The 56876-nt window shown below is 59.7% G+C and carries 54 protein-coding genes and 1 pseudogene (2 of these 55 running past the window's edge); 26 read left to right on the top strand and 29 right to left on the bottom strand.

Features of this window, described 5'->3' with window-relative positions:
* The 3 genes from AC1D10_RS08810 to AC1D10_RS08800 all read right to left on the bottom strand — a co-directional run.
* Positions 1-234 carry the 5' portion of a GNAT family N-acetyltransferase gene (locus tag AC1D10_RS08810; protein WP_477270656.1) on the bottom strand. It extends 204 nt beyond the left edge of the window, so the window shows 234 of its 438 coding nt (coding positions 1-234); it begins with the start codon at positions 232-234; its stop codon lies beyond the left edge, outside the window.
* Positions 235-298: 64 nt separating this feature from the next.
* Entirely contained in the window at positions 299-1318 is a 1020-nt protein-coding gene (locus AC1D10_RS08805; RefSeq protein ID WP_477270654.1) for an Ldh family oxidoreductase, read from the bottom strand.
* Positions 1315-3471 carry a N,N-dimethylformamidase beta subunit family domain-containing protein gene (locus AC1D10_RS08800; RefSeq protein WP_477270652.1) on the bottom strand — a complete coding sequence of 719 codons (2157 nt, stop codon included), beginning with the start codon at positions 3469-3471 and terminating at the stop codon, positions 1315-1317. The genes AC1D10_RS08805 and AC1D10_RS08800 overlap by 4 nt, the downstream gene beginning before the upstream one ends.
* Positions 3472-3734: 263 nt before the next feature.
* Here AC1D10_RS08800 and AC1D10_RS08795 point away from each other — a divergent pair, with 263 nt between their 5' ends.
* The 8 genes and pseudogenes from AC1D10_RS08795 (at position 3735) to AC1D10_RS08760 (ending at position 12177) form a co-directional block, all read left to right on the top strand.
* Positions 3735-4400 (top strand): GntR family transcriptional regulator, encoded by a 666-nt coding sequence (locus AC1D10_RS08795; RefSeq protein ID WP_477270650.1) that lies wholly within the window; start codon positions 3735-3737, stop codon positions 4398-4400.
* Between the two features lie 138 nt (positions 4401-4538).
* Complete coding sequence (lhpH, locus tag AC1D10_RS08790) at positions 4539-5609, top strand: trans-3-hydroxy-L-proline dehydratase (protein WP_477270648.1); 1071 nt, start codon at positions 4539-4541, stop codon at positions 5607-5609.
* A gap of 80 nt (positions 5610-5689) precedes the next feature.
* Positions 5690-6511: a transporter substrate-binding domain-containing protein gene (locus tag AC1D10_RS08785; RefSeq protein ID WP_477270646.1), complete on the top strand. Its 822-nt coding sequence runs from the start codon at positions 5690-5692 to the stop codon at positions 6509-6511.
* Between the two features lie 86 nt (positions 6512-6597).
* A complete protein-coding gene (locus AC1D10_RS08780) occupies positions 6598-7260 on the top strand; it encodes an amino acid ABC transporter permease (RefSeq protein WP_477270643.1) in 663 nt (220 codons plus the stop codon).
* Positions 7261-7271: 11 nt separating this feature from the next.
* A complete protein-coding gene (locus tag AC1D10_RS08775) occupies positions 7272-7925 on the top strand; it encodes an amino acid ABC transporter permease (RefSeq protein WP_477270641.1) in 654 nt (217 codons plus the stop codon).
* On the top strand, positions 7922-8644 hold the full coding sequence (locus AC1D10_RS08770) for an amino acid ABC transporter ATP-binding protein (RefSeq protein WP_477270639.1): 723 nt from the start codon (positions 7922-7924) through the stop codon (positions 8642-8644). The genes AC1D10_RS08775 and AC1D10_RS08770 overlap by 4 nt, the downstream gene beginning before the upstream one ends.
* 2 nt (positions 8645-8646) lie before the next feature.
* Positions 8647-9593, top strand: a pseudogene (lhpI, locus tag AC1D10_RS08765) (bifunctional Delta(1)-pyrroline-2-carboxylate/Delta(1)-piperideine-2-carboxylate reductase).
* A 631-nt stretch (positions 9594-10224) separates the two neighbouring features.
* Positions 10225-12177 carry a tetratricopeptide repeat protein gene (locus tag AC1D10_RS08760; RefSeq protein WP_477270637.1) on the top strand — a complete coding sequence of 651 codons (1953 nt, stop codon included), beginning with the start codon at positions 10225-10227 and terminating at the stop codon, positions 12175-12177.
* Positions 12178-12418: 241 nt separating this feature from the next.
* On the opposite strand, the gene AC1D10_RS08755 is transcribed toward AC1D10_RS08760, so the two are convergent.
* The 9 genes from AC1D10_RS08755 to AC1D10_RS08715 all read right to left on the bottom strand — a co-directional run bounded on the left by AC1D10_RS08755 (position 12419) and on the right by AC1D10_RS08715 (position 20386).
* Positions 12419-12745, bottom strand: a complete 327-nt coding sequence (locus tag AC1D10_RS08755; protein ID WP_477270635.1) for a MocE family 2Fe-2S type ferredoxin — start codon at positions 12743-12745, stop codon at positions 12419-12421.
* Between the two features lie 75 nt (positions 12746-12820).
* Entirely contained in the window at positions 12821-13786 is a 966-nt protein-coding gene (locus AC1D10_RS08750) for a sugar ABC transporter substrate-binding protein (RefSeq protein WP_477270633.1), read from the bottom strand.
* Between the two features lie 128 nt (positions 13787-13914).
* Entirely contained in the window at positions 13915-14919 is a 1005-nt protein-coding gene (locus AC1D10_RS08745) for a sterol desaturase family protein (RefSeq protein WP_477270631.1), read from the bottom strand.
* Between the two features lie 7 nt (positions 14920-14926).
* Positions 14927-15718, bottom strand: a complete 792-nt coding sequence (locus AC1D10_RS08740; RefSeq protein ID WP_477270629.1) for a 3-methyl-2-oxobutanoate hydroxymethyltransferase — start codon at positions 15716-15718, stop codon at positions 14927-14929.
* 238 nt (positions 15719-15956) lie between these two features.
* Positions 15957-16964, bottom strand: a complete 1008-nt coding sequence (locus tag AC1D10_RS08735) for a LacI family DNA-binding transcriptional regulator (RefSeq protein ID WP_477270959.1) — start codon at positions 16962-16964, stop codon at positions 15957-15959.
* A 526-nt stretch (positions 16965-17490) separates the two neighbouring features.
* Positions 17491-18750, bottom strand: coding sequence for an alpha/beta hydrolase (locus tag AC1D10_RS08730; RefSeq protein ID WP_477270627.1), 1260 nt, complete (start codon positions 18748-18750; stop codon positions 17491-17493).
* Between the two features lie 72 nt (positions 18751-18822).
* A complete protein-coding gene (locus tag AC1D10_RS08725) occupies positions 18823-19161 on the bottom strand; it encodes a hypothetical protein (RefSeq protein ID WP_477270625.1) in 339 nt (112 codons plus the stop codon).
* A gap of 59 nt (positions 19162-19220) precedes the next feature.
* Positions 19221-19997 (bottom strand): transporter, encoded by a 777-nt coding sequence (locus tag AC1D10_RS08720; protein WP_477270957.1) that lies wholly within the window; start codon positions 19995-19997, stop codon positions 19221-19223.
* 80 nt (positions 19998-20077) lie between these two features.
* Positions 20078-20386, bottom strand: coding sequence for a hypothetical protein (locus AC1D10_RS08715; protein WP_477270623.1), 309 nt, complete (start codon positions 20384-20386; stop codon positions 20078-20080).
* 303 nt (positions 20387-20689) lie between these two features.
* Between AC1D10_RS08715 and AC1D10_RS08710 the strand changes: the two genes are divergently transcribed.
* A complete protein-coding gene (locus AC1D10_RS08710; protein WP_477270621.1) occupies positions 20690-22408 on the top strand; it encodes a hypothetical protein in 1719 nt (572 codons plus the stop codon).
* A 51-nt stretch (positions 22409-22459) separates the two neighbouring features.
* Here AC1D10_RS08710 and AC1D10_RS08705 read toward each other — a convergent pair whose 3' ends face one another.
* The 3 genes from AC1D10_RS08705 to AC1D10_RS08695 form a co-directional block, all read right to left on the bottom strand.
* A complete protein-coding gene (locus AC1D10_RS08705; RefSeq protein ID WP_477270619.1) occupies positions 22460-23434 on the bottom strand; it encodes a SphA family protein in 975 nt (324 codons plus the stop codon).
* 49 nt (positions 23435-23483) lie between these two features.
* Complete coding sequence (locus tag AC1D10_RS08700; RefSeq protein WP_477270955.1) at positions 23484-24467, bottom strand: formylglycine-generating enzyme family protein; 984 nt, start codon at positions 24465-24467, stop codon at positions 23484-23486.
* Between the two features lie 219 nt (positions 24468-24686).
* On the bottom strand, positions 24687-27188 hold the full coding sequence (locus AC1D10_RS08695; protein ID WP_477270617.1) for an arylsulfatase: 2502 nt from the start codon (positions 27186-27188) through the stop codon (positions 24687-24689).
* Positions 27189-27840: 652 nt separating this feature from the next.
* Here AC1D10_RS08695 and AC1D10_RS08690 point away from each other — a divergent pair.
* The 4 genes from AC1D10_RS08690 to AC1D10_RS08675 all read left to right on the top strand — a co-directional run bounded on the left by AC1D10_RS08690 (position 27841) and on the right by AC1D10_RS08675 (position 33901).
* Entirely contained in the window at positions 27841-28368 is a 528-nt protein-coding gene (locus AC1D10_RS08690; protein ID WP_477270615.1) for a hypothetical protein, read from the top strand.
* A gap of 201 nt (positions 28369-28569) precedes the next feature.
* Positions 28570-30411, top strand: a complete 1842-nt coding sequence (locus AC1D10_RS08685) for a mechanosensitive ion channel family protein (protein WP_477270613.1) — start codon at positions 28570-28572, stop codon at positions 30409-30411.
* Between the two features lie 839 nt (positions 30412-31250).
* Entirely contained in the window at positions 31251-32279 is a 1029-nt protein-coding gene (locus AC1D10_RS08680; RefSeq protein ID WP_477270611.1) for a hypothetical protein, read from the top strand.
* A 716-nt stretch (positions 32280-32995) separates the two neighbouring features.
* The gene (locus tag AC1D10_RS08675) at positions 32996-33901 is read left to right on the top strand and encodes a LysR family transcriptional regulator (protein ID WP_477270609.1); all 906 of its coding nucleotides are present in this window, start codon (positions 32996-32998) and stop codon (positions 33899-33901) included.
* Here the strand turns inward: AC1D10_RS08675 and AC1D10_RS08670 are convergent.
* The 4 genes from AC1D10_RS08670 to AC1D10_RS08655 form a co-directional block, all read right to left on the bottom strand.
* Complete coding sequence (locus AC1D10_RS08670; RefSeq protein WP_477270607.1) at positions 33885-34589, bottom strand: peroxiredoxin-like family protein; 705 nt, start codon at positions 34587-34589, stop codon at positions 33885-33887. The genes AC1D10_RS08675 and AC1D10_RS08670 overlap by 17 nt on opposite strands.
* Positions 34590-34890: 301 nt before the next feature.
* Positions 34891-36285 carry an NAD(P)/FAD-dependent oxidoreductase gene (locus AC1D10_RS08665; protein WP_477270605.1) on the bottom strand — a complete coding sequence of 465 codons (1395 nt, stop codon included), beginning with the start codon at positions 36283-36285 and terminating at the stop codon, positions 34891-34893.
* Between the two features lie 39 nt (positions 36286-36324).
* Complete coding sequence (locus tag AC1D10_RS08660) at positions 36325-37425, bottom strand: patatin-like phospholipase family protein (RefSeq protein ID WP_477270603.1); 1101 nt, start codon at positions 37423-37425, stop codon at positions 36325-36327.
* A gap of 80 nt (positions 37426-37505) precedes the next feature.
* Positions 37506-38288, bottom strand: coding sequence for a 3-hydroxybutyrate dehydrogenase (locus AC1D10_RS08655; protein ID WP_477270601.1), 783 nt, complete (start codon positions 38286-38288; stop codon positions 37506-37508).
* A gap of 278 nt (positions 38289-38566) precedes the next feature.
* Between AC1D10_RS08655 and AC1D10_RS08650 the strand changes: the two genes are divergently transcribed.
* Positions 38567-39478 carry a LysR family transcriptional regulator gene (locus AC1D10_RS08650; protein ID WP_477270599.1) on the top strand — a complete coding sequence of 304 codons (912 nt, stop codon included), beginning with the start codon at positions 38567-38569 and terminating at the stop codon, positions 39476-39478.
* 61 nt (positions 39479-39539) lie between these two features.
* Here AC1D10_RS08650 and AC1D10_RS08645 read toward each other — a convergent pair whose 3' ends face one another.
* The 5 genes from AC1D10_RS08645 to AC1D10_RS08625 all read right to left on the bottom strand — a co-directional run bounded on the left by AC1D10_RS08645 (position 39540) and on the right by AC1D10_RS08625 (position 43555).
* Positions 39540-40004 (bottom strand): DUF302 domain-containing protein, encoded by a 465-nt coding sequence (locus tag AC1D10_RS08645; protein WP_477270597.1) that lies wholly within the window; start codon positions 40002-40004, stop codon positions 39540-39542.
* A 36-nt stretch (positions 40005-40040) separates the two neighbouring features.
* Positions 40041-41243, bottom strand: coding sequence for an MFS transporter (locus tag AC1D10_RS08640; RefSeq protein ID WP_477270595.1), 1203 nt, complete (start codon positions 41241-41243; stop codon positions 40041-40043).
* A gap of 90 nt (positions 41244-41333) precedes the next feature.
* Positions 41334-41816 carry a cupin domain-containing protein gene (locus tag AC1D10_RS08635; RefSeq protein WP_477270593.1) on the bottom strand — a complete coding sequence of 161 codons (483 nt, stop codon included), beginning with the start codon at positions 41814-41816 and terminating at the stop codon, positions 41334-41336.
* A 194-nt stretch (positions 41817-42010) separates the two neighbouring features.
* On the bottom strand, positions 42011-42925 hold the full coding sequence (locus AC1D10_RS08630) for a LysR family transcriptional regulator (protein WP_477270591.1): 915 nt from the start codon (positions 42923-42925) through the stop codon (positions 42011-42013).
* Positions 42926-43159: 234 nt separating this feature from the next.
* Entirely contained in the window at positions 43160-43555 is a 396-nt protein-coding gene (locus AC1D10_RS08625; RefSeq protein WP_477270589.1) for a hypothetical protein, read from the bottom strand.
* A gap of 112 nt (positions 43556-43667) precedes the next feature.
* Between AC1D10_RS08625 and AC1D10_RS08620 the strand changes: the two genes are divergently transcribed.
* The 5 genes from AC1D10_RS08620 (at position 43668) to AC1D10_RS08600 (ending at position 47344) form a co-directional block, all read left to right on the top strand.
* Complete coding sequence (locus tag AC1D10_RS08620; protein ID WP_477270587.1) at positions 43668-44513, top strand: patatin-like phospholipase family protein; 846 nt, start codon at positions 43668-43670, stop codon at positions 44511-44513.
* A gap of 231 nt (positions 44514-44744) precedes the next feature.
* Entirely contained in the window at positions 44745-45014 is a 270-nt protein-coding gene (locus tag AC1D10_RS08615) for a BufA1 family periplasmic bufferin-type metallophore (protein ID WP_477270585.1), read from the top strand.
* A 44-nt stretch (positions 45015-45058) separates the two neighbouring features.
* Positions 45059-46087: an MNIO family bufferin maturase gene (gene bufB, locus AC1D10_RS08610; RefSeq protein ID WP_477270583.1), complete on the top strand. Its 1029-nt coding sequence runs from the start codon at positions 45059-45061 to the stop codon at positions 46085-46087.
* Entirely contained in the window at positions 46074-46859 is a 786-nt protein-coding gene (locus AC1D10_RS08605; protein ID WP_477270581.1) for an HvfC/BufC family peptide modification chaperone, read from the top strand. Before bufB ends, AC1D10_RS08605 begins: the two co-directional genes overlap by 14 nt.
* Before the next feature lie 74 nt (positions 46860-46933).
* The gene (locus AC1D10_RS08600) at positions 46934-47344 is read left to right on the top strand and encodes a DoxX family protein (RefSeq protein ID WP_477270579.1); all 411 of its coding nucleotides are present in this window, start codon (positions 46934-46936) and stop codon (positions 47342-47344) included.
* A gap of 706 nt (positions 47345-48050) precedes the next feature.
* Here AC1D10_RS08600 and AC1D10_RS08595 read toward each other — a convergent pair.
* The gene (locus tag AC1D10_RS08595) at positions 48051-48440 is read right to left on the bottom strand and encodes an MAPEG family protein (protein ID WP_477270577.1); all 390 of its coding nucleotides are present in this window, start codon (positions 48438-48440) and stop codon (positions 48051-48053) included.
* A 142-nt stretch (positions 48441-48582) separates the two neighbouring features.
* Entirely contained in the window at positions 48583-49497 is a 915-nt protein-coding gene (locus AC1D10_RS08590) for a LysR family transcriptional regulator (RefSeq protein WP_477270575.1), read from the bottom strand.
* 120 nt (positions 49498-49617) lie between these two features.
* Here AC1D10_RS08590 and AC1D10_RS08585 point away from each other — a divergent pair, with 120 nt between their 5' ends.
* From AC1D10_RS08585 to AC1D10_RS08570, 4 genes are all read left to right on the top strand, one after another.
* Positions 49618-50163: a carboxymuconolactone decarboxylase family protein gene (locus AC1D10_RS08585; protein WP_477270573.1), complete on the top strand. Its 546-nt coding sequence runs from the start codon at positions 49618-49620 to the stop codon at positions 50161-50163.
* 224 nt (positions 50164-50387) lie between these two features.
* Positions 50388-50885: a DoxX family protein gene (locus tag AC1D10_RS08580; RefSeq protein WP_477270571.1), complete on the top strand. Its 498-nt coding sequence runs from the start codon at positions 50388-50390 to the stop codon at positions 50883-50885.
* Positions 50882-51322, top strand: a complete 441-nt coding sequence (locus AC1D10_RS08575) for a GNAT family N-acetyltransferase (protein WP_477270569.1) — start codon at positions 50882-50884, stop codon at positions 51320-51322. The genes AC1D10_RS08580 and AC1D10_RS08575 overlap by 4 nt, the downstream gene beginning before the upstream one ends.
* Positions 51319-51840, top strand: coding sequence for a GNAT family N-acetyltransferase (locus AC1D10_RS08570; RefSeq protein ID WP_477270567.1), 522 nt, complete (start codon positions 51319-51321; stop codon positions 51838-51840). The genes AC1D10_RS08575 and AC1D10_RS08570 overlap by 4 nt, the downstream gene beginning before the upstream one ends.
* 25 nt (positions 51841-51865) lie before the next feature.
* On the opposite strand, the gene AC1D10_RS08565 is transcribed toward AC1D10_RS08570, so the two are convergent.
* The 3 genes from AC1D10_RS08565 to AC1D10_RS08555 form a co-directional block, all read right to left on the bottom strand.
* On the bottom strand, positions 51866-53224 hold the full coding sequence (locus AC1D10_RS08565; RefSeq protein WP_477270565.1) for a chloride channel protein: 1359 nt from the start codon (positions 53222-53224) through the stop codon (positions 51866-51868).
* A 190-nt stretch (positions 53225-53414) separates the two neighbouring features.
* Positions 53415-53714, bottom strand: a complete 300-nt coding sequence (locus tag AC1D10_RS08560) for a hypothetical protein (RefSeq protein ID WP_477270563.1) — start codon at positions 53712-53714, stop codon at positions 53415-53417.
* A 134-nt stretch (positions 53715-53848) separates the two neighbouring features.
* Positions 53849-54754, bottom strand: a complete 906-nt coding sequence (locus AC1D10_RS08555; protein WP_477270561.1) for a LysR family transcriptional regulator — start codon at positions 54752-54754, stop codon at positions 53849-53851.
* 177 nt (positions 54755-54931) lie between these two features.
* Here AC1D10_RS08555 and AC1D10_RS08550 point away from each other — a divergent pair, with 177 nt between their 5' ends.
* The 3 genes from AC1D10_RS08550 to AC1D10_RS08540 all read left to right on the top strand — a co-directional run.
* Complete coding sequence (locus tag AC1D10_RS08550; protein ID WP_477270559.1) at positions 54932-56008, top strand: class I SAM-dependent methyltransferase; 1077 nt, start codon at positions 54932-54934, stop codon at positions 56006-56008.
* A 42-nt stretch (positions 56009-56050) separates the two neighbouring features.
* On the top strand, positions 56051-56350 hold the full coding sequence (locus tag AC1D10_RS08545; protein ID WP_477270557.1) for a putative quinol monooxygenase: 300 nt from the start codon (positions 56051-56053) through the stop codon (positions 56348-56350).
* A 143-nt stretch (positions 56351-56493) separates the two neighbouring features.
* Positions 56494-56876, top strand: partial view of a DUF1326 domain-containing protein gene (locus AC1D10_RS08540; RefSeq protein ID WP_477270555.1) — the 5' portion only. Its footprint extends 256 nt past the window's final position; the window shows 383 of its 639 coding nt (coding positions 1-383); its start codon is at positions 56494-56496; its stop codon lies beyond the right edge, outside the window.

The following is a 56876-nucleotide window of genomic DNA, read 5'->3' as shown; positions in this document are numbered from 1 at the left end:
CGCCTTGTAGACGCCGTCGGTGGTGGTGCGGGCGAATGCAACGAGATCGTCGCCCTCGGGATCCACGAACGCGAACATCGGCCCACCCATTTGCAGGGCTCTTTCGGTGTCTGCCCGGGTTCGGCCCTTTGTCCACCATTCGGTCTGGAACAGGGCAACCAGCTGGTCGATCTGCAAGGATGTAAGCGACCGCTTGAGGACGAGGCGGCTTCTGTCTTGAGTGAGATTGGTCATGACGTTCCCAGTGACATTGGTGGTGGATTCCGATTTCGCGTTTCGTCCGCGAAAAAACGTTTCGTCAGGCAGCCAAGCTTTTCAGTCGAACAAGATCGCCTTCCGAGATTGGAATGCCGAAGCGCCCCGCCTTGAGGCGGTTTGCGTAGCGTCGTTGACCCGGCAATCTGTCCTGGCCGGCATGGATCAATCGTGAGCAAAGATGCGAGACCCGCTCGGCATATCCAGCATTGCCGCCACGCGCTGGGTCGATGACCAAAATCAATTGTCCGGCCTTCGGCGTCTGAGCGCCAGTGTGATCGCCAAAGTCGTTTTCGAAGGACAGTTGACCGCCCGTCAGCGCGCCGGCCATGAGCTCGACCATCAGCGCGATGGATGAGCCCTTGTAGCCGCCGAACGTCTTGAGCGCTCCGCCAGCCAGGATCGCGTGAGGATCGGTGGAAGGTCTTCCCGCACTGTCGACCCCGGTCCCAAGCGGAAGCGGGGTGTTGGCAAGAGCGTGCAGTCTGACCTCGCCATTGGCCATCACGCTTGTCGCCTGATCGACGACGAGCGGCTCGCCGCCCGCGACAGGCGTTGCAAAGGCAATCGGGTTCGTTCCGTAGACCCGCGCATGGCCGCCATGAGGAACAACATTGGCCAAGCCGTTGACGAAGCTGAGCGCGAAGAGGCCTTCACGGGCAAAAGGTTCGACATCGGGCCAGAGCGCGCTGAAGTGGTGAGAATTTCGAATGGCAACGATAGCGATGCCAGTGTCTTCCACCGCAGTCTTGATCGCCTCCGCGCCGGCAGCCAGCGCCGGTTGAGCAAAGCCGTTGCGCGCGTCGATGCGAATGAAGGAAGAGCTGACCGGATTGACGTTTGGCGTGGCCTTTCCGTCGACCCATCCGGTTGCGATCGATGCCATATACCCAGGAATTCGAAATATGCCGTGGCTGATCGCACCGTCCCGCTCACAGCCGGCGCAATTCGCGGCGAGACTATCGGCAACAATGCCCGAAGTTCCGTTGTTGAGAAAAATGTCGCGAAGGAGCAATCGGAGCTCATCGAAACTGATGTGGAAGTCAGCCTGTCGCGTTGTCATTGAGGCGCCTCAAGAAATTTCCGCAGGCAGTTTTCGAGCAAGCGCGAAACGTTGTTTTCGTAGCCATTGTGCGAAAGGGCGCCGCAGAAGGTGATCGAGCCCACGGAGAACAAGCCTCCGCCGTTGTCGGCCATCCCAAAAACTATGTTCGAACGGATGCCGCCGTAGGGTCGTGGACCGCCGTCGAAAACGCCGGGTAGTAGCAGCTCTTCAAACGTCGTTTCGAATGTCGGCCCGTGGCCTTCGGACACGGCGACGACGCGCACGAAATCCGGCGTACCAAGATCCGCGGCGGCCTGGTCGATTTCAAATCCCGCAGCGCCACCGCCGGAGAGGCCGAAGTCACCTATTTTCTGATCGCTTGGGATCCCGTCGAACAGGAATGCAAGATCGGCTTCAAACGACTCCTTGGTGCGAACATAGTAGGTGCCTTCAAAGGCGCCTTCGGCGGTGAAGCCGACACCGGCGATCTTCTGCGGCGCTATGCCGTTGCGCCGCCACAACCCGCCATACTCGCCGTCAAGCTGGTTGTAGTATTCGCCGGCCTCGCTGGCCCAGACGCGCATGCCGCCTTCTGCCCGGCGTATCTCGATCATATGAGGTTCGCCCGGATTGCGACCGATCTTCCAGTAGAAGCCGTTGCCGCCGAGATACATCAGCTTACCGCCACCCTCGCGGTAAGAGATGAGCGCTTCAAGCGTCCGACGGGTGTGATATTCCGGATGAGTCCCAGTGAGGACCACATCGTATCCGGACAGCGCAGCCGTGCCGTCGCGATCCAGATCTTCGTCGGTCAAGACATCGAACGAGAAGCCCTTGACCCTCAGCCAGTCCGTCAGATGGGAGTCCGCGGAGAAATGGCGCATCCCGGAACCATTGGCGTCGAAATAGGTGAGATATCGCGGGCGCATTGTCATGATCGGCCGCAACCGCGATGACAGGGTTATGCCCGATCCGTCCGGATGGCGATTGTAGGTGGAGTGACCAAAGGCGCCGATATTATCGGGATTGTGGGGATAGGCGTTCCACTCTTCCACTCGCGCCTGCAGCGCGCCGGAGAAATTACCCCGGGCATGGTTGGCGTAGGCCATGTAGGTGAACGTTGGCGCCAGGAACAGGATTTTTTGCCTGGGCAAGCCCGGATCGCGCAGGACATAAAATGGGATGGTGTCGGTGCCGATTCCGTTGTCGACCAGGAGAGCGTAAACGCCCGAGGGCAGACCCGCCGGCACCTCGACCGCGATCGTTGTCGCCCACTTGCAGTCGCTCAGATCGTCGGCATGGAAGGTGATTGCCGCATAATCCTGCGGCGCAACCTTCCAATCCATGCTGCGACCGGTCCAGCTTGACGACCGCACCGCGCGCGTCGGCATGTTGATCAGCGTCAGACGGCGCGATCGGTCGATATCGTCCTCGATCCACTCGCGACCGGTATTGGCAAAGGTCCAGCTGGCGAGGACATTTCCATTCGCGTCGCTTACCCGCGGCGCTTCAATCGATCCGTTGAAGCAATCTTCGGCATGCCCAATCCAGATGGCGGCAAAGCAGATGTGATCGACACTGCGAAGCGCATCCACGACGTCGGTTGCCACCGCTGCGGTTTCTGAATTTTGGCCATTGTGGGTAGCCGACCTGCGGACCGAAACACCGTTGTCGTCGAATGCAACCTCGAGGTCGGTCCATTCGTTCAGGCGCAGAGCGAGCTTCAGGTCGACAGTGGTCTCGGGCTGCCGCAAACGCTTCAGAAAGAGAGCTCCGTCGACCAAAACCAGGGCCAGGCCCTTTGAGCCATCGGAATTCTGCAGCGAAAAAACTGTCTGAGTAACAGCGCCTGAGAGCTTTGGCTGGACAATCAGCCGAACGACCAGACCCGAGGTTTCGGACGGCCGCGAGATCGGTCCGACGGCACAGGAGCCTAAGTAAGCCGTCTGCTCGATTGCCGGATACCGCTGTTCCAATCCAAATTCGACGCTTTCGCTTTTCGTTCCTGGGCCGGCCGGATTGGGATCGCAGCAGTCGAGTCTGACAACACTTGCCCCCACATCCCGCTTGCCCCCGGACGAGATCTTGAACTCAAGAACGTCGCCCGCCTTTGCGCTCAGCGGCGCAACGTAGCCGATGATTGCGGGCAGAGGATGCTGGGGGTTGAGCATGTCGTACCAGGGTTAGAGCAACGAGCCGCCATTCGACCAACGCGCGCCCAAGCTTGCAAAGGCTCGGGGTTCGCGCTATCTTTAGATCGAATATCGTATACGATACTCGTTTGTCAACAGGCCCTGTTTGCCGGTCGCCCAACGCGCAATCCCAAGCCAATTTTGTCGGGAATATTGTATACGGACTGAATAGTATGTCAGACGAAGTTGGTCATCCCGTGATTCCACTCACGCGCAGCAAGTTGTGAACCTGGAGGTTCCCATTGCCATTAAATCCAGCAGGTCTGCCCTCTCTCGGCTCAGCCCCGACGGCTTCCGACCTCATCGCCAAGCACATACGCGAAGCCATTGTCACAGGCGAATTTGACGAAGGCGAGCCCATCCGGCAGGACGATGTCGCAAAGCTTTTCGACGTCAGCAAGATACCCGTTCGCGAGGCTCTGAAGCGTTTGGAAGCCGAAGGCCTAGTCGAGTTCCAGCGCAACCGTGGCGCCGTCGTCAAAAGTGTCTCGGAGCCCGAAATCGCGCAGATCTTCGAGGTAAGAGCGATGCTGGAGTCGAACGCGCTTAAATTGTCCGTGCCACACATGACGGCAAAGACGTTCCGGCGGGCCGAGCAATATTGCGACGCGTTCGCACGCGAGACCAATGTGGCCAGGTGGGCCGAGCTCAACTGGCAATTTCATTCCTGCCTGTATGAGGATGCCGACCGGCCCTTCCTCATGAACCTCATTCGGTCTGTCAACGACCGGATCGAGCGCTATCTGCGCATTCAGCTCACACTGTCGGGCGGGACCGGCGTCGACGACAGGGAGCATCGCGAGATTCTCGCTGCGTGTCGCGATGGCGATGCCGAGCGCGCAGCACGATTGCTGCACGACCACATCACCAAGGCATGCGCATCCCTACTGGCAAACATTCGCAAATAGACGCTTCGCGACCGGTGACGACACATCCGCAACTTTCTCTCTTGACGCCATCCGTTTATCGTATACGATATTCTAAATGAGCGTCACCGATGACTCTTTAGCATTTCGCTTTGGATCAGCGCATCCAGGTGGATGTGGATGAATCTTGCCTGCCCGCCACTCCGCGATGGACTGGCGAGAGACACCGCTTTGGGGAGTAAGATGAAGTACGAGAGGTCTTTGAACACGGTCGAGCTGCACACCTGCGGCGAGACATTCCGACTTGTCACGCAAGGGCTTCCGAAAATCCCCGGCAAGACCATTGTGGAGCGTGCCACCTGGTTGAAGCAAAACGCCGATCATTACAGACGCGCCGTGATGCTTGAGCCTCGCGGCCACAAGGACCTCTACGGCGGCTATTTGACCTCACCTGTCAGTGAAGGTGCCGATTTCGGCATCATCTTCCTCAACAATACGGATTACAGCCCGCATTGCGGCCATGGGGTCATCGCACTTGCAACGGCTGCCGTGGAATTGGGCTGGATCGAGCGGGTGTCCCCGGAGACACGCGTCGGCATCGACGCTCCCTGCGGTTTCATCGAAGCCTTCGTCGAATGGGATGGCGAACGGGTCGGCTCCGTTCGATTCGTGAACGTGCCCTCATTTGTATTCAAGCAGGACGTCACCGTTGAGACGCCAACGTTTGGGCAGGTCACCGGCGACATCGCCTATGGCGGCGCCACCTATTTCTATGTCGATGGGCGCCCCCATGATGTCGCCATCCGTGAAAAGGATCTGCAGCGGGTCATGCAGCTTGGTTACGAGATCAAGGCTGCCATCAACGCCAAGATGCCTTTTGTTCATCCCGAAATTCCCGAGTTCAACGATGTCTACGGCGTCATGGTCTACGGCGCTCCTCGGCACCAGGGATCAACGCAGGCCAATTGCTGCGTCTACGCCGATCGGGCGATCGATCGCTCTCCGACCGGATCGGGGACAGCCGGCCGGCTCGCGCAACTCTACCTGCGTGGCGAGCTGTCCGTCGGTGAGACCCTGGTGAACGAGTCGATTATCGGGACGATCTTCAAAGGCCGCGTTCTCAGCGAAACCAAGGTTGGGCAGTTCGATGCCGTCATCCCCGAAGTGAGCGGGCGAGCCTCGATCTGCGGCTTCGCGAACTGGGTCATCGATGAGGCCGATCCGCTCACTTATGGCTTCCTTGTACAATAGCATCGTATACGATATTCTAGATACGATATCGGCCAATCAATTCCATAAGGCTGCAAACCAAACAAAAGAGAGGAACTGAAATGCGCATTGCTCCCTTCATTTTCGCTGCCGCCCTGGCCTCCGGGCTCACGACCGCTGCACATGCCGACCAGCTCGACGACATCATCTCGGCCGGTAAGCTGCGCTGCGCGATCGAGCTCGATTTCCCGCCCAACGGCGCGCGCGACAAGGACAACAAGCCAATCGGCTTCGACGTCGATTACTGCAATGATCTGGCCAAGGCGCTTGGCGTGGAGGCCGAGATCGTCGACACGCCTGACCCCGATCGAATTCCCGCTATTCTTTCAGGGCGAGCCGATGTCGGCATTGCCGTTGCATCGGACACCCTGGAGCGGGCGAAGACGATCGGTTTTTCCATCCCCTATTTCGTCTTCAAGACCATTGTTCTGGTGCGGGAAGATTCCGGCATCAATAGCCCGACCGATATCAAGGGACACACCGTCGGCGGGCCGGCAGGCGCCTATGAGACCCTTGCTCTTGAAGGGACTGTCAAAAGCTTCAGCGACCCGAACGGCAAGATGCTGACCTTCCAGTCGCAATCGGACACCTTCCTGGCGTTGAGCCAGAAGCAGATCGATGCGACCTACACGACCTCGACCATCGCCACCGCCATCATTCAGTCCGGCAAATATCCCGGCCTGAAGATCGTCGGTGACGCTCCTGTCGACGCCGACTATTGCGCGATCCTGGTTCAGCGCCACGAGCAGGGATTGCTCAACTACGTGAACCTGTTCCTGAACCGGCAGGTGCGCTCCGGCCGCTACGCCGAACTCTACAAGAAATGGGTTGGGACAGAAGGCGGCCCGGCACCCGATCTTAGCGTTGCAGGCGTCTATCGATAACAAGCTCGCACCGTCGCGGACGCAGTCTGTGATTGCGTCCGCGACGCTCGGCGACACCAACCCGTATCCGCAAGAAGGAGCCTAGCATGGCATACACCTTCCAGTGGCGTCCCGTGCTCCACTCGCTGCCGGAGATGCTGTGGGGCGCGTTGGTGACCCTCGAAATCGCGGCCTTGGCGATGGCCATCGGCACGGTTTTCGCCATCCTGCTGGCGCTCGCAAAAAGATCGGGCGGAAAGACACTCACGGCTCTGGCCGACATATGGATCGAGACCGCGCGAAACACCCCTGCCCTGTTTCAAATCTACCTGATCTATTTCGGGCTCGGATCGTTTGGCCTTCGCGTCGACTCTTATTCCGCGCTGCTGCTCGGCATCACCTTCAACAATGCCGGCTACCTGGCTGAAACTTTTCGCGGCGGCTTCTCCGCTGTGCCGGAGACCCAGACGCGCGCGGCGCGCTCGTTGGGCCTGGGGCAGATCCGCACCATGTGGCACATCGTGCTGCCGCAGATGCTGCGCGCAGTGTTCCACGCCATGACCAATCAGATGGTTTGGTCGATCCTCATGACATCGCTGGGGACGATTGTCGGCCTGACCAGTGACCTGACCGGCGTCACGCAGCAATTGAACGTCGTGACATATCGGACCTTCGAATATTTCTTCGTCGCGGCCTGCCTGTACTACCTCATCTCGAAAATTTTCACGCTGTGCGCACGCCTGATTGCGTCGCGCCTGTTTCGGTACTGAGGAGCTGCGAAATGTTTTTTGGCGCCTCACTGTCCTGGAGCGACATTCTCTTCATGCTGAATGGCGCTGTCACCACCATCACCATCACCTTGGCCTCCGTCGCCATCGGTACCGTCCTTGGCGTCCTGTTCGGCCTCGCCAGGGCCGGTTCGCCCTGGTGGGTCAGCTGGCCGATCGGTGGGGTCCTCGACATCTTTCGGTCCGTTCCGCTGCTCATCCAGCTGGTGCTGTTCAATTCGTTCAACAGCATGTTTCGCCTTCATTGGCCGACCTATCTGGTGGCCTGCCTTTGCCTGGGCATCTACGCCGCCGCGTTCTGCACGGAAATCGTCAGAAGCGGCGTGACGGCAGTCCCCACCACCACGCGGCGAGCCGCCCGATCGCTTGGGCTGACCTGGTTTCAGGAGGTCGTGTCCATCACCTTGCCCATGGCAACCAGGATCGTGTTTCCGAGCTGGATCGGTCTGGCACTCGGGGTGATGAAGGACACCGCGCTGGTGCTCTGGATCGGCATCGTCGAACTCCTGCGAAGTTCGCAGATCGTCACGACCAGAGTGCAGGAGCCGCTCCTGATCCTGTCCATCGCCGGCGTGATCTATTTCCTGATGAGCTTCCCGATTGCGAGGCTCGGAGCACAGCTCGAGAAGAGGTGGCGGATACAATGATCGAGATAGAAGGCGTCCACAAAAACTTCGGCGCTCTGCACGTTCTCAAGGGCGTCAGCCTGAACGTGAACAAAGGCGAAGTTCTGTCGATGATCGGCGGGTCGGGCTCCGGCAAGTCGACCATGCTGATGTGCATCAACGGCCTTGAGGGCATTCAAAAGGGCCGCATCAGCGTCGACGGCATCGACGTCCATGCCAAGGGCACGGATTTGAACAAGCTTCGTCGCAGGATCGGCATTGTGTTCCAGCAGTGGAATGCCTTTCCACACCTCACTGTCCTGGAAAACGTCATGCTCGCCCCCAGAAAGGTGCTGGGCAAGTCGAAGCAGGAGGCGGAGGCCATTGCCGTCCAACAGCTCGGCCACGTCGGGTTGAGTGAAAAGTTGAAGGCGTTTCCGTCGCGTCTCTCCGGCGGCCAGCAGCAGAGAATGGCAATTGCCCGAGCGCTCGCCATGTCACCCGACTACATGCTGTTCGACGAGGTGACGTCCGCGCTTGATCCTCAGCTCGTCGGCGAGGTTCTAGACACGCTTCGCATGCTCTCGAAAGAGGGAATGACGATGATCGTGGTGACACACGAAATGCGCTTCGCGCGTGAAGTGTCGGATCGTGTCGCCTTCTTCTGCCAGGGGCAGATCCACGAAATCGGCACGCCAGGGCAGATATTCGACAGCCCACAAAAATCTGAGACCGCCGATTTCCTGCGCTCGGTCCTGTGACCATGCTCAAAATCGCCGATGCTGATACAACTTCGCTTCACCTGGACTACGATCGATTGATAGAGGCGCTCAATCGCGGGTTCGCTCAGGGCTGTGTCGTCCCGGTGCGCCACCATCACACCATCGAGAAAGAAGGCCAGCCCGACGCAACTTTGCTTCTGATGCCTGCCTGGAGCAGCGGCTCCGATGAAGTCAGATATATCGGGGTCAAGCTTGTGACCGTATTCCCGGGCAACACGGCCAAGGGCTTGGCCGGCCTCACATCAACCTATGTGCTCTACGATGGCGATACGGGACAGCAGTTGGCTATGCTGGATGGCAGCGTCATCACTGCGCGGCGGACGGTGGCGACATCAGCGCTTGCGGCGCGCTATCTTTCCCGGGAGAACTCCCGAAAACTGCTCGTCCTGGGCTCAGGCCGTGTGGCCAGTCTCATCCCTGAGGCCTATCGCGTCGTCCGTCCGATTGCCGAGGTGTCCGTCTGGGATATCAATTGGGAGAGCGCCGCCCGTATGGTTGCCGATCTCACAGACAAAGGGTTTTCGGCGTCCGTCGAGAGCGACCTCGAAGCGGGCGTCAGAAATGCTGACATAGTCAGTGCGGCAACGCTTGCGACATCACCTTTGATCCAAGGAGCGTGGCTCTTACCAGGGACGCATGTCGACCTGATTGGTGGATTCACGCCGAAGATGCGCGAGGCCGACTCTGAGGCCGTGCTGCGTGCAGCTGTCTATGTGGACACCCCAGAGGCGTTGCATGAGGCTGGAGACTTGAGCCAGCCATTGCGAGCGCGCTGATCTCGCCAAATCATATCCGCGGCACCCTAGCGGAGCTCGCGACGGGAGCGGTCCGCCAGCGAAACAATCCACAACAGATCACACTTTTCAAAGCGGTGGGCTCAGGCCTGGCGGATCTTGTTGCCGCGAAGTTGGTATTTGGCTCGCTTTGACGCAACGCACGCTCTTCAAGCCCGATGACAGACCTGCACGTGGGCATATCTACTTAGGCAAAACAACGCAGCCGGAATCGATGGTCTTGTTGATTGAGTGAAGGACGGCAGCACTCTCGCGATTCGACCCCCTGGAACAATGCACATCGCCTCCGGCAATTTCTGAGATCCATAGGAAAATCGCTGGGGGTAGTTTTTAGCCAGAAAGAGGGGGTTCGAGTCCACGTTGTGGGCCACCTCATAAAAACAAAGCAAAACCAATAACTTAGATAGGTCTTTTGGTAGGCCCGGAGGACGTACTAAGATCGTTGATTTTATTGAATTTTTCGTGGGCCGAAATCACAAACTTTCCCGTATCGTTCCGCATGGCCCCGCGAACCGGCACAGGACTTTGTCCGACCCCAATGGCCCCTTGCGAACACAAGCGGCCGTCGGAGCCGTATTCCGGAATGGCCGCAATGGGCCGGAAGCGGACTTGCGGCTTGGAGGCTTGGAATGTGAGAAGCGGACGTTCAGGCGCCCCCATGCATCGACGCGATCTGACCCATCTCGGAAGTCGGGCCGGATAGACTGTAGGCCAGAGTACCAATACAATCCCAGGTGCCGGGCTTTCTGAAAGTATTCAATCCGCATGGCCGAGATTCGAACCCAACGCCGCCTTGCCGCGATTCTGGCTGCTGATGTCGTTGGCTTTTCGCGCCTCATGGAGCACGACGAGGCTGGCACACTGGCCGCTCTCAAAGCGCGGCGGCGCGATGTTCTGGTTCCAGTAGTTGCCCAGCACCACGGCCGCGTGGTCAAGGTGATGGGCGACGGTGTGCTGGTGGAATTTGGCAGTGCGGTTGATGCCGTCCAATGCGCCGTCGAATTACAGAAGGGTTTTGCCGGGGCCAACGAGAGCGTGGCGGAGGCCTACCGCATCGTCCTGCGTATCGGCATCAATCTGGGCGACGTCATCGTCGAGGGCAGTGATCTCTATGGCGACGGTGTCAACGTGGCCGCGCGGCTGGAGGGTCTGGCTGAGCCCGGCGGCATCTACGTCTCCGCCACTGTGCACGATCATGTCACCGGCAAGCTGGCATTGGCGTTCGATGATCTGGGCGAGCACACACTCAAGAACATTGCAAAGCCAGTGCGGGTTTATCGCGCCGGAACAGGCGGGACCGGCAGACGTGCGGCGCAACCCGCGGCTGCACTCCCGAAAAAACCCTCGATTGCGGTCCTGCCCTTTGCGAATATGAGCGGCGATCCCGAGCAGGAGTACTTTTCCGACGGCATCACCGAGGACATTATCACCGACCTTTCGAAAGCGTCCGGACTCTCCGTCGTCGCGCGCAATACCGTCTTTACCTTCAAGGGCAAGGCGGTATTGATCGAGGAGGTGGCGAAGAAGCTGAATGTCGCCTACGTCCTGGAAGGAAGTGTACGCAAGGCTGGAGGGCGAGTGCGTATCACGGCTCAGCTAATCAATGGTCGTGGCGGTGACCATATCTGGGCCGAGCGATATGACCGGACGCTGGACGATATCTTCAAACTGCAGGACGAGATTTCCAAGACTATAGTCGACGTGCTCAAAGTGAAGCTGTTGCCCGAAGAACTGGCGACAATTACAAACCGCTCGACCGACAACCCAGAGGCTTACGAGACGCTGTTGATGGGCAGGTCGTTCCTCAATAGGGGAGTCGAGACCAAGTTTATCAAAACAGCGCAGCGACTGTTTGCCAGAGCTGTTGAAATTGACCCAAATTATGCGCGCGCTTATGCCGCTTTGGCTGATTGTGAGTGGCTTCTGTTGACTTGCAACGATCCCGACGCCAGCTTTGAGGCAGTCCTTTCCAACAGCACACGGGCGCTGGAACTTGAGCCAGGTCTCGCCGACGCCCACGCATCACGTGGCGGGGCCTTGTTCGTACATGGCCGGTATGCCGAGGCGGAAGTGGAGTTCGAGCGAGCTTTAGAGTTAGACGCCAGTTCTTCCGATACCTATTTCTCTTACGGCCGGAATTGTTTCATTCAAGGTCAATACGAGAAAGCTGCTGCTCTGTACCAGCGTGCCGCATCGTTGTCACCCGATGACTATCGGGTCTGGACCAATCTAGCGATGGTCTATGTTTCACTTGGCCGCAGCGACGACGCCAAGGAAGCAGCAAGGCAAGGTGTTCTGGGTGTGGAAAAGGAAGTCAAAGCGCATCCCGACAATGCCACCGCGCTATGTTACGGCGCCACAATGCTGGCGGAAATTGGCGAGATTGAACGCGCGCTGTCGTGGGCCTCCCGTGCTGAAATGTTCGCCGGAGACAACATTGCGGTTCAGTACAACATAGGCTGTTTTTATGCGAAGCTGGGCAAGACGGAGCAGGCTATCGATTGCCTGGAACGTCAGCTAACTGCATCACATGCCTACCTCATTTTGCGCATGCCTTGGATGCGTCAGGATAGTGACCTCGACTCGATCCGCGCTCATCCCCGTTATGTCGCGCTTGTCCATCGGATAGAGGCCCAAATAGCCGCGACTGGTGCTCGAATATCAGCAGGCTACGAGGAGAGTGAAGCAACAACCCTGAATATGAAGCCCAGAAAATGAGCTGGTTGAGGGCAGGTCCGTTCCTGGCGCAACCCCGACCTCCAGCGTGGTCACCGGATATGTCTGCTTTCGGGCAACCACAGAATTGAACTCTACGACCGAGATGAAGCGCATTGCTGGCAGGCGGCTTTTGGGCCGCAAGCGGACTTGCTGCTTGTAAGCAGGGAACATCAGAAGCCGACATCAGCGATACCTGCTGACCCAAAGCACTGTAGGAGCAGGTATATCACCTCACCAATCTTCAGGCTCCGATTACTGGCATCGCAACCAGGATGGAGCCTTCTTCCACCTTCGCCGGATAGATTTTCAAATTGACACAAGGCGGCAGCCGCTTGGCCGCGCCGGTGCGATAATCGAAGGCACCGGCATGCTTTGGGCATTCCACCTCGTAGTCCATGACCAGCCCGTCGGCGAGATGGACGGCCTCATGTGTGCACAGGCCGTCCGTGCAAAAGACCTCGTCGTCGGGTGAGCGGAAGACCGCGTAGGTCCGGCCTTCATGGTCGAAGCGGCGGGCGCCTTCCTGTTCGATGTCGTCGAGGTTGCAGGCTCTGATCCAGCTGGTCATATTTCTCATCCGTAAAATTCGATCGCAGCGGACCTCCGGACAGCCTCATGGCCACCCGGAGGCTCAGTCTTGGGATCAGTTCTTGTTGAGGTAGTCGGCGGCGTTGGCCGGGGTCACCAGCTCGAACGGCACGTAGACGACGCGGTCGACCTTCTCGCCCTTGGCCAGCGCAAGGGCGGCGTCGACACCGCCACCGCCCTGCCCCTTGGCGTTCTGGAACACCGTCACAGAGAGGTCGCCGGCCTTCATCGACTGCAGTCCGTCCTGCGTGGCGTCTATACCGCCAACGACCACATTCTTCATGTCGATGCCGTTGGCCTTCAGCGCCAGGATGGCGCCGATAGCGGATTCGTCATTGTTGGCGATGACGGCGTCCGGCGCGCCGCCGGCGGTCAGCCAGTTGGTCATCAGGTTCTGCGCATTGTCGCGCGACCATTCGGATGACTGCTTGTCGACGATCTTGATGAAGTTGCACATGTCGGTGCTGAAGATCTGCTCGACATCCTTGGTCCGCTGCAGGGCCGCCTGGTGGACGAGGCTGCCCATGACGATGTAGGCGTTGGCGCCTGCCGACTTGCCTTTGGCGCGCAGCATCTTGCACACCTCGAACGCTTCCAGCGTGCCGGACTCCACCTCGTTGGAGCCGACATAGACCTGTTTCTCCGGCAGGTTCGCCATGTCTGACGGTTCGAGGTTGACGAAGACCAGCGGGATGCCGGCCTTGGCGGCTTCCTCGCTGAGCGTCCTAGACGCATTGGTGTCGACCAGCGTGACGATGATGGCGTCGACGCCGCTGGCGATGAAGTTCTTGACCTGGTCAAGCTGCTTGGCGACGTCGTTCTGCGCGTCCTCGACCTGGATGCCGGCGCCCTTTTCCTTGGCGCGGGCTTGCATGCCGTCCCTCAGCAACGTCTGAAAATTGTTGTCGAAGTTGACGATGCTGACGCCGATTTTTGCAGCCATCGCATTGGTCGACATAGTCGCGGTGAATGCCGTCGACATCAAGGCTGCCAACGCTGTCGAAATGAGAAGTTTCTTCACGGTTTTCCTCCCTTGCGGATGGAGTGCCGGTTCACTCCTCCTTTGACTTCCGGCCCTTGCGGGATGGCTTGCGATGACGGCCGGAACCGCCTCGCGTGGCTGTCGGTTCGGGCTGTCTGTTCAAGCCCCTATTGGGCGGCGTTGGCGCGCGCCTTCTTCTTCTCGTAGCGGGCCTGCATGCGGGCCTCGCCTTCCTTGCTGCCGTCGTGGAAAGTGCCCAACCATCGGTCGAACGGGATGAGCCCGTCGCCGTAGTTCACCTCGAAATATTTGTGATGGAGGTAGTGGATGTAGGCGTGGCTATCGATGCTGGTGTCCTCGCCAAGCTCGACCTTGTCAAAGCCGACATGACCGGGAATCGCGCCGAAGCCGGCATAGTGGAGCTGGTAGAGCACGAGCAGCGGGTTCGACGGGATGATCAGGTGCCAGAATGCAACGCCGAGATAGCCGAACTGCTCGACCGGATGCATCGACAGCGACGACCACGGCGAGGGGTTCACTGAATTGTGGTGCACCGAATGCACCCATTTGTAGAGCGGCGGCCAGTGGATCGCCCGGTGCAGCAGGAAGAAATGCGTCTCGTGGATGATCGGCACCACCAGCGCCAGGCAGAACAGGTAGACTGGGTGCTCGGCGACCGTTAGCCACGGCACGTAGCCATTGGCGTAGGCATAGAGGATCGCCACCTCGATGGCCGTCCAGATCGGCATGCCGGTACCGAAGGTGCGCAGCATGTTGTCGAGGTTCTGATTCTCGAAGAAGAACGCCTTGCTCTTCTGCTCGGATGGCCATTTGCCGTTGTATTTGAAGCGGTTGCCTTGGGCTCTCAAGATGTAGAGTCGAAGCTCGAAGACGCCAAAGAAGACGAGCAGCGCCGCACAGTTGACGAGGAAGAGGCGCAGGATCCAGCCGACGGAGAGCGTCTTCATCACCTCGACGTCGGGCAGCACGAAGCGCCACCACGCCACCGCTGACAGCGCGAAGAGCAGATTGTAAGGCAGGAAATAGCTCGGCAGCCATTTCACCAGCGCCAACGGGCGCGGCGGAAAGGTAAACAGCGGCGCGGTGCCGGCCGGCTCGCTCGGAGCCCAGTCGCCTCGTTTGTTGCGAGTGCCGTATTTCAGGTCGTCCATAGCGATCTCACAGAGATTGGGAAAGGGTGAGGAAGCGGTCGTAGGCGGCATCGTCCATGTCGACCTGGTGCTTCGCTTCCGGATAGGCGCCGGCTGTCACGTCGCGGCCGAAGGCGCGGAAGGCACTGATGCGCTTTTCCTGCAGCTCGGCCTCGAGCGTGACGAAATCGGCATAGCGCTTGGCATGGCGCGGATAGTGGCCGGTATGCGTGCCCAGCACGTCGCTGGAAAACAAATACTGCGTGTCGCAGGCCGAACCGCAGCCCATGCCCATGGTGATCAGCGGGGTCGAGCGGGTGATGTGCTCGGCAAGCCGCACCGGCACGACTTCGACCTCGATGCAGGCGGCGCCCGCATTCTCCAAATCCTTGGCGGCGCGCAGCACCTTGAAAGCTTCCTCCGCCGTGCGGCCAATGGCGCGGAAATTGGTCCAGGTGGCGAGGTTCGGCACCAGGCCGACATGACCGGTGACCGGAATGCCCTCAGCCGCCATCGCCTCGATGAAGCGCGGCGAGTGCGAGCAATAGACGGCGTCGGCGCCGCGCTTCAGCATGGCGAAACCGAGCCGCACCGCCTCGTCGGGCGAAGCGACCGCGCCGTGCTGCATGCCGACCGAGAGGAAGGCGAAGGGCGCCGCCTTGCGGATCGGCTCCAGATTGTGGTCGGGCTCGCAGGACAGGATCACGATGTCGCAGGCGACCGCGGCGGCCGCCTCGGCCGGCGTGTCGACATGAAGCTGCAGCCATTTCTTGCTGCCCTTGGCGCTCCTGAGGTCGTAAGCCGTCGGCCTTCTCGTCACTGGTCGTCCTCCCTTCGCGGAGCGCCATCACATGTGGAGAATGCCCCCTCACCCGGATTGCCATCGATCTGTGGCAATCCGACCGTCTGCCGCTTGGCGCCAGCCTCTTCTCCCAACGGAGAAGCCTGATGCGACGCGGCCGGATGAGGGGGCGAACTTCATATGCGGTCGCCGTCCGTTCCCGGCGAGTTAGCACCGCGACGGACGCGAAAGCTCGCTATACCTTGATCAAATCAGATCAAAGGTTCTCGGCGGTGAAGGTGACGAAGCGGATCGGCGGGTTTTCAACCGCCAGGTCGTGCAGGTTCAATGTTGCCAGCACGAGGTCCATGGCTCGCCTGGCCTGCGCCTCGGGTGCTTGGTCGAGCACGACATCCATCGTGCCCTCGCGCAGCGCGGCGGCACTGCGCTCGGTGAGCTCATGGCCGACGAAAAAGACCTGGCGTCCCAATGGGTGCCGCCGAAGCACATCGTTCAGCGCTGCGTTGGCGCCACCGGCATTGTAGAGGCCGGCAAGGTCCGGCCAGCGCTTCAAGGCTTCCAGAAGCTGCTCGGCGTTGCGGTCGCCGTCGTCATGGCCGAACAGCGCACCGACCAGTTCGAAATCGTCGGTCGCCCTCTCCATCAGATAGTCGAAGAATCCACGCACGCGGTCGCGATGCACGCGGTAGATCTGGCTGTGGCAGACCGCGACCACCTTGCCTGGATGCCTCTGCATGCGCGACAGCATGAGGCCGGCCATGCGCCCGGCCGCGTAGTTGTCGATGCCGACATAGGCGCCGCTGGTGCCGGAAATCTCAGTGACGATCTGCACGGTCGGGATGTTTTGCCTCTCCAGCTGACTCAGCGCCGCGCCAACCAGCGGATGGTCGGGAACCGCCAGAATGAGGCCTGCGCGTCGCATCTCTGGATCGAGGATCCGCCGCGCGATTGCCGCCGGATCCGCCTCGTCGAGAAAGGTGCGGTGGACGGCGATAGTGCGGTCGAGCGTCGCGGCGATACGCTCGAAAGCGCGAGACAGTCGGGCAAAGAAGGTAGCGTCCGGGCGCACCAGGATGACCTCAATCCTGATCACCCCGCGATGAGCTTCCGGCAAGCGGCGAGGATAGTCGAGCGAGCGAGCGGCGGCGACGACCTTCTCGACGGTGGCAGGCGTGACGCCGCCCCTGCCGTTCAGCACGCGCTCGACCGTCGCCGTGCCAACCCCGGCGCGGCGGGCGATCTCAAGAAAGGTGGGTTTCGAAATCTTGGTTCCCTCGCCGTCAGGACATTGATCCGCAGATCCCTAAGGAGTCGCAGCCCGGGATGTTCGGCATCGATGCATCGGCTGTCCAGCCGTTATTGCTACTAGGCTTTGAGGAAGTCGGGTTGAGCACCACCGCCCCTTCAGCGCGGTCGCCGATAACGTCTGCTTCCAGTCACTGGCGAAGCTGACTTTAACGGCCGATATGAGGCGCGGCCTAGCTGCTTTTGGGCCGGAAGCGGACGGGCAGCTTCGGGCGCGAAATTCCGGAAAGCAGAGGTGCTTGAGCTGACGGAGCATCCTCTGGGGAAGATCGGATTATTTTGTCAAGGGGCGCCGATCAGACTGGCTCCACGGATTTGACGTTTCCATCGGTATCGATCAGGCAGCTTGTCTTCTTGCCGCCGGCGTTGAGTTCGACTTGATAGGTTTTCGAGTCGCCAGCATCGTCAATGCCGCCAGCGACGCTCTCCAAAAATGTCGTCGAAATCGAGTGCCCATGTTCCTCTCTCACCCTCGCCGTCAGTGATTATTTCATGCACCCTTTGGCAGGATTGCACTTCTTGCCACTGGCGTCTGTTTTCTTGCTGCCTCGACTGCCGGTCAGGCCCTCGACCTCCTTGCCGTAGTTTTCTCTGGTGTTCTGATCGACAACAGCAACGGGCGCCGCGATCACCAATCCCGCGGCACTGCCTGCCGCGGCCGCAGCACCTGTCGTCGCCTGCACGATGGTGTCGCCGAGACCGACCCTGCTGTCGGTCAGGGTCTGGCCGTCGGCCATCCGCGCCCCGATCAACTGCACGATCTGCGGCGAGGCGGCAAACTTGCCATGGTTCAGACTGTCCCCGGATTTGACCTTCGTCAAATCGATAACCGTTACATTCTCGCTCGCAAGTTCTTCCTTGTAGGGAGCCTCTTCCGGATTGATCGATCCCAGCCGAGGGATGTTGCCCCAAATCCGTCGCGAGACTGCCAGCGCTCGATCGTCCTGAGAGACAAAGAGCGTAAACTTGGGGTGCTGTTTGCCCATGTCGGCGATCTGGGTGCGAAACACATCGACATCGACGTCCGGGGCAGCAAGCATGACGTTCTTGAACTTCGCCGGCAGGCCGCCATTGCGGATGGCCATCTGACGCAGGGATTCCAGCGCAAGCCAGTTGCCCATCGAATGCGCCAGGATCGAAACCTCTTTCACCTCGGGATCGCGAGCCAGGTACTGGAACAGCAATTCTACCGCGTCTCGCGTGTAGTTGGTGCTTTCGCGATCATACCCGTAGGCTAGCGTGCTACCTCGCGACGGCCAAGTGACCAGGATGGGGGCGCTGCTTGTGCCCGTGTCCTTGGCGATCTGGGCGAAGCGATAGACTGCGTCCTCGAACCGATTGTTGAACCCGTGGATGAAAACCAGGACACTATGGTCCGGGCTCCTCTTTACGGAAGCGTGCAGCCAACCCTTGGCCGACTGCACCGATAATTCTTCGGCGTTCAGAACCGCGAAATCGGTCGCCGGGTTCGATGGCAGCTTCTTGGGCCAGGCGACCTCGCCGACTTTGCGGACCGATGCAGGCGGGATCGACACCGTGATGTCGGCAAACGAGGGAGCCATTCCGCGTTCGCCCGTGTACATTTCTGCGGGGTTGGAAGACCGGCTGCGGGTGGTCGCTACTAGCATGTTTATCTTGCTGGATGACGGTGACGTGTCGGCGACAGGCAACAGCACGTTGGTGGGTCGCGACGCGCATCCTGCCAGCAGTGCGATGACTGCCGGAAAAATCAGAGCCCACTTCATACGCGTGACTTTGGACCTGGTTACTTTCACGCGTACTCCCCCGAGCTGTTTGAGCCCTGTCGCCGACAATTCTCAGTTGATGTGAACGACCACGTATTTGGTGCCGGTGTGCTGGTAGTAGGTGGCGCCACAGTGCCAGTACCAGGCGCCGTTGACCGAAATCTTTGCGCAGCCAGCGGGAAGGCTAGCCACATAGACGCCCGTTCTGCGGACTGTTCGCCGCACCACGCGCCGTGTCGTGCGGCGCCCCACGCCTGCTACGCTTCTGGGCGTAAGAGGCCGACCGACCTTCGCCATCGCTTCAGACGACACCGAATTTCCTGTTGCCAGCGAGACCGGGTCAACTTCAACAAATGTTGCCAGCGCCAGGGCAAAAATGAGCGCGCTCCGCAAGCTGAACTTCGATTTCATGATTTCCTCCATTGGTCAGTTGTCGTCATTACGTCCCGGCTATTGGCCGGTTATCAAAACTATGTCTTCGGAAAGAGGAATGTGACGCCGGTTCGAAACCCAAAACCGTCAGGTCCGTTTTCCGGGCTCTCCGCCCAGTAGCGCACACTCGCACTCAGGCTGACCGGCTGCTTGCCGAAAAGCACCAGTTTGGATGCCTGGAAGCCGATGGGAACCGACCATTGGCTTGCTCCCCAATCGTATGTGCTCTCGGTGCTGAGCGTGAACGTCCAGGCGTCCTTGGTCGTGTAGGATATGAAGGGCTGCAGGTAAGTCGCGCTGATTTCGTTGCGGTTCTCGTCGCCCGCAAACGACCAGATATGATTAGCCAGAAGGCCAACCGTCCACCCGTCGAATTGCTTGAGGACGACGACCGTTGGCCCGGCCCCCCATTTTTGTCCGCCGAGCAATGGGTCGGTCGCAGTAGGCAAAAGGAACACCGGCCCTACGCCCCAGATAATCCCGCTGGCGCCGGTTATAGAGGGCGAGAAGAACAGGCTTTGAGATATGTCCCCGAGCCCGACCTGATCGCCGGACGGACCCGCAATGTCGTTCTGCCAGGCTATAGGCACTACGGTGCGCGAAATGAGGTTCCAGTCGTCGTTGAGCGTAATCGGGATCACCGGCTGAACATTGACATAGGCCTTGTCGCCATCGTTCGGGCCATAGCCGCTGTCGTAGTTGAACTGGATTGGCACGCTGATCAGCGAGGCGATGGGGTTGGACAACTTCTTGGCGAGATCCTCGCTGCTATCTTCCGCCCAAGCTGCTGTCCCAATAAGCCATGATGGGAGCATCGCCACGGCCCTTTTCCGGTATCGACCGCCGGACACAGCTTTCAAAGCCAGCACTCCCTTCGACAAAGGTATCGCGGAGCTCAACGCTGCGAACCAAGATTGAAGCCAGCTCTTCGGGCAGCTTCGGATTCGAGGACGACTGCTCCAACTTCCCCGATCAACCGATCCACCAGTTCCTGCCACTCGGTTCGCCTGGCCGCGCGCAACTCCGGCGCGATCAGATCTACCTTTGAAAGTGCAAGCTCCGCCTCCGCGAGTTCCTCGCACATCTCACGAAAGCTTTCGTTGCGATCCATCAGACGATGAATCGTCAGTTCGAATTGCGGGAACCGACGTACCGCCGCCGAAGCCGCACTATGTTTTCTGAGCTGTCCGCTTTGAGTGGCCATGACACAATTCAATGATCTGGCCGAATTATATTGGCCCGAGGTTCCGGCGGAATGTAAGTTACGTGGAAGAGTGTGTAATCGCCCAACGAAAAAGCCGGCAGAAAGCGTTTGGGGACAATGCGAGCATCGATCACCCAGGCTGGGCCAACCACAGGGAGGTCGGTGTAAAGCTTTGCCCGTATTGCTGTGATTTCGCTGGGCCATATTGTCATGAGCCAGTCGTGGAATGTAAGCTACGTGAAGGAGTGAGTTGTCCCCCTAGAAAAAGCCGGTAAAAAAGGCGTCTGGGCAAGCGAGGATGGGTTGATACAGCCGGGGACAAACTTAGCGAGAGGAGACGATCTCTTTGTTGGAGATTGCCGCACGCAGCTTGCTCTTATTCTTAGCAGTCAGGATTTCGATGCCACTGATCGCGAGCATCGTTTTTTTCGCTATGTCGTGGAGGAGGCGCTGGCTGGCCGTGGCGATCGCATCAAGGCCTATTCGATTGCGGTCGAAGTGTTTGGTCGTGGGGAGTCCTTCGATCCCCAGTCAGATCCGATCGTACGCATCGAGGCTGGTCACCTTCGACGGGCGCTTGAGCGCTATTACCTGACCTCCGGACAGGCCGATCCAATTCTCATCACCATCCCGAAAGGCGGGTATGTCCCCGACTTTTTGCGTCGTGAGCAAACTCCCGTCGCGCAGCCCGCCGCCGCGGTCATGTCGCTGCCGGTCGCCGAACTCCCACCGCAGCGGATGTCGTCGCGATTGCTGGTTCCGGCCGCGTTCGTTGTCTTGCTGGCAGTTGGAATTGCAGCATCGGCCTGGTGGTGGACGTCCGCCAAAACCGGTGTCCCCGAAAGACCGCGCGTGCTTGTTGAAGCCTTTGAAGATCAGAGCGACTCCCAGGATGCGGGGCGCATAGCAAGCGGGCTAAAGCAGGAGATCGTCGAAAAGCTTTCCAAGTTCAAGGACATCGTGGTTATGGAGTCCGCGGGAAAGGCTGACGACCCTACAATATCGCCACCACGCTTCGTCGTTGCGGGAAGCGTCACACTGTCGACTGATGCCTTTCACCTGCAGGTGCGAATGATCAAGCGGGCCGACAACTCGATTCTTTGGGCCAACAGGTACGATGGCCGGCTGAACGTCGCGGCATTCATCGATGCCCAAACCGAGATAGCGAATAGCGTTTCAAAGACCTTGGCGCAAACTGATGGTGTAATCTTCCAGGCGGACAGCAATCTCTTTGTGAGCAGGCCTCCCGACGATTGGGCCGCATACAGTTGCACGCTCGCTTTCTACGAATATCGCTCGGATCTTGATCCCGAACGCCGTTCGTCTGTCCGCACATGCCTAGAGCAAGCCGTGGGTCGCTTCCCAAGCTATTCGAGTGCCTGGGGTCTTTTGTCGTTGACCTACATCGATGACTATCGATTCGGGCTTTCGGCTGATCCCGCCTTGTCAGTATCGAGGCTGCAGAGCGCCTTGGTCGCTGCGGGGCGAGCTGTGGAACTTGATCCTGTCAATATGCGAGGCCGCCAGGCAAAAATGGTTGCCCTCTACTTCGACAGACAGATCGAAGCATCTTTAAGACTCGGCAAGGAAAGCCTTGCAGTCAACCCGAACGACACTGAGTTTCTGGGCGAATATGGCGAGCGTCTGGCGGCGTCCGGAAATTGGAAGGAAGGCTGTTCGATGATCGCGGAGTCCCGCCGGCAGAATCCTGGAGCCTCTGCCTACTATGAGGCGGACCTGGCCATTTGCTCCTATTTCGGCGGCGACTATTCGAAGGCAGCCATGTGGCTTGAGAGAACCCCTGCGCTCCAGAACCCGATCTACCATTTGTATGGCGCAGCTATCTTCGGCGAGGCCGGAGACACCGTCAAAGCTAACCAGGAACGCATTTGGCTCGAACAACATCAGCCAGTTCTGGTGAAGAACATACGCCAGCAAATTTCGATGCGTTTGGGCCGCGCGGAAGATCGCGAATTCGTTATCGGCTCGCTTCGGAAAGCGGGGCTGAAAATCGCCGACTGACCGCTGTGGGATTACCGTCCCGATGCGTACGCTAGTCGGCGATAAGCGGCACTACTCTGTTGTCTTCGGCGCGGCGGGTGAGAAGGCAAAGCCAACCCAAAGGTTCCAGCCTGAAGCTCGGTTTTCGCGGGCGAATTCCCAGTAAGCCTTGGCGTTGAAAACGCCCTGAACCTTATCGCTCACGGGGAACAGGTAGCCGATTTGCGGGCCGATGCCAGCGACACGCGATTTGAAGTCCCCAAGCACCGCTCCACTCCCACTGTCTCCAGTGAGCTGCTGGTAATAATACCCCCCAGCTCCAACGAAGAACTGCTTGTTCAGGAACTGCGCGGCGGCCCAATCGATGTGCATATCCACACCGTTCTGGTAGTCCGTGTCGGGATTTTTGAAGTTGTAGGTAAACCCGACAACGGCGGATGCTTCCCTGCCGTTTGTCGGATTGAAATAGGTGTAACCGCCGCCAGCATCGATGGCTGCATGGCCGAGGCCGAGATTGGCCAAGCGGTCGGCGTCATAGGCGCCGACCGGGATGTCCCCGGCAAGATAGGTCATGTAGTTGTTGACGCCGGCGTTCCACTTGAGCGTCGCCGTTGGATAGAGATCACCGAAGCCCGTGACCGTGTCGGTCCTGCTGCCGGAGATGGGGACGCCTCCAGGCCCCGACAGCACGGAATCTACGCCGACCACGCTACGGCCTCCCGCCGTCAAAGCACTCAGCGTCAGCTGCGCGCCTCCCAGGACCGGCGTCTCGAACGTATAGCTTGGCCCGAAGATAACGAGGTTCGCCCGCCCGTCCAGACCGACGTCGACCTGCCCACCACGCGGGAACTCCTGCCCTCCGCCTGCCCCGACCGATCCGTGATAGTAAATCGTTGCCCAAGACCAACCGGGGGTCCCGGGGGTCGCGGCGAAGCTGCCATATTGACCTGGGAGCCAAAAGCTGACGCCATTCTCATCGGCATGACCAATTGCCGGTAGAAGAACAGAGCCTGCCAGCGCGGCAAACAAAACGCGATGATAAATCATTGGTACCCCTCGACTTTCATTTTTCGCCATCCCCAGGCGCCATTGAAGTTCAGTCTTCGCCGGTCTTGGGCCGGAATTTGTCCCCGCTGGTCTCAGCATTTCCGCTCTCCGAATCGCGGCCAAAACCGCGGCTTCGTGCGATGAGCCGAAATCCAAGATGTGAGATCGAGGTATCTATCGGCTGTGCCATGCGGGCGGCAGGCCGATAGCGTCTGCAATAGTTCGGCGCACACAGATGCGAACCACCCTTGGTGACCTTGCGCGGTATCTGCACCTCGGGCTCGCGTGGGTCGTAGCTCTGCTCTTGGCGTCCACCTCGTGGATTGGCCGCCGTGCAGCAGGGGCTATCAATTGCGCCGTGGTCCCGATACCAGTCCGACGTCCATTGCCAGACATTGCCGGCCATATCGTAGAGGCCATAGCCATTGGGCGCAAACGACCCCACCGGAGCGGTGTATTCGTACCCGTCATCGACGGTGTTGCGGTAGGGGAAATCGCCCTGCCAGATATTCGCCATATGCTGTCCGCCAGGGGTCAGTTCTTCGCCCCAGGCATACTCGGCGCCTTCCAACCCGCCACGTGCCCCGAACTCCCATTCCGCCTCGGTCGGTACTTCCTTACCGATCCAGGCTGCGTAGGCCTCGACATCCTCGTAGGCAATGTGGACGACAGGATGGTCCTTCAGCTTCTTGATGCTGCTCGCCGGTCCGCGTGGATGGCGCCAATTTGCCCCACCGACATACATCCACCAATTGTAGTGGTTGCGCATATCCACAGGCTCTGTGGGCTTCTTGAAGATGGTGGAGGACGGCAACAGCCTGTCCGGCAAAGCGCCGGGATAGTCCGCCGGGTTTACCGGCCTCTCAGCAAGCGTGATATATCCAGTTTCTGCAACGAAACGTTCGAAATCGGCATTGGTAACAGTTCGGCAATCCATCCAGAAGCCATCGACACGGACGCGGTGTGCCGGAGCTTCCTCTGCATAGCCTTTGTCCGAGCCCATCAGAAACTCGCCGCCTGGAATCCAAACCATCTCCGAAGAGGACGGCGTAGGCCGAGGCGCCGGGATGTCAGGGTAACCCGCAAGAGTGTTGCTGTTGCGCATCGATCCGAGAATTCTTCCCTATCTGCGGTTTACCCTCGCTAGCAGCAGCTTCGTGAGGGCAGGACTTCTTCGCCGACGCGGCTGTTAGCCTATCGGTCCAGCCGAAGGCCTACTTTGCACTTCACCTCCAGCGCAACACAGGTCACGTCAGTTTGGGTTCGGCGCGCCAGCGTCCTGCGTGCTGCCGCCCCCAGGGTTCACATCGATCGTCACTTTCTTGATTGTTCCGGTAAAGCCGTTGTCGCCCTGGGCGTAGTCAGGAGTCACCGGGCTGTAGAGGTCCACGCCAACATCGGCGGTCTCAACGCCGTAGATAAACGGAATGGTGCGCTCGATCCTGCCCGAGGCGACCGCTTTCCCGCCGATCGAGAGCTTCCCTGTGCCGCCTGCCCCGAACTTGCCGCCGTCATAGGCAAACTCGTAGACGAGTGTGACAGGCCCAGCAGGCAGCGGCTCGTTGGAAGCGATGGTCGTCACGACGCCGAGGAAGTTGTAGGCGAATTTGGGTTTGCCATCCTTCACGTAAAGGCTCCAGCCTGAGTGCGAACCGCCCTGTGCCAGGATTACTCCCGAAGCGCCGTTGTCCGGGACTTCCAGTTCGGCAGTCACCGAGGAACTCCGGTTCTTCACGTCGATGAAGGCATTCTCCTTCATGCCAACCATGCCGGGATAGACCGCCAGTGACGTACGGCCTCCCATATAGTCTGGACGCCCCGCCAGCCCGGCATTGAATCGCTCCTGGGCTCGATCGTCAAGCGGCAGCACGCTGTACTTCACCGCCTCAACCAGGAACGCGTCCTGCAACTCTCTGAGCTTGTCCGGGAACTTTTCCGACACATCGATGGCGCAACTGAAGTCTTCCGCCGTGTTGAACAGTTCCCATTTGTCCTCGGCGTAGGTGCTGCGGGGCTTTGGCTCCCACGACACCTTGTGCAGCGTCGCAGCGTACCATCCATCCTTGTAGATGCCGCGGTTTCCGTAGACCTCGTAATACTGCACTGTATGAGCCGACTTGGCCTGTGCGTCGGTGAACGAAGCGAGCATACTGACGCCTTCCATGGGCTTTTGCGGTGCGCCGTTGACTGTCTTGGGATGCGGCAAGCCCGCTGCCTCCAGAATGGTCGGCACGACGTCGATCAGGTGGTGGTACTGGTTGCGTATTTCACCTTTTGCTGCGATTCCTTTCGGCCAGCTGACTATTGCAGCGTTGGTGATGCCGCCGTACTGGGTGTGGAGTTGCGAATAGGCAAACGGCGTGTTGTCGGCAAACGACCAGCCGGCCGGCGGCGTCATGGCGGAGTGAGGCCCCCCTACGTCATCGAGGTGATCAAGCTGGAATTGAAGTGTCTCCGGCGATTGGTTGAAGGTGCTCATGGTGTTGTGAACGCCAATGCGTCCGCCGTTGGGGCTCGCCCCGTTGTCACCCGTGACATAGATAATCAGCGTGTTGTCCAGCGCCCCCATCTCATCGACAGCCTGGATGACCCTCCCGATCTCGTAGTCCGTCAGCTCGGCGAATGCCGCAAAGAGTTCCTGGTAGCGGACACAGATCTTCTTCTCATCAGGGCTCAAACTGTCCCAGTCGTCGGCAATAGGGGCTTTTGGCGTGAGCTGGGTGTTCTCCGGGACGATGCCAAGCTTTTTCTGGCGCGCCAGAATCTCCTCTCGGTATTTGTCCCAACCTTGATTGAACTTGCCCTTATATTTGTCCTTCCACGAGTCTGGCATCTGCACTGGATCATGCATGCCTTGTGCCGGGTAGTAGACAAAGAAGGGTTTGTCGGGGTTAAGGGTTTTCTGTGCCTTAATCCATTCGATAGCACGGTCCGCGATGTCAGTCTGGTAGTAGTAGTTTGGGTCCTTCGATGTGGGAACCAGCGTCGTGTTGTCGTGAGCTACCGGAAAGAATTGATCCGATTCTCCAATTACGTTGCCGTAAAATCTTTCGAATCCGAGGCCGGTGGGCCACTGGTCGAATGGCCCCGTGAGACCGCTTTCCCAAGCCACGTATTCGTGGCATTTGCCGAACATCGCCGTGCTGTAGCCGTTGTGCTTCAGGATCTTCGCTAGTGGTGCAACGCTGTTGGGAAGCATGGAGGTCTGACCAGGAAAGCCAGTGGACATTTCCGAGATCGTGCCCATGTTGGCGCTGTGGCAATTGCGGCCCGTTAGCAGCGCCACCCGGCTCGCCGAGCAGATCGGATTCACATGGAAGTTGTTGTAGATCAGGCCTTCCTTGGCGAGGCGATCCAGAGTCGGTAGGTTTATGACGCCGCCCATTGTTGTGGAGCCGGCGTAGCCGAAATTGTCGAGCAGGATCACGATGACGTTGGGGGCGCCAATTGGCGCCGTGACCTGAAAGATCGGCGGCGCCTTCACATTGCGGGCATCGAGTTCGGTGATCGGCGGATAGGTCGGTTCCGCGATCGGCAGAGCGGTACGGTCGACTGTTGTATCGACGACCGGACCCGGCGTCGCCTTCGTCTCCTCTGCCGATACCCGCGTCGTCGACACGGCGACGGCGCCACCTGACATTGCCGCGGCGGTAAGCAGGGAGGCACCGCTGAGCAGTAGATCGCGACGCCGTATGCCTTCCCCGCGCTTTGGGGAATTGTCCTGCGGTTCTTTGTCAGATGTGTCGTTGCTCATGGTGTGTCCTCCCTTGTCATGCAGCTGAAGCTGCAACGAGTATCCTTGCCGCATTGCAAGCAGGTGCAGGGGTTGCGGCCAGCGCAAGCATCCGATCTCGAAATGCCGTATGCTGCTGGCTCACGAGAGTGCTGACCCGCAAGGACCTGTCCGCTTTGACTTCCTACTGGGAAACGTTCCCAGCCCATCCTTTGCACGTGAGCCGGCAAGCGGGGAGGTAACTAACTGTAATCTCGGGTAGGGATGGCAGGTAGGAATGACCGAATTCACTGCCGATCCGACACTCGCTCGTCGGGTGGGGGCCGATCACCTAAGCTGCCAATTTTGGTAAAGAATGTTCGCCGGCAAGTTTCGACGCGCTTGGCTCACTTGCAAGCTGTCGAACTCCTTTCTCCGGTCGCCCAGAAAAGCAGGGCTGGAAATCGGCATTGCTTTGACCCGGGTAGCATACAGTTAGTTACCTTCCGCAAGGAGTAGAAAGGCAGCAGTTTGAGCTGCGCGAAGTTCTAATCGCCGACATGGGCTAAGCCGATTTCGTCCTTTTCGAAACGTCTACCGAGCGAGATCCTGATGTTGCGCGCGGACAGGCAAAGCCCGGCAGACGGCGCCAACGTCCACAGAACAATGCAGCCAGAACACGAGGGGAAAATTTATGCGAAACTTCATGACATTCATCGCTGCAACGTCAGTGGCACTGTCATCCGCGACGGCAGCTTACGCACAAACGCAAAATCCACTTCCCAAGGCCAGCGACGTGCTTGTCCGATACGGCGACGATGTCGAGGGCTGGACGGTCTATGCAAATCAAACACGCGGAGATTGTTTGATCGTTCGCCAAGATGGGCCAAGTTCAGTGCAAATGGGCGTTACCGCAAATCAGGAGGTCGGGTATCTCGGCGCGTTCACGACGGTGGACATCGGCCTTCAGAACGGCAACCAGTCGCAAATCTTCGTCTCCATCGACGGCCATCTTTATAGTGGTGTGGCCACCAGCACGAGCGGCGAACTCAAGGGCGGATATTCTGGCGGCTACATCCTGACGGACGACCCGAAATTCAAGCGCGACGTGGCGAAGAAATACAAAATGATCGTGTTTCCGGAAACCAAGGGGACCTTTGTCGTCGACCTGAAGGGGACCTACAAGGCAATGGCAATGGGCCGCAAGTGCCTGGCGCATTGACCCTCGCCAAGCCATTCCCGCCCCGACGACGCTGCTCAGCTTGGGGGATTGACGACGGAACAGACAGGTCGACGGAGCCGCCAGTGAGCGAAGACACTGTGTAGATTCCCGGTGGCGCATTCCTGATGGGTTCGGGCCGCCACTATCCGGATATCGCACCAACGCGCTGGCAGTTGTACCGTGCATGAAGGGGGAGAGATCGTGGACACGACAGCGGAAACGGACGCTACTTCGTTGATTTGGGGCTTTGAACAGCTCGCCGAGCGTTTCGTCTCCGGACTGTTCGCGCGGTTTGCCGCTTTGACCGACGTCCCCGTCGAGTTTGAAAACCTAAAGGCCTCACTTGCCACTGGGGAAACATCTCTCTTTGTGCTCCTGTTCCAGATTGTGTTGGTTGTTGCGCTCGTCGCGGGCGTGTTCATCTTGGTCGCCCGACGATTCACGAAGGCGAGCGCCACCAGCAGTGCATGGCGCAGATTCTTCGCCGGCGTGGCGGCTATCGTGGTGGCGCTGGTAGTCGGTTTCGTTGCTGCGAGGCTGCTGGCCGGCTCTGGCGTGCCTTTGCAAACCCTTCGCCTTTGGACGGTGGTGACCGTGCTCGGCTTCATCATTCTCGCCGCCGTCAGATCACTCTTGATGGCATCGCGGCGAACCGAGTTCGCAGAGCGCTCCGTCCATCTGGCGGCGCTTGTGCATGACCTCTCGATTGCCATTGGAGTCGCGATCATCGGCGCTGCGCTGTTCGCGACGTTGCGGCTCTGGAGCGTCGGGCCAGCCTTGGAGGACCTACTGCGAACAGGCTTGGGAATTCCGATCTACCTTCTGTTCGGATGGGCGGTATGGCGGCACAGAAGCACAATGGCAGCCGCCGTCGCCGGTCCGCGTCCCAGAAGCCGCTGGCGCACCGGTCTCGCCAAAAGGTGGCCGGCAATCGTGATCGCGTTCCTGACAATCACCTTTCTCAGCACTCAGGCCGCGCTCACCATGGGAGCATCGCTTCGCGGGTCGGTCGTTCTGCTGACCGCGTTGATGTTTCTCGCCGCGCCCCATCTGGACGCAATGATCGGGAACTGGGCGCAGCGCGGATTGGAGTCTCCTGACATCTCGATCTTGGCAGCGGCAGGGCGACAGACCGCCCGCTTCACTGTCGTGGCTATCATGATTGCCATGCTCGGAACGCTATGGGCGACACCGCTGGCTGCCGGGTTCGGCGTAGATCTGCGAGAGGTCGCCAAGGGCGCATCCGGTGTGGCGCTGATCATGTTGGGGGCGGCGTTTCTGTGGAACGTAGTCGGTACGGGGACGGCTCGTGCCTTGCGTGCGCAGCTACCCGCCGCAGCTAGTGACGAGGAGGAGATGGGTGCGCCGCGTTCGCGGCTGGGCACGCTGGTGCCGCTGCTCAGCGCGGTCGGCAAATCGAGCATCGTGGCCTTGGCGCTGCTCTCGATCCTGGTGTCGATCGGGATCAATGTGTGGCCGCTGATCGCCGGCTTGAGTGTGTTCGGACTGGCCATCGGCTTCGGCTCGCAGACGCTGGTGAAGGACCTGGTCTCCGGGCTGTTTTTCCTGATCGACGATGCATTCCGCTTCGGCGAATATATCGAAACGTCAGGCGCCAAGGGGACCGTGGAAAAAATCTCGGTCCGGTCGGTTTCCCTGCGCCATCAGCGCGGTGCCTTGGCGACAATTCCCTATGGCGAGATTGGCAAGATCCAGAATTTCAGCCGCGACTGGATGATCGAGAAACTGACCTTTCGCGTTGCATTAGACACCGATGTCGAGAAAGTCCGCAAGATTTTCAAGAAGATCGGCCAGGATATTGCGGCCAATCCGGAACTTGCCGGAGACCTGCTCGAACCGTTCAAGAGCCAGGGAATTGCCGAGCTTGAGGACGGCACATTGGTCATCCGGGCCAAATTCAAGGCGAAAGCGGGCAAACACATATTGATCCGCCGCGCCGCTTTGACCGCAGTGCACCAGGCATTTCAGGAAAACGGCATTAAGGCTGTCCCTAAGCCACTGACATCTAGTGCCGGAGCCTGAGCATTCCGCATTGTCATGGCGACGACAGTGCTGATGTAGGCTGCCACACAGCATCGAAGGTCAAGACACGCCCAAAATGCCGGCGCGGCGACTGGCGGAGCACTCTGGAGTCGTCGCGACCCGGTTCGGCTCGCAGACAAGGACATCCTCGGCGGCGTGTTCTACATGATGGACAATGCGTTCCGTGTCGTACGGCGGCTATAGGCGACCGGCTTAGACGTTCGCACCAAATGTTCAGTTGTGAAAGCGGCGCACCTGGATGAACGATGGACCTGAGGCGCAAACTTGTCGCGCCGGGTGCCCGCGGGCAACGTCCGTTTTTGGTGAACACTAGCGGTAACCTGAATGGCCGGCATGAGGCGCAAAGCAGTCATATACCGAGGGATGGCTGCGTCGAGCCGACCACGCATGGTCTTGCATGCTTGTGACCGCCGGCTGCGTCTTAAAAGCTTTCCAAACTGGCGATAAATTAGAGGTTGCCGTCGAAGCACGTTGTCTGCCATTTCCCGGCAGTACGATATCAGCCGCGAATGAATTGAGACCATTCCATAATGCATCTGACACGTGTCGAGCTTTATAAACGGGTCTGCGACAGGCCGCTCAGTAAGGTCGCGCCGGAGCTCGGAATTTCTGGCACAGCACTAGCCGCTATCTGCAGACAATTTCAGATTCCTTACCCCGGTTCAGGGTACTGGACCCGCAAGTCTCTCGGGCTTCCGGCAGAGCTGCCAACGCTGCCGCAAGCACCTGAAGAGGCCATCGAAATAACACCGTCTGCCCCAAGGCCAGCACGACAGAAGAGAACGTCGGCAGAGAGTTCCGTACGCGAGACGAGGTCATTGGCGAAACCCCGTCGCCCGGCACATCATCCGCTGCTGTTTGGTGTCGAAGAACATTTGCGAAAAACGCGGGATGTGAAAGACGGCGAGTTCCTGAGACCCTATAAGCGGATCCTGCCAGATCTGATTTCTTCAGAAACTGCGTTGCTGCGGGCGCTCTCGATCGCCAATGACCTCTACCTTGCGCTGGACGAGCAAGGATACCGAGTGCAAATCGCTCAGGCCGTCGATGGACTTCATCGCATCCCCGTCAAGGAACAAGAGGTGGAGCGAAAGGATCGCAAATACGGACGCTATCACTCGGGAAGCATCTGGGCTCCGGATCGGCCGACTGTCTCATACATCGAAACGGTCCCAATAGGGATCGCTCTCACCGAGATGACCGAAAGAGTTACGATGCGATATCTCAACGGCCACTACCATCGCGAAGACAGCAGACTCATACGATCAGCTAAGCCTTGGCAACTGACGCACTCCTGGACAGCAGAGCAGGATATGCCCTGCGGACGTTTTCGAGTGATTGCCTACTCCCCGAAAAACGGCGTCGACTGGTCTGTCAGTTGGCAGGAGACCGAGCAGGACGGCCTTGGCGCACTGATCCCAAACATCGTCGAAACCTTGGAAGCGGCCAGGGACAATGTGCAGCGCCTTATGGACGCCGAGGATGTGGCCGCGGCGAAGAGGAAAAAAGAGCGAGAGGAGGAGTGGGAGCGCTATGAAAGGCGAGAGGATGCCCGCAAGACAGCTCAAGCGCTTGCCGATAGCCAGCAGCAGCTTGCGGAGATTATCGAGAGGTGGGGAAAGGCTATGACGGTAGAGCGCTTTTTCACGGATGCGGAAGAGCGCCTGAAGTGCACGAACGAGGAGCGTCGGCAGCGCCTGGAGGAGCGTCTGACGCTCGCGAAGGAAATGATGGGAACCGCAGATCCGCTGGATTTCATAGAAAACTGGATAGCTCCGGAGCAGAGACACCGTCCAAAGTTCGGTAGTGACGTTCCCAGCGCCGACGGGGTGAATAGCGACAGCTGAAGCGAGAGGTCGTGATAGCGATACTGACGAACGAACGCCTCTGAGCATTTTAAGCCTGCGGCCGAAATCATAGCCCGCCTATGTGCACGCCGTTGCCGCCGATTACCGCATGCATCGCTGAAAGGTCTTTCGAGGCCGGGAGGCTTGAGCTACGTGTGATAGGTGCCATCAACGACAAGGAGACGATTGACGAAAAGGCCTAAAACCATTTCCTTCAAAACTCACCGACTTATCGGCCAACGCTCAATTCAATCTCAAAGAATTAAGCGTAACGTATTGATATGTAACAATATGGTGGGCCCGGAGGGTCAGCGTTTTCTACACAAAATCAATACGTTAGCGGATGGTTCGCCAACCCGTTTCCTTCGTATTCTCTCGTATGGTCTGGCGAACCTAAGGACGATGAACTCGACTAATTACTGGCTTCGAGGTATCGCCGATGTAGCCGCAGGTGGCCAGGAACTCCCTGGTAATGAATGAGCGAAATTGGCCGCAAGCGGACTGTCCGGCTCTGCCCAGCCGATCAAGCGGACCAGAGGCTTCGCCGAGTGGCTGAGCAGATCGCTTGGTTCATCATGACTCTGGGTTATGGTTGCCTTGGCGCCGCCGCCATTCGCACCTATGGTGCGGGCCACTTTGCTGAGAACGACCCATTGCGTTAATCTTCGAATATGCGCCATCGCTGATAGACCATTTCGCTGAGGGGGCGAAAATTCATGGAGATGCAGCAGGTCCGCTATTTTCTGGCCCTGTCCAACACGCTTAATTTCACCAGAGCAGCGGAAGAGTGCAATGTCACGCAGCCGGCTCTGACGCGTGCAATCAAGACACTTGAAGACGAGTTGGGCGGGGAGCTGCTTCGGCGCGAGCGCCAGCATTCCCATCTGACCGAGCTCGGCCGGCGCATGCTGCCCCTTCTGCAACAATGTTACGATGCTGCCACCTCCGCAAAATCTCTTGCCAAGGCAGTGCAAAGCAGTGACATCGCTCCACTCAACGTCACCATTTCCAATAGTATCAACATAGCGCTTCTGGTTTCACCGTTCACCGAGCTTTTCCGGGCCTACCCAGGTGTGCATCTCAAAATCAGTCGCGGTTCGCCCACCGCTGTCATCGAAGCCCTCAAGAACGGTGAGGTTGAACTAGCGGTTGCCGGCCCGCTGGGACAGGCCTGGGATCGGCTCGACACCTGGCCACTTTTCCAGGAAGGGATCGAGCTCGTCGTGAATTCCGATCACCCTCTTGCCCGTCGAAACGAAGCGGACGTCGCGCTGAGCCAGTTGGCCGCAGAACCCGTGCTCAGCCGCATTGACTGGGAAACGAGCGAAGATCTGTCGCGCGGTCTCGCGGCCAAAGGAATTACGCCTCGCACCACACATGAGGTTGAAACCGACCAGGATTTGCTGGCGCTGCTGGAAGCCAATGCAGGCGTTGGCTTTGTCTCGATGACGGCACCCCGCTCGCCCAACGTCCGCAGGCTCAAGCTGCGTGATCTGGATGTTTCTCGGATCGTCGCCGTCTACGCAGTCGCCGGACGACATCGCTCGCAGGTGGCCATGACGCTCCTCAACCTGCTGCGATCGACCGACTGGTCGACATTTGGTGTCAGCGAGCCCGCCTGAGCGCCGCGATCAAGTCGTCGATGTCCATCCGCCGACGGTAGTCGGGATCGACGAACCGATCTGTGATGAAGCCATCAATCCCGACAACAAAAGTGGCAGGAATCGGAAGGAACCAGCTGTTATTGCCCTGGTAGTTCGGCAGATCGAGGCCAAGGCCCATCAGCCGCTCCATTTCGGCTCCCACCCAGATCGCCAAGTTGAGGGACAAAGCGTAGCCATTGTCCATATCGGTCAGGAAAGGAAAAAGTGCACCAACCGATGCCTTCATCGCCTTCGCGAATTTGCGCCGCTCCGGCATGATCACCACGACCTGGCCGCCCAAACTCGTGATCTCCTGCTGGGCTTCGACGATGCCGATCGCGTTCAGGCGGCAATAGGGACACCAATGTCCGCGCTGAAAGGTTATAACGGCCGGCCCGTGAGCAAGGATTTCAGCCAGGCTCACTAGCCTGCCCTCGTCGTCAGGCAGCAGGAATGCGGGCATGACATCGCCGGGCACGGGCGCGCTTGCGCCTGCTCCCTGCTCCCGGAGGCGCGCTACCAGCCGGTCAACCGCGTCCGCGAAATCCGCGTTCAGTCTGCGCACTGCCCTGGCAATTACCGCCAGCCGCTCGTTGAGAGGTGCATCCAGTTCTATGGCAGCCTGGACGGACTGTTCAAATGTCATTGGCTGGTCGTCGGCGGCCATTTCTGCACTTTCGCAATTTGCATACAGCCTATCATTGAAGCCCCACGGGCGCGGCCATGCTTTTCTTGCATGGAGTCGATGCCTTGCGTGCATCGAAACCGCGGGGATTCATCTTCTGTTCGGTATTTCCGCTCGAATTGTTACATCAGCCGCGGATGTGACAGGTGCCGCAGAGGCCGCGCGCCTCGATCATCGCCACCGACAGGCCGGCAGCACATATAGCGACTTTCACAGCCATCTCGGCATGTCGCCACCAAGGATGACGACATCATGTTTTTCCACCGTCCTGGCCTACCGAGATTCAATGCAATTTGACCCGTGGCTTGGTGCGATGTGACAGGACCCCGATGACCGTATCTCGCATGGCCTTGAAGGTCCCGTGCACTGCTTTGAGATGCATCTTGTAGAGCGAGCGATACATCAATCGGGCAAGCAGACCCTCGACCCTCAGTCCGCCGATCAGGCTGCCAAAGGTGCCGTAATCGGCCAGTGAAACGAGGGAACCGTAGTCGTGGTAACGGAACGCCGGTGCCGCCTGCCCTTCGAGGCGTGCCACGATCACCTTGACCATATGATCGGCTTGCTGATGGGCTGTCTGGGCGCGCGGCGGCAAGGGATCTTCGCTGCCGGGCAATACACAACTCGCGCAGTCGCCGATCGCAAACACGTTTTCGTCTCCTATCGCCCGCAGCGTCTCATCCACGACCAGGCGGTTGATGCGATCTGTATCGAGGCCATCGAGTTGCTTCAGAAAATCCGGCGCCTTGATCCCGGCAGACCACACGACGAGTTTGGCCGGCACGAACAACTTCTCGCCAAGCTTGATACCGTCTTCCGTCACTTCGGTAACCTTGATGCCGCATCGGATCTGAACACCCAGATCGACGAGCCGGCGGGCAGAAGAGCGCGCAAGGTGTTCCGGCAATGCCGGCAGGATGCGCGGTCCGGCCTCGACGATGGTGATGCGGATCAGCCTCTCGAAATCGATGTTGTCGAGATTGTGCGAGGCGATCACCCGCATCGACTTGTGTAACTCGGCCGCCAGTTCAACGCCGGTCGCCCCGGCGCCAACGATGACGCAATGGAGCTGACCCGGCGACAGCTGCTCGTATTGAGCATTGGCCCTCAGGCAGGCATCTATCATGCGCTTGTTGAATCGGACGGCCTGGGTAGCGGTGTCGAGCGCGATCGCGTGACGCGCCGCCCCTGGCGTGTCGAAATCGTTGCTGACGCTGCCGACAGCCAGCACCAGTGTATCGTAGCCCAGCACACGTGGCGGTATGATCTGCCTGCCTTCGTCGTCGAAGCTCGGCGCAACGAAGATCTGGCGTTTGGCGCGATCGATGCCGACGACTTCGCCAATCCGGTATCGATAGTGATGGCGACTGGCATGGCCAATGTATTCCACCGCATCGGTAGACGCGCTCAGTGCGCCTGAGGCGACCTCGTGCAGAAGCGGCTTCCAGATGTGCGTGCGATTGCGGTCGACAAGCGTAACGGAAAGACGCCGCTTGCCGAATTTATGGCCGAGCCGCGTCGCCAGTTCCAGTCCGCCCGCACCGCCGCCGACAATGACCACGCGATGCAGCGAGCTATCCGCATGGGACGCAGTCTCCGGTATCGCGCGGAAAATCGCGGCATTGTTGGCGAGCACGGCTTCCGGAACCAGCCGCATCCCGGGAGTGATGATCTGCATCGGTATTCTCCGTCTTTCTTCCCGCCGCGCTCGAAGAAGTCACTCTTGCGATTCGTGGATAACGATGCCCTGCAGCATGTCGACTTCGCACTCCCACGGTTTCTCCGAGAGGACGCGCTGGCCATGCTCGTAGCCGGCCTGCCAGCGGGAGCGGATGCCGGCGCGGGTGAAGTCGATGTCCTTGGTGTGGTCTTCGCCGTCGAGGCGTGGTGAAAGCAATCTGACCAGGTGCATGACAGACGGGCAACCATAGGAGGCGAGTTCCTTGAACATTGCATCCTCGCGCCGCTCGTCCGGGACGAGCTTTCCCATTTCACGCACGACGTGGCGCAGACGATGCAATTGCTCCTGCCGGGCCACGTGGCTCTTGCCGCGGCTTGCGAATTGAAGGTCCTTTTGCCGCCCCATCACCTGCCAGATCGACTTCGGCTCGGTTGCGAGGGGCTGCCACATGTTGACGGCAAAGATCAGCGCGTCGCGCCGCGGACGCGCGTCCAGCACGACCTCGATGGGCGTGTTCGAATAGATGCCGCCATCCCAGTAGGGCTCGCCGTCGATGCAGACCGCAGGAAACGCCGGCGGCAAGGCGCCCGACGCCATAATGTGCGCCGCCGACAGGGTCATCTCGCGGGTGTCGAAGTATTTGAGTTCACTAGTGTTGACGTTGACCGCCCCGACCGTCAGCCGGGTATGGCGCCGGTTGAGATAGTCGAAGTCGATCAGGTCATTCAGCGTCCGTTTGAGTGGATCGGTCGTGTAGTAGGAGGCGTTCTCGACACCCACTTCGCGGTTCACTCCGAACATGGCACTTGGATTCGGTTCGAAGAACCCCGGTATGCCGCGCATCACGGTGCCCATGTTGGCAAAGACATTGCTTGGAACCATCATTCGGAAAAACTCGTCGAGCGGGCTGATACGGCTAACGCTTTCCCAGAACTCCTGAAGCCTCGCCAGCCGAACCGTTGGCTCGTTTCCGGCAATCAACGCCGCGTTGATGGCGCCGATCGAGGTGCCGATGACCCAATCCGGCTCGATCCCGCCTTCGACGAGCGCCTGGTATACACCGGCCTGATAGGCACCCAAAGCGCCGCCGCCTTGCAGCACCAGCACTGTTTGCCGCTGAACGGCAGCATCGGCCATATGGACGACCTCCGGCAAAGGTTCAGTGGTCGGAGGATTTCGGGTAATCTTGTTCATGGTCTTTACTCCTCGTTGCCGGTTCAATGAGCGGTCCAGCCGCCTTCTATCGGGATGATGGCGCCGGTGATCGAGGCCGCATCGGTCGAGGCCAGGAACAGGCAAAGCGCCGCGACCTGGGCTACGGTTACGAACTGCTTGGTCGGCTGGGCCGCCAGGAGCACATCCTTGATGACCTGCTCCTCTGTGATACCGCGGGCCTTGGCCGTATCCGGTATCTGCTTTTCGACCAGCGGGGTGAGCACGTATCCGGGGCAAACCGCATTGACGGTGATACCCTGTTCGGCAACCTCCAGTGCGACCGTCTTGGTCAGACCGGCGACGCCGTGCTTGGCAGCGACGTATGCGGATTTATAAGGCGAGGCGACAAGGGCGTGGGCGGACGCAACGTTGATGATGCGACCCCATTTGCGTTCTTTCATGGCCTGTAGCGCGCGCCGGATCGTGTAGAATGACGACATCAGGTCGATCGCCACGACTGCTTCAAATTTTTCGATCGGAAAGTCATCGATCGGTGCGACATGCTGGATGCCGGCATTGTTGACGAGGATGTCTACCGCGCCGAACTCGGCGATTGCCTTGTCCATCATCGCGGTTATCGCGCTGCCCTTGCTCATGTCCGCACCGTCGTAGCGAACAATCACCCCATGGTCCGCGGCAAGCTTTGCCCGCAGCAACTCGATCTGACCGGGATCGCCGAAGCCGTTCAACACAATGTTGCAGCCCTTCGCAGCGAAGGCCTCGGCGATGCCTTGGCCAATGCCGCTGGTCGAGCCTGTGATCAGTGCCGTCTTTCCTCTGAGCATGGTTGTTTCCTACGGTTGAAGCTGCAGCCGAAATGGCCTGCAAACGGCTGCGAGCAACGGGCCTTAGCACCCGGGTCTCGACTTCTGGGCCAAGTATGGCGGTTGGCTCGGGACAGCGGAAATGCCGTTGAGACATGGATTCGATAGCCCACGGTCAGATCGTCAATCTGTCGCCTGGGATATCAATCGCCGGATCGGGTTGTTTGACGTTGGGGCAGCTAGTAAGATCACCCGGCAATGCGGCTCGTGCCGTATGCCAGCCGCTGGGGGAGCGCGCAGTGGAGATCAGCCAGGTCAGGTATTTCTTGGCCGTCGCCAAGGAACTGAATTTCACCAGGGCGGCCGAGCTGTGCAACGTTACGCAGCCGGCACTGTCGCGCGCAATCAAGCTGCTCGAAGACGAGTTCGGCGGCGCGCTTTTTCACCGTGAGCGACGCTTTACACATCTGACGGAACTCGGTCGCATGGTCGAGACCTATCTCGAAGGCGTTTTTGAGAACTCCCGGCAGGCAAAGCAGATCGCCGAGCAATATGTGCACCTCAAGAAGACGCCTCTCCGGGTCGGCATCATGAGCACCATTGCTCCGGATGAAATCATCGAACTCATTTCGTCCGTGCGCACGCACCATCCTGGTGTGGAGCTTCATCTTTGCGACGCCGATGCACCGAGCTTGCGACGGCGGCTGCTTGGAGGCGACCTCGAGGCGGCAATTTACGCGTTGCCGTCAAACGCGCCCGACGAGGAGGTTCACTCCTTGCCCTTGTTTCAGGAACAGATGGTGATGGTCGTTCATCTCAACCATCGCCTGGCCAACCAGCGCAGCGTGCGGGTGACGGATATGAGCAATGAGACCTACATCCACCGCAACAATTGTGAATTTGCCGGTTATGCCGATGCCATTCTTGCCGAGCAGGGCGTCACGGTCAGTCCCGTTTACTGGAGCGATCGTGACGATTGGACACTCGCGATGATCGCCGCCGGGCTTGGTTTCGGATTCATGCCCGAGCATACCGCCAAGCACCCCGGAGTGGTGCCGTTGCCGATCACCGATCCGGAATTCTGGCGCGAGGTCAATCTCGTCACGGTGCGCGGCCGCAGGCATTCGCCGGCAGTTGGCGCACTCGTGCGCGAGGCCACGCAGAAGAAGTGGTTCGGCGAGCGTGCAAAGGCGTTATCCGCCGCGGAATAGCCTCTGCGAAAAGACCTTCTTTCCCAGGCCAGAGCGAGGGATCTCCGGCGCATGTCCACGCTCAGTTCTTCCTGATCGTCGAGGTCACGGACTGGATGACCTCGGTCGCCATCTTGAACTGCGGGGCGCGGTCCGTGATGCCATGACGCTTGGCGATCCAGTCGAAATCGCTATAGGCGGCGTAAACCGTGCCATCCGCGGTCTGGTAGACCAGCACGCGCACCGGCCAGTCGAGACCGGCTTCGGGATTGGATGTGATGAAGGTTGTGCCGAGCGCCGGGTTGCCGAACATCACCAGCCGCGATGGCCTGACATCGTTGCCGGCATTGTTGCCAAGCTTTGCCTGGTCGATGACGCCGAAGAACTTGATGCCTTTCTTGAGGACATCCTTCTTGATGCGGGCGACGGTTTCAGTGACGGAATAGTCGCTCTTCACCGTAACGACGCCGTCCGAAGCGGCAGCCGGGACGACGATCGCCACAATCATGGCGGCGCCGGCAAACAACGTTTTCAGGTAAGTGGTCATGTCAGTCTCCTTTGTTGGATGGTCAAATTTCGGATGCTAGATCTTTGACGTTTGCAGCATGCGCGCGATCACGATCGCACCGGCAAGGACCGTGGCGAGCACCGCCACACATGCGGTCCAGCCGATCCGGTCGTAGATTTGGCCGATGACGAAGCTGCCGGCGAGCCCACCCGCATAGTAGGAGGCGAGGTAGATACCGCTTGCGGCGGCTCGGTCGCGCGAGGCGGTCCGGCTGACATGCCCCGTGGCTATCGCCTGCGCCAGGAAGGTGCCGATGGCGACCAGTGCCATCCCTACAAGAACGATCGGCAGGCGGGGCACGATCAGCAGAAGCAAACCCAGGACCGCCAGCGCAAGCGTAACGCTGATGCCGATCCGTGGGCCAAGGCTCGCAGCGACGCGCCCGGCGAGCGGCGTGGTCAGCATGGAGGGCAGGAAGACGAAATACACCAGCCCCAGCGCCATCGGCGACAGTGATAGCGGCGCGGCGACGAGTTGGAAGTTCACATAGGTGAACGTGCCGATGAAGACGAAGAGGATCAGGAAGGCGATCACGAAGCAGGCGCGCAACTCGGCGCTTTCCAGCGGGCCTTTCCAAGTCGTGTTGGCGAGACCGCCCTTCGCGTCGGCGCACATCATTGCGGATGTCCTTTGCAGCGTGAACCAGACAAGAGCGGCACCAAACAGATTGAGGGCGGCGAAGGTCAGGAAGTTGGTGGAGATGCCGAACGTGTCAGCAACGGCGGCCGACATTAGCCGTCCGAAGAAATTGCTGGCGACATTGCCCGTTACATAGGCAGCGAGCGCACTGGTCGTCTGCCGTGCGGAGAAATGTTCGGCCAGGTAGGCCATCGTCAGCGTGAACGCAGTCGACATGCATAGGCCTTGCGCTACGCGCAGCAGGGCGAAGACGACTATGCTGTCGGTCTGCGAAAGCAGTGTCGTCGGGATCGCCAATATGGCCAGGCTGATCCAGATGCCGTTGCGGCGATCAATCCCGCGCCCGAATAGGGCAACGGCGATACCTGCCACCGCCATGCCGAATGTGCTGGCGTTGACGGCGAAGCCCATGGTTGCACGGCTGACGCCGAATTTTATCACCAGTGAGGGCAGTATTGCCTGGGTGGCGAACAGATCGACAAGCGTAAGAAATGCGATCAGCGCAACAAGGCCAAAGCGCCAACTATCTGTGGCCACCGTGTGCAACCGCGCCGTCTCTGTCTGTTCACTGGTTGTCATGACGAGGCTCCGTGGCCGGACGTCCCCAGGTGATCACCTGAGGACGCGCTTTCGGTTGCTGAGGTGGGATTGTTCGCCGAAATGTTCGGATCACATCATGTGGTCGTCGGGCATCGCGGGCGGCAGGACGTCGGCGGAATAGAGCACGGCGGGCACCTTGCCGTTGTTCTTCCACCAATGGGCGAGCTGGCCGAACTCGGCGGTCACATCGCCAGCCGGGTGCTCGATGCCCACTTTACAGGTGCTGCGATATTCGGTGATCGAACCTTCGACGATGAGGATGTTGGCCGGGCGCAGATTGTGCTCATGCCATGGCACGACGCCGCCGGGCTGAACGACGAGCTTGCGAAGACGCAGCATGTTACCTTTCCAGGCCTCGCCCTTGCTGCTCAGATCGATGGCCGAGAGAACCGTGTCGACAACGCCAACCGGTTTGCTGGGATGTTCCTGGATATCGGTCGTTGCGGCCTGACCGGCAGGGCAGTCGCCGGCGAAGGCCGGAGCAGAGGAAAATGCAGCGGTTGCCGAAAGCAGACCTGCCGCAAACGCAAGGGTGAGTTTCTTGGTAGCCATCTTGTATTTCTCCTTTGTCGGTGCCCAAACGCGGGAGGCGGGGCATGACGGGGAGAGTGACCGGAGCGACCAGAAAAGAGAAATGCTGACTGGCTCTCAAATCGATACCTGAAAGCTATCGTCGAACGTCGCGAGAGCATAAAAAAGCGTACGACAAGACTTATCGCGCGCTACCAGAATTTGATCGTTTTGCTTCAGGCTGCGGTCTTGTGGATCGCCTGGACTATTGCGCTCTCAGGCCAGCCATGCGCCTTGACGCTGTTCACGAAGGCCGACGCCGCGGGCGAGAACCTGCGCCCCGCGACGACGACCAGAGACACCTCCCGCCAGACTTCGGGGTCTATAACCGGCCGGACCTGCAGGCCCGGGATAACTGCGCTAAATTCAGGGATGAAGCAGATTCCGAGGCCCCCCGAAACCATGTTCTGGATCCAGTCCTCGCGTTCGCTGGCATAGGAAATCCTGAGCTTGACGCCACGATCATTGCAAAGACCAGCAAGATGATCGCGATACTCGCAATTGAGGCGCCTGAGATAATTTTCGCCGTCGAGTTCGGAAATGGCAACATTGTCGTTGCGGGCCAGTCGATGACCGTTGGGAAACGCGAGGACAAAGCGCTCGCGATAGAGCGGTGTGACGTCGAACCGGTCTGGGAAGCTGTCGCTCGACGCCATGATGGCGACGTCGATCTCGCCAGACTCCAGAAGTTGCGAGAGCGATGCCGGCACGCCCTCAACCAGTTGCAGCTGGATGCCCTGCTGCCGCCGGTTGAAGTCAGTCAGCAAGCCGGTGAAGCGACGGGGCCCGATGGTGCACATGACGCCAACCTTCAGGTTGGCGTTTTCCAGGCACAGAAACCTCGATGCCTCCCGCCGCACTCCAGTCAGTTCGTCGAGGATCTGCTGAAAACGGGGGCGAAGCAGCACGCCCAGGTCGGTCAGGTGGGTCAAGCTTCGTTCGCGGCGAAACAGTAGCCCTCCGACCTCCTCCTCGAGTTGCTGGATGGCGCGGGACAGAGCCGGCTGAGTGACGTTGCACTTTTCGCCTGCGCGCGTGAAATTTCGCGTCTCGCACACGGCCAGGAAGTAGCGGATGTGGTGAATGTCCATGCCGATTTGTCCCCAATTGCACGAGGTTGTTCGCGCTTCGGAGACTGCCGCAAGGCTTGCTTTGGCGCCAATGCAGTGCGGCTATAAAGTCGATAGCGGTCCGTCATGGCGCCGCGACAGCGCGCCGCGGACTGCTTGCGTTGCGCAGCAGCTGGCCATCACAAAAGACGGTGGCGAGCAGACCGCTCGCCATCGTGACATCATTCCTGTGTTGCCCGGCACGGTCGGTGCACCTCAGTTGGCGCCGCCAAGCGCCAACACATTGGCGCAGAACGCTGCGTGCGGCTTGCTCATGGCTGCGTCATTGCACATCTTCATCATCTTGTCCCGATCACCCCGGGGCGCAGCTCGCCAAGCCTTTTTGAAACCGGCCATCGGCTTCATCGTTTTCATGCCGGCATCGCTATAGAATGACGGCAGCGACGCCAGATCGCTGAAGGCATCGGCGGATGCAGGCCCGGCTAAAAGAGCGAGGGCGAACGCCCCCAAACAGACATTTCGTATTCTCATGACAAGCTCCTCTTGGTGCTTAAGGCCTGCCGGCGACCGTAGTGGCGCCAGCTCCAGTGCAAGATCGCGGGATACTCGCCAGCCTCGCAAACCTTGCGGCGCGGAAGAGATTGCCGCCAATGCAATCTGCCTATGGAGTTCATGCCACCTTGGCATTTCGCCAATGAAGGATCATGCGGCAGTGTCTCCATCAAACGCCTCGCCTGGCGTTCTTCGGGAGGAGACTCAAAAGATGCAAATCCAGGCCGCAACCAACCAAGCCTTTATTGCCGGTGCGAAACTGGTGATTGAAGACCGCCAGCCGATCGACATTACGCTGGCAAGCGACGCACACGGCGCATTTGTCTGGGGCGTGCTCGATCGCCTGCTGGATGAGCCTCGCCTTTCCTTCCGCACCATCACTGCATCCGGTTTCGGAGGCATGGAGGCGGCGGTTCTTGCCTACGGACTGGCTCTGGGCGGCAGGCGTGGGGCAAGGACCGCGCTCACCAATTTCTGGCGGCGCGTCAGCCATGCAACGATGTTCGCGACCGTTACGGCCAATCCGCTGAGGTCGATCCTGGAACAGTCGATCGACATTGACGAGTTGCACAAGAAGAACTGCCCGTTGAAGCTCAACATCCTGGCTTCGAACGCCCGCACCGACACCGTCACGATTTTCTCCGGCGACCAGTTGTCGATCGACGCGATCCTGGCGGGAGCGACAGTCCCATTCCTCTTTCCGGCCGTGGAAATCGATGGCGATCCATATTGGGGCGAAGGCGATTTTTTGGCCTTGCCGCCCGTGCAGCCGATCGAGGGTGGGCAATGGCTGATTGTAAGCGGCAAACCCTCCACCTGCATCACGCCTTGTGCGACTTACCGTCCCGCCGCAAATGCCGTGAACTCTGTGTCTGTCCACACCATCTTCGACAGACACAGAACAAGTGCTGCCTTGTTTGCCAGGCCTTGGACCGACTGGGGAGAATTGACCGACATGCGTGACCGCGGACGGCAGCAGGCCGAGGACTGGCTTCTCGCCGACCATCCAAGCTTGAGCGAAAACTCAGTCGTCCACAGCAAAAATCTATACGTCTAGGCGCCTCCCTCCGCCTAGTCGCGCCTGCTTCGCTCCGCTCACGAAGTGCAGGCGCAAAAGCCCTCCGGTTCCTCGCCGGAGGGCTTTTGCTCGTCATCCTCCTCAACATAGTGACCGCGTATCAAATCCATGCCGAGACAGCATTTCAGCTTCATCGCGCGTTCGACGACACTGCTTGCAGACAGGCCGCCAGGTCAGTCTTCCCTCGAAACGCAACCAGGAGAAACGACCGTGATCAACACCAAGACCCTTATCGGAACGGCCCTCGCGGCCGCCACCTCGCTTGCCGCAACTGCAGCCTATAGCGGCCCGGCCGCTCAGCCCAACTTCTCGTTCGAGAAGTGCTACGGCGTCGTCAAGGCCGGCCAGAACGACTGCCAGACCGCGACGCACTCATGCGCGGGCACCTCGACCGCCGACAACCAGCCGGATTCCTGGCTCTACGTGCCAGCCGGAAGCTGCGCCAAGATCACCGGCGGCAGCGACAAGCCGAAAGCCTGACCGACGCAAACTTCAAGCCAACCCCTTTGGAAAGGAGCAGACCGATGTCCCATGCATTTCAGCCCCTTACGATCCCGGCATCCGCGGGCATCGGTCTGCGCTCTCCTCACATCAGCGAGATGCTGAGCCGCAGACCCTCCGCCGGATGGCTCGAAGTGCATGCCGAGAACTATATGGGCGACGGCGCCGCCGTCGAGGCGCTTGAACGGCTGCGCCAGATATATCCGCTGTCAGTTCACGGTGTTGGGCTGTCCCTGGGCAGCGCACAGGGGGTGGACCGCGATCATCTGGAAAGGCTGCGCAAGGTCTGCGAGCGGTTCCAGCCTGATCTCGTTTCGGAGCATCTTGCCTGGAGCGTTGCCGACGGCGCCTATCTCAACGACCTGCTGCCGCTTCGCTATGACGAAGAGGCGCTGGCGATTGTGGTGCGCAACGTGGTGACCGTCCAGGACACTCTGAAGCGGCAGGTGCTGATCGAAAATCTGTCCGCCTATGTCGCGTTTGCGGATTCCTCCATGAATGAAGCTGAATTTCTGGCCGAGCTGGTGGCGCAAACTGGCTGCGGCCTGCTGCTGGACGTCAACAATGTCCAGGTCTCGGCGCACAATCTCCAATACGACGCAAAGACCTTCATCGACGCTTTGCCCGCCGATGCCATCGGTGAGATCCACCTTGCCGGTCACGCGACCAATCAGGTCGGCGGCGACACCGTGCTCATCGACGATCACGGCTCTCGTGTGCCGCCAGTTGTCTGGGGGCTCTATCACCATGCCATCAGCCATCTCGGGCCGCGCCCTACGCTGATCGAATGGGATACCGACGTTCCGATTCTCGACGTGTTGCTCGGCGAAGCTATGTGGGCCGACATGCTCTCCGCTTCGATTATGTTCAGCCGCAAGCTGGCCGCAAGGCAGACCGTCCCAACCATGGTCCTGCCAGTGTCCAGCCTGCCAACTTTCGAAAGCACGCGAACCAGCATGCCTGTGCTTGCGGCGTTTGCCGCTGCCAGAGCCAAACCGGCCATGCACATGGCCTTGCCGACAATCGAGGGAGGATATCATGCTGCCGCTTGAACATCTGCAGACCATCGTGGCGCGGTCGGTTCTGGCGATGGAGCCTCTGATCGACGCGAAAATGCTGACCGCTGGCAAGGCCGACCCAATGGCTCGCCTGCGCATCTACCAGAACAACACGCGCAGTTCGTTGACCGCCGTGCTGATGGCCGTCTTCCCTGTTACGGCCCGCCTCGTCGACGAACGTTTCTTCCGCTTCATGGCGAGCGAGTTCATTCGACGGCATCCGCCGGCGGAGTCACGCCTGGCGCGTTATGGCGCGGGCTTCCCTCGCTTCCTGAAGACCATCGACACCCTGTCCGACATGCCGATCGTCGCCGAGACGGCTCGGCTCGAATGGGCCATTGCCGAAGCGCTCGATACAGCTTCGCTGCCGGCCCGCAGTCTCGCCGAATACGACAGCACCGACCTTGGACTGGCGCCGGATATCCTGCTCCAGCCTTCACTGCGAATGATCGTCTCCCACTGGTCGATCCTGTCGGTATGGATGGAGCATCAACAGGAGACGGCGGTCGATGAAAAAATCACCTGGACAAGGCGCCCCGAACGGGTGGCGCTGTGGAGGTCGGGGAACTACGTGCGGCTTTTTCTGCTCGACCGCGCGAGCTTCGCCTTCTGGCATTCGCTGAAGCACGGCTTCGGCCTTGAGCATGCCACTGGCCGCGCCTTGGCGCTCGACCCGGCCTTCGACCTGGTTTCAGCGCTTGTGCGTCTGTTCCGCGACAGGCTCGTCACCGACGTGCGCGTCCCGCTGCACCCTCTCTCAAACTGAAGGAGACGATCATGACTGCGATACCGGAATATTCCACGCCCCGCCCTGCCGGCCTTGTTGGTCTTTACCGACGAATGATCAAGTTGCCGGAGCGTATCCCATTTTCGCTGGTCCAGCTCGCAGCTCGAGTCGCGATTGCGCATGTCTTCTGGCAGTCCGCACAATCGAAGCTGGCGTCCTGGCCGGTGACGCTGCAGCTGTTCGCCAGCGAATACAATCTACCGCTCATCGATCCGTCGATCGCGGCGCCGCTGGCGACAACAGCAGAGATCACCGGGGCGGTGTTGCTTTTCCTGGGGCTGTTCTCGCGTCTCGGCGCGCTGATGCTGCTCGGCGTCGTTTCGGTTATTCAGATCTTTGTTTTTCCGGAGAACTGGGCCGAACACCTGCTGTGGGCCTCGCTGCTGCTTCTCGTGCTGACCCGTGGCGCCGGCGTCTTCTCGTTTGACTACGTTGCCGACCGTATCACCAGCCAGAGTAAGTGAGGAAACCGCAAGCCATTACGATGCGAGCGCCGGTCTTTGATGCAGTCGCATTTCCCTTACAACAGCCCACTGCCAGCGCGTTCCAAGACGATGTCGTTGCTGTCGGGGGGGAACGGAGCCCTCGCGCGTCCTGGACGCCATCTCACTGCGGGCTTGCACAAGATCGCCCTCTGCGCAATTGATCCCGCCTTGCATGCGCTCCTGGGGTGCGCAATGCTAACAGGATGGTCGGAAGGAAGTCGATGTTGAAGCGCCTCGTGGCAACCTGTGTGATAGGGTTGTCGGCGTGTCCCGCGTTAGCCCAACATCAAATGAACCGGGAAGAGACCATCGCGCAAGTCGCGGCAGATATAGCGTTTATCGAGGAGACGCTGCCGTCATATAGGATTTCCAACGGCGAAATCGCTCCGGAGGTTCTGCGAGAGAACCTTCAAAGGGCCGTTACGAGGGCGATGGCGCTTCGCGATCGACTTGCTTCCAATCCCTACGTTCGCGTTTCGGGGCTTACGATAGGATACCCCGCCGGCTTGACCATCCAATTGTCGTTCCCCGATCAAACTCCCTGATTTCGCAGCCGCAAAAGCCTTGTTGGGCCGGTGTTTTCGCAAAGCGGAAGGCGATTTTGGTTGGACCCCATACAGTGCCGCTTCCATGATAACGCAATTGAGACCTGAGCAGGCCGCATATTCGATGGGCCAACCATGGATCAGATGAGTGAAAGAAGGACCATGACGATCCCGAGCGCAGCCACGTTCCATACGAGGGAGCGTAAGAGAAAAACCCCTGCTGCGTATAATGCGAGATAGGCGATAAGAGCCCAAAAATAGAGCTGAACACCCCACTCGGTCATCCAGCTGTGCGTGGCTGTCAGATGTGCGATCAGAACAGCTGCAGCGAACAGAGGAAACGTCTCGACGAAATTCTGCAGCGCTCGGGCCAGTCGGCCCGCAAGCCCGGTCAATTCTGGCACGGCCTCGTCCCGTGAGCCGGCCGTCCAAGCATAACCACGTTGCAGGCTTGCAGCATGCGAGGCTAGGATAATTTGCACTAATCCCAGCCCTATGCTGAACGCGAGCAACTTGAGCTCAAGTGTCATTTCGGTCCTTCACATGCTTGATGCCGCGCCTGCGGTGACGGCTATCATATCGTCCCCGCAACTCAAGGAACAGACGCGGCCAAGGCTTCGCACGCAATGGTAGGACGTGAGTTCGGCACGGCCGTGAGAGACCGCCTCGCCATCAGTCATGCTTTGGCGGCACCAGGGCTTTGCGCAAACGCGGGGCTACAAAATCAAGAAAGAATCGCATCTTGAGTGGCAAAAGTCCCTGACCTGCATGGACGAGACTGACCGCCATGGGTGCCGGTTCGAACTCTTCAAGAACGGCCACCAGCTTTCCCTGTTCCATCGCCTTTGCCGCTTGATAGGAGAGGACCCTGGTGACGCCTACACCTGCAATGGCAGCGTCGATCGCGGCTTCCGCGGTATTCACTGACAGGCGTGACCGGATCGCTACGGTCTGCTCAGCGCTTGAGATTGGCGTGGCAAAACGCCAGGACGTGGCGGACGCCACAACATCAAACGTGACGCAAGAGAGTCCGGAGAGATCGGCCGGCGTCCTCGGCAGGTCGTGGTCGGCAAAATAGGTCGGACTGCCGCAAACCACACTGCGCACGGATCCTACCCGCGTCGCCACCATGCTGCTATCTGGCAAGGGGCCAATCCGCACAGCCATGTCGACATGATCGTCGACGAGATTCACATTGCGGTCTGACAAAACCAACCGGACATTGATGTCCGGAAAGCGCGCCAAGAAATCATTTATCGTCGGCAACACATGTAGCCGCCCGAATACAACGGGTGCCGTAATAATCAGATCGCCCTTTGGCACGTTGTATTCGCCCGAAGCAGTTCGCTCCGCCTCGCCCACCTGCTCCAGGATTCGCCTGGAGGCTGCGACGTAGGCGGCTCCGCTCTCGGTGAGGATAAGTCGGCGTGTCGATCGGACGAGCAGGCGGGTGTGGAGATAGGCTTCCAATTCCGCCACCTTGCGACTGACAGTTGGAAGCGGTGTTCCAAGTTTCCGCCCTGCTGCTGAGAGACTGCCGGTTTCGACGGCGGCAATCAGAATTGACATGGCTTCTAGGCGGTCCACGCGCAAGCCCTTCCATATATTGAGAGGTCATATCTCCTAGGTATCCAATACTCTCACCACCTGGAAGATAATAGATAGCTCCTGTCGCATCGACATCATCGAACAGGAGAGGCTTATAAAATGTCCCGCATTGCCATCCCGACCCGTGAAGCAGCCCCGACCGCCTCGCAACCCATTCTAGACGCCGTGAACAAGCAGCTTGGCGTCGTGCCCGGCCTTTTCCGCCTCGTATCCATAAGCCCTGCAGCTCTGACGGGCATGACCAGCCTGTCTGGTGCGCTCACCAAAGCACTGGACGTGAAGACCCGCGAGCGCATTGCATTAGCCGTTGCCCAGGTGAACGGCTGCGACTACTGCCTGTCCGCTCATACCTATCTCGGTCTTAATCTGGCAAAGATCAGCCCCGAGGAGATCGCGCTCAACCGCAAGGGCAGGTCGAGCGATCCCAAGGCTGACGCGGCGGTGCGTTTCGCGGCCAGGGTGGCGGTGACCCGCGGCAAGGTAACGGACGCCGAGATTGCCGCCGTGAAATCGGCGGGTTTTACCGAGGCTCAAGTTATCGAGATTGTCGCCATCGTAGCCGAGAACTTCCTGACCAATCTCATCAACAATGTTGCCGGGACCGATATCGACTTTCCCGTCGTTCTCGCCGCCGAAGCTGCCTGACCGACCCCGCTCCACATTACGCCCGGTCCGCCGCCTAGGGTGGGCCGGGCGATTTCGGATCTGGTCTCGTGGAGGCTCCGGCAGCGGCGGTAACGATGCCGTGAGGCTGTAACGGTCGGTTCCCATGGGGCGAATAAGAGGCCGTCTCCCTAGCGCGCCATAGCGCGCTTTTTTCGAATAGTGCCGAACCTCAGGCACACCGCCCAAAGAAAGGTATACCGGGAATGCATCTCAGTGGACTCGTCACGAGAACTAGACTCTTCTCGTCCACCACAGCCGGATGGGCGCCGTTGCCGATAAGGTTGATCGTGGGCTTTGGCTTCCTTGCCCATGGCTATGCCAAACTCAGCAGAGGGCCGGGAAGCTTTGGCGTCGTGCTTCAGACACTCGGAGTCCCTGAGCCTCAAGCGCTAGCATGGTTGACAACGCTGGTTGAACTTGTCGGCGGCGGTGCTGTCTTGGCGGGCGCATTCATTCCACTCGTTAGCGTGCCGATGGCGATCGTGCTTTTGACTGCATTGTTCACGGTCCATTCCCAGTATGGGTTCTTCTCGGTGAAGTTTGCTGAGGTGACGGCCGAGGGGATCCGGTTCGGGCCTGTTGGCTACGAAATCATCTTGCTTTACCTCGCCGGCCTTGCAACGCTTGCAGTAGGCGGTCCTGGCCGTTTGTCGCTTGAGACGGTCTTGTCTCGACCCAAGGGAATCGAGCGCTCGAAATGACCACCCTTGCCCAACCCCAGCACGATCTTTCGGCAATTGAGATCGACGCCTTCGAAGACAGGATCTACGCCTACAACCGGGAAGCTGTAGGGCGTGATGACGCTCAGGGCCTTGGCTTTGTGATCCGCGACGCGGTTGGACGCATCGTCGGCATTGCAACGGGATTTTCATGGGCAGGCACTTCCGAACTCAAACAGATGTGGATCGACGAGGCGCATAGGGGACGTGGCTATGCGCGAGCGTTGTTGAACGCCTTCGCGGCCGAGGCCGAGGCTCGAGGCGTTCGTCGGATTTGGGTGCAGAGCCATGATTTCCAAGCGCCAGGAATGTATGAAAAATCCGGCTTCGTGCGCGTAGCTGAGTTTGCGGATTGGCCCGAGGGACACTCCAACGTCATTCTCTGCAAAATACTTGAAGAGCCGACTGCAACCCAATGACCACCATCCGAATTGCGCAAGACCCTGACGCGGAAGCACTACCCGATATCGAACAGTCCGCGGGTGAAGCTTACCGTGGGGTCGAGGAGCTTGCCTGGATTGCCGATGACGATAACCAGACCGTCGAGCGCCACCGTGAACTCATCGCCAGGGGCACGTGCTGGGTCGCGGCGGAGCTCGACGACCCGCCGGTCGCATTCCTGAGCGCGGAGATCCAGGATGACACATTGCACATCTGGGAACTTGCCGTGCGCCTTGATCGACAACGCTCGGGTATCGGACGCGCCTTGCTAGAAAAGGCCGTTGCGGATGCGAGGCGTCGTCGCCTTGTCGCTATTACCCTGACGACGTTCCGAGACGTGATCTGGAACGCGCCATTTTGCCAGAAGCTGGGCTTTCGGGTGATGGATGACGCGCAGGCCGGAGAGCGGCTTCGACAGGTGCTGCGCCGAGAGGTCGAACACGGAATGCCGGCAAGCCGACGTTGCGCCATGCGCCTTATGCTCACTGAAGTTTGAGCTTACCGGCAACTCAAACTGGGCTCTACGCGGCAGAGTCGAATGTTTCAAGATTTCTGGATCTTCTGCGCCGGATCGCCTCGGCGATGAACAGGCGAGATAGGGCGTGGTAAAGCGGCTCGTTCGAAATCAATCGCGCTGTCCCATAGCCCAGCATCGATGCGCACATCAGCGCAATGACATTGTCGTGGTTGCCGGTCATTTCGAGGATAATGACGAAGGCCGTCATCGGAGCCTGGACAACGCCGGCAAAATAGCCAGCCATGCCAAGCAGCGCAGCGGTGCCGGTGGCGGCGCCGAGGAGTAGGCCAAGCGCGCTGCCAAGGCCGGCTCCTACGGCTAACGATGGCGCGAAGATGCCGCCCGGAATGCCCGAAACCATCGAGAGCAGGCCAGCCGCGAATTTCTCAGCAAAGAAAAACGCCGGCAGCGGCGTGCCTTCGATGGCTCCCCGCGCCTGAGCATAGCCGGTGCCGAAGGTGAGGCCATTCGAGGCGATCCCGATGGCGGCCACCGCCAGCCCGCAAATGCTTGCCACAACCATTGTGCGCCAGAGCGGCTGCAACGCGTTCCAGCGCCGGATGCGGCGCATCGCTTTCAGCGCCAGCAGAGAAAATAGCGCGCCGACACCGCCGCCGATGATGCCGCAGGCAAGCACCAGCGGCCAGTCGCTGGCAAAGGAAACTGTTTCTTTGGCGACGCCGAAGTATGTGTAGTTTCCGACCAGGCCCAATGATGCGAGTCCAGCGAGGATCACCGCCGTTAGCACCAGCCCATTGGTGCGGGATTCATAGGCGCGGCCCATCTCCTCGATAGCGAAGACAATGCCGGCAAGCGGTGTGTTGAAGGCAGCCGCTATGCCGGCCGCGGACCCGGCCAGGATCAGTCCGCGCGCCTGCCCCATGCCGCCCCAGCGCGCGACCTGCAGCATCAGGGAGGCGCCGACCTGCACTGTCGGTCCCTCGCGACCAATTGAAGCCCCGCAGCCTAGACCGACGACGGTGAGCGCGATCTTGCCCACCACCAGCCGCAACGACAGGATGTGGCCGCGGTCTTCGTCATCGCGCAGATGGCGCGCGGCGATCGCCTGCGGAATGCCGCTGCCCTGCGAGCCCGGAAAGAAGGAATGCGCAAGCCAGGCGCAGAGAACGAAGCCGAGCGGCGTTAGCACCAATGGCAGGTAAAAGCGCCAGCCGCTACCGCTGTCGATAACGGTATGGAATAGCGCCTGTGCTTGGTCGGCAAGGATCGCGAACAGCACGCTGATCAGCCCGATCGAAATGGCACCTGCCCAGAAGACAATGCGCGGCTGCCAGACGCGTCGCGAAACCCACATCGCCTGCGAGCGCCGCAGCATCGGATGTCGTCGCGATAAGCGTGCCATGTTGGGTCCCTTCGTAATAGACCCGGCCTAACACACCCACCGAGCCGATCAACCTTGCGAAGCAAAAGCTATGGCTGGCGAGGATCAGCAACCACGGCAGTGACATGGTCTCGATGGCGCAGGATCGATCGGACATCCCGCCGGCGCGCGTGCCGGCGGGATGGAAGCATTGACTGGGCGCGATGACTCCTCACATCGCCATTTTTTCACACTCGGCCTGGGCCTTCTTGGTCGACGTATCGACCATGTAGGTTTTGCCCTTGGCGTCGGTCATCATCATCATGCAATGCTTGATCGGCTTGGCCATTTTCATCATTTCGGCGCTCATCTTGGCGTCCGGCATCATGGTGCCCATATGCCCATCGGGCATGACGGCTGTCACTTGCCCGCCCTTCATCATGGACATCGTGCCCATTGTGTCTTCGGCGAATGCCTGCGAGGCGCAAAGAGCGGCAATGCTGACGGCGACAAAGATTTTGAACGAATGCATTCGGAATACTCCCATTTTTTGAGGGGCAGAGTTGCCCCATTCTGGGCTTCGCTGGAAATTAGGGTCAGTTACATCGACACGAAGATGTGATCGTATGGCGCCTGTTTGCTGAGGCGGAAGGCGGGACTGCGGACTTAGAGACCAGTCGATTCCGCCGTCATCGGTATGTGCCAGTCATACTCCATCACCGCCTTAGCAAATGCGGAGATGGCGGGCGAAGGCAGGCGATCCGCGACGGAGACCAGTGACACCTCGCGCACGATCTCTGGGTCGACGACCAGCCTGTGGCAGACGCCCGGCTGGCTGGCGGAGAATTCCGCGATGAAGCAGACGCCCATTCCCGCGGCTACCATAGCCAGGATCCAGTCCTCGCGCTCGCTGCGATAGGCGCTCTTGATCTCGAAGCCGAGGTTTTGGCAGAGCTCGTCGATGCGATTGCCGTATTCGCAGTTGATACGTTCGAGATAGGGCTCGTTGCGCACGTCCGTCAGTTGCAGCGTGTTCCGCGTCTCGAACGGATGCCCGGTTGAGAAGGCCAGCCCGAAGCGCTCCGTATAGACCTGCTCCGCCCTCAGCCGATGATCGAACGGCTCCGGGCGCGCCAAGAGCGCGATGTCCAGCTTGCCCTGTAGCAAAAGGTCGGTGAGGTGGTCAGCGGCGCCTTCGATTACGGTCACCTCGATTCCGGGAAACCGCTCGCGGAATGCATTGAGGAAGCCGATAAAGCGCAGCGGTCCGATAGTGCACATGACACCGAGCGTCACCGGCGCCGTCTCAAGCGACAGAAAGCTTCTAGCGGTGCGCCTGGCATGCTCCGCGCGCTGCGCGATCTCGTCGAGATGACTCCGCATCAAGCGACCGAAATCGCTGAGCTGGACATGGCCCTTGTCGCGATGGAAGAGCATTCCGCCGAGTTCGGCTTCCAGTTTCTGGATGGCGCGCGTCAGTGCTGGCTGAGTGACATGGACCAGGTCGGCCGCGCGGCGGAAGTTGAGTGTCTGGCAAGCGGCCAGGAAGTATCGGATTTCGTGCATTTCCATGGCACACCCCGCTTGATGCTGATGTCCGGTATGCATCACCGCAATTAGAATTTGGCATTATCGGCGACCCCTATCCTTAGGTAAACTTTCCATGCGCGTCCATGGCGAGCCGCCAGGCTGGGTATTGGGCGTGCCGCCAAAGGGCGAGCAGTTGGATCGAGCCGGAGGGATCAGCCAATGCTGGAGCGCAATCAAGAAAGGCAGCCGGACCAGGAGAAGCTGGAAGCGCTTCTTGGAAAAATGGTCGGCGATCTGGGCGCCATCACCACGGGCGCTGCGGTGCTGCTGGGAGACAGGCTCGGCTTGTTTTCGGCAATGAGCGGGGGCAGCAAGATGACCGCTGGACAGCTTGCCAAAAAGACCGGCACGCAGGAGCGGCTGGTCCGCGAATGGCTTTCGGCGCAGGCCGCCGCCGGCTATGTCGAATATGACGAGGCCAGCGACTGCTTCTACCTCAGCCCCGAGCAGGAACAGGTCTTCGTCAACGAGGACAGCCCGGCTTTCATGGCCGGCGCCTTCGAGGTCGTCTCGGCACTATGGCTTGACGAAGAAAAGGTGCGGCAGGCCTTTCGCTCGGGCAAGGGGGTGGGCTGGCACGATCACAGCGCCTGCCTGTTTCGCGGCACGGAACGGTTCTTCCGCCCCGGCTACAACGCCAATCTGATCGGCTCCTGGCTGCCGGCGCTCGATGGCACGGTCGAGAAGCTGGAGCGTGGCGTAGACGTCGCCGACGTCGGCTGCGGCCACGGCGCATCAACCGTGCTCATGGCCAAGGCATTCCCGAATTCGCGCTTCACCGGCTTCGACTATCATGCCCCGTCGATCGAACGGGCGCGCGCCGCCGCCAAGGAAGCCGGCGTCGCCGGCAACACAAGCTTCGAAGTGGCGGCGGCCAAGGACTTTCCAGGCACGTACGATCTCGTCGCCTTCTTCGACTGCCTGCACGACATGGGCGATCCGGAAGGTGCTGCCAGGCATGTGCACAAGGCGCTGAAGCCGGACGGCACATGGATGATCGTCGAACCCTTCGCCCATGACAAGCTTTCAGCGAACCTCAATCCGGTCGGCCGCATCTATTACGCCGCCTCGACCTTCATCTGCACACCTGCCTCGCTATCGCAGGAGGTTGGGCTCGGCCTCGGCGCCCAGGCGGGCGAGGCCAGACTGCGCAAGGTGGTTACGAGCGGCGGCTTCCGCCGCTTCCGCCGCGCCACCGAGACGCCATTCAACATGGTCCTGGAGGCCCGACCGTAAGCCTGGTCGATTTATCAATTTGGCTATGGATTGGAGGAAGGCATGACCGCTTGCAATGTCGTTCGGTTTCGCACCAAGCCCGGCAAGGAACAGGCCTTCATCGACGCGCACAAGAAGGCGAGCCTCGACGTCAAGGGATTCCGAAAGGCCGAACTGATCAAGACGGGTGACCGCACCTTCTGTGTTGTCGGTGAATGGAATGACATGGACAGCCTCGCGGCGGCGCGGCCGCAGATGATTGGCCTTCTGGATACAATGCGCGACATGCTGGAGGATCTCGGCGGCGACCTCGGCGTGACGGATCCCGTCTCCGGAACGGTGGTTGTCGAAATCGGGAGCTGAAGTGGTCCAGTTGCAGGCTTGGTGTGAACCGCTCGACCACCAATGTGGGGGCCTTTCCATCAAAGTCAGCGAGCGACGCACGAACTGCTGGAGCGCGACCAATCTTCGGCGTATAACTAGGGCCAATCTCCGGAGGACGAGCCATGAATGCAGTGCCTCAATGGCGGCTCGCAGGCGACTGGTTCGACATCTGCAGCTGCGATATCCCTTGCCCTTGCGAGTTCGCCCAGCGGCCAACCGGCAATCACTGCCAGGGCGTGCTCGCCTGGCATGTGCGTGAGGGTCAGTATGGCGGCGTGAAGCTCGACGGCCTGACGCTGGTGGCGCTCGGCGAGTTCGAAGGCAATCTGTGGGCCGGCGAGGCAAAGGCCGTGATGGGCATGTATCTCGACGAGAAGGCTGATGAGCAGCAGCGCGAAGCCCTGCAGGTGATCTTCGGCGGCCACGCCGGCGGCTGGCCGGCGGGCTTTGCCGCCAATATCGGGGAGATGCGTGGCATGGAGTTCGTGCCAATCACTTTCGACGT

This window comes from Mesorhizobium sp. P2_A8 (genome assembly GCF_056404935.1).
The sequence above is the reverse complement of the archived record's forward strand: the minus strand, read 5'-3'. Positions and strand labels throughout refer to the sequence as shown.

Excerpts from the sequence above, each read along its gene's own strand:
- AC1D10_RS08805 (WP_477270654.1), bottom strand. The coding sequence starts at position 1,318 with ATGACAACGCGACAGGCTGACTTCCACATCAGTTTCGATGAGCTCCGA.
- AC1D10_RS08800 (WP_477270652.1), bottom strand. The coding sequence starts at position 3,471 with ATGCTCAACCCCCAGCATCCTCTGCCCGCAATCATCGGCTACGTTGCG.
- lhpH (WP_477270648.1), top strand. The coding sequence starts at position 4,539 with ATGAATCTTGCCTGCCCGCCACTCCGCGATGGACTGGCGAGAGACACC.
- AC1D10_RS08785 (WP_477270646.1), top strand. The coding sequence starts at position 5,690 with ATGCGCATTGCTCCCTTCATTTTCGCTGCCGCCCTGGCCTCCGGGCTC.
- AC1D10_RS08780 (WP_477270643.1), top strand. The coding sequence starts at position 6,598 with ATGGCATACACCTTCCAGTGGCGTCCCGTGCTCCACTCGCTGCCGGAG.
- AC1D10_RS08775 (WP_477270641.1), top strand. The coding sequence starts at position 7,272 with ATGTTTTTTGGCGCCTCACTGTCCTGGAGCGACATTCTCTTCATGCTG.
- AC1D10_RS08770 (WP_477270639.1), top strand. The coding sequence starts at position 7,922 with ATGATCGAGATAGAAGGCGTCCACAAAAACTTCGGCGCTCTGCACGTT.
- AC1D10_RS08760 (WP_477270637.1), top strand. The coding sequence starts at position 10,225 with ATGGCCGAGATTCGAACCCAACGCCGCCTTGCCGCGATTCTGGCTGCT.
- AC1D10_RS08755 (WP_477270635.1), bottom strand. The coding sequence starts at position 12,745 with ATGACCAGCTGGATCAGAGCCTGCAACCTCGACGACATCGAACAGGAA.
- AC1D10_RS08745 (WP_477270631.1), bottom strand. The coding sequence starts at position 14,919 with ATGGACGACCTGAAATACGGCACTCGCAACAAACGAGGCGACTGGGCT.
- AC1D10_RS08730 (WP_477270627.1), bottom strand. The coding sequence starts at position 18,750 with ATGAAGTGGGCTCTGATTTTTCCGGCAGTCATCGCACTGCTGGCAGGA.
- AC1D10_RS08725 (WP_477270625.1), bottom strand. The coding sequence starts at position 19,161 with ATGAAATCGAAGTTCAGCTTGCGGAGCGCGCTCATTTTTGCCCTGGCG.
- AC1D10_RS08720 (WP_477270957.1), bottom strand. The coding sequence starts at position 19,997 with ATGCTCCCATCATGGCTTATTGGGACAGCAGCTTGGGCGGAAGATAGC.
- AC1D10_RS08715 (WP_477270623.1), bottom strand. The coding sequence starts at position 20,386 with ATGGCCACTCAAAGCGGACAGCTCAGAAAACATAGTGCGGCTTCGGCG.
- AC1D10_RS08705 (WP_477270619.1), bottom strand. The coding sequence starts at position 23,434 with ATGATTTATCATCGCGTTTTGTTTGCCGCGCTGGCAGGCTCTGTTCTT.
- AC1D10_RS08700 (WP_477270955.1), bottom strand. The coding sequence starts at position 24,467 with ATGGTTTGGATTCCAGGCGGCGAGTTTCTGATGGGCTCGGACAAAGGC.
- AC1D10_RS08695 (WP_477270617.1), bottom strand. The coding sequence starts at position 27,188 with ATGAGCAACGACACATCTGACAAAGAACCGCAGGACAATTCCCCAAAG.
- AC1D10_RS08690 (WP_477270615.1), top strand. The coding sequence starts at position 27,841 with ATGCGAAACTTCATGACATTCATCGCTGCAACGTCAGTGGCACTGTCA.
- AC1D10_RS08675 (WP_477270609.1), top strand. The coding sequence starts at position 32,996 with ATGGAGATGCAGCAGGTCCGCTATTTTCTGGCCCTGTCCAACACGCTT.
- AC1D10_RS08670 (WP_477270607.1), bottom strand. The coding sequence starts at position 34,589 with ATGGCCGCCGACGACCAGCCAATGACATTTGAACAGTCCGTCCAGGCT.
- AC1D10_RS08665 (WP_477270605.1), bottom strand. The coding sequence starts at position 36,285 with ATGCAGATCATCACTCCCGGGATGCGGCTGGTTCCGGAAGCCGTGCTC.
- AC1D10_RS08660 (WP_477270603.1), bottom strand. The coding sequence starts at position 37,425 with ATGGCCGATGCTGCCGTTCAGCGGCAAACAGTGCTGGTGCTGCAAGGC.
- AC1D10_RS08655 (WP_477270601.1), bottom strand. The coding sequence starts at position 38,288 with ATGCTCAGAGGAAAGACGGCACTGATCACAGGCTCGACCAGCGGCATT.
- AC1D10_RS08645 (WP_477270597.1), bottom strand. The coding sequence starts at position 40,004 with ATGACCACTTACCTGAAAACGTTGTTTGCCGGCGCCGCCATGATTGTG.
- AC1D10_RS08640 (WP_477270595.1), bottom strand. The coding sequence starts at position 41,243 with ATGACAACCAGTGAACAGACAGAGACGGCGCGGTTGCACACGGTGGCC.
- AC1D10_RS08635 (WP_477270593.1), bottom strand. The coding sequence starts at position 41,816 with ATGGCTACCAAGAAACTCACCCTTGCGTTTGCGGCAGGTCTGCTTTCG.
- AC1D10_RS08630 (WP_477270591.1), bottom strand. The coding sequence starts at position 42,925 with ATGGACATTCACCACATCCGCTACTTCCTGGCCGTGTGCGAGACGCGA.
- AC1D10_RS08620 (WP_477270587.1), top strand. The coding sequence starts at position 43,668 with ATGCAAATCCAGGCCGCAACCAACCAAGCCTTTATTGCCGGTGCGAAA.
- bufB (WP_477270583.1), top strand. The coding sequence starts at position 45,059 with ATGTCCCATGCATTTCAGCCCCTTACGATCCCGGCATCCGCGGGCATC.
- AC1D10_RS08605 (WP_477270581.1), top strand. The coding sequence starts at position 46,074 with ATGCTGCCGCTTGAACATCTGCAGACCATCGTGGCGCGGTCGGTTCTG.
- AC1D10_RS08600 (WP_477270579.1), top strand. The coding sequence starts at position 46,934 with ATGATCAAGTTGCCGGAGCGTATCCCATTTTCGCTGGTCCAGCTCGCA.
- AC1D10_RS08595 (WP_477270577.1), bottom strand. The coding sequence starts at position 48,440 with ATGACACTTGAGCTCAAGTTGCTCGCGTTCAGCATAGGGCTGGGATTA.
- AC1D10_RS08585 (WP_477270573.1), top strand. The coding sequence starts at position 49,618 with ATGTCCCGCATTGCCATCCCGACCCGTGAAGCAGCCCCGACCGCCTCG.
- AC1D10_RS08580 (WP_477270571.1), top strand. The coding sequence starts at position 50,388 with ATGCATCTCAGTGGACTCGTCACGAGAACTAGACTCTTCTCGTCCACC.
- AC1D10_RS08575 (WP_477270569.1), top strand. The coding sequence starts at position 50,882 with ATGACCACCCTTGCCCAACCCCAGCACGATCTTTCGGCAATTGAGATC.
- AC1D10_RS08570 (WP_477270567.1), top strand. The coding sequence starts at position 51,319 with ATGACCACCATCCGAATTGCGCAAGACCCTGACGCGGAAGCACTACCC.
- AC1D10_RS08565 (WP_477270565.1), bottom strand. The coding sequence starts at position 53,224 with ATGGCACGCTTATCGCGACGACATCCGATGCTGCGGCGCTCGCAGGCG.
- AC1D10_RS08560 (WP_477270563.1), bottom strand. The coding sequence starts at position 53,714 with ATGCATTCGTTCAAAATCTTTGTCGCCGTCAGCATTGCCGCTCTTTGC.
- AC1D10_RS08555 (WP_477270561.1), bottom strand. The coding sequence starts at position 54,754 with ATGGAAATGCACGAAATCCGATACTTCCTGGCCGCTTGCCAGACACTC.
- AC1D10_RS08550 (WP_477270559.1), top strand. The coding sequence starts at position 54,932 with ATGCTGGAGCGCAATCAAGAAAGGCAGCCGGACCAGGAGAAGCTGGAA.
- AC1D10_RS08545 (WP_477270557.1), top strand. The coding sequence starts at position 56,051 with ATGACCGCTTGCAATGTCGTTCGGTTTCGCACCAAGCCCGGCAAGGAA.